Genomic DNA, 57,671 nt, shown 5'->3' with positions numbered 1-57,671 from the left:
CTAACAATCAACCATTTGCAAATTAGAAAACTCTTTTTCTACCTTTGTGCCACAGAAAAATGAAAGAGCAATTATCACATATCAACAAAATACAGCCAGTTGGTGCACTGCGCTATATAGATTGTGATAAGCTTTGGTTCGGGATTAAAAGTTAACCTTTACAGGTATTAAGATACTTACAACCCGAGCCAAATGGCTCGGGTTTTTTGTTTTAAAAAATTTAGAAATGCAGAAGAGAGAAATGCCATTAGAGAACGCATGGTTATCACCCTATGATTATCAAAGTCATTATGATTTTGGAACAGGTGAGACATGTCTTTTGCAACATAAGATCGGGAAGAATATGACTTGACAATACCGTACACACGGCATTGAAAAGCCCGATCTGCATAAGGTCGGGCTTTTTTTATGGTCGGGATAGCCAAGTGGCAAGGCTTCAGTCTGCAAAACTGACATCATCGGTTCGATTCCGATTCCCGACTCGAAAACCAGAATCCCCAAGTTTTCTCCTTACCAAGGGGAAATACCCACAGGACAAAGGGGCAAAGAAGCTAAAGGAGAGGCAGAACGAGTGTCTCCATCATCCCGAAGTATCGGGAGGAGCGTGGGTCACATGCAGCCTTTCTCCCGATACTTCGGGATGGACTGTGATGTTTGAAAAAGCTCCAATGCAAATAGCGGGTCATTGAACCCAACAATTGGTTGATCGCCAGCTGAAAGGAACAATGACCTCAATGGAAATGCGATAACGTAGGAGAGTTATGCTGGTCTGTAAAACCAGTGCCAAAGGCTCAGTAGGTTCGAATCCTACCATTTCCACGGAATATAATCCTCAGGCATAAGGCCTGATGAGGATTTCTGAATAGCCCCATAGTGCCGAACTGGTAAGTCTCGGTATGCTACTTTGCTTGGTGACATATTCCACACTTGCAGGTCGGAGGTTCGAATCCTCCTCCCGATCAGTCGGGATAGTTCAGTTGGTTAGAACAGCAATCCCAATCATGTGGGTTCGAATCCCACTTCTAGCCCAGATTGGCTGGAATGGCGGAATTGGTAGACGCGATAGATTTGGGTTCTATTGATCAGAAGTTCATCGGTACTTCTATAAAAACCGATGCCATAAGCTGAAAGGCGTGTTCAGCTTGCCCCTCTCCTGCTTCGGCAAGCGAGGAAAATTTCGACAAAGCTCGGGTGGTTTGGGATACCGCTTGATGCAAGTATTGACTTCTACAGTTAAAACTGGCTAAAAACTTCGGTTTACAGTCGCTTTAAAAACCGGGAACTCAATACTGAATTCAGGCTCAACAAGCGCCCCACTTTAGAGAAATGGCAGGCTGAACACCACCTTTCTTAACGAAGAAACTATACGGCCAATAGCGATAAATAAATGTTAAACAGCGGTTTGACAAAAGGATTGAACAATGATAAACGGTCATTCTGAACTCGTTTCAGAATCCGTCTTTCATAGACAGCTTAGGAAGATCCTGAAACAAGTTCAGGATGACTTCCAAAACATTCAACCCTTTAAAGTAAGCCTCAAATTTTTACTGAAATGAAAAGAATACGAATCAATGAAGGAAAAGTCGGTTTGGTTTTTAGAAATGGCGATTACCGCAAAGTGATCACAGCGGGCACTTCTTGGATATCGCTAATGGAATCCGTGATGGTTTACAACCTTACCGAGCAGTTCAACACTTCAAAAAACTTAAACATCCTTTTAAAGGACGAAGCCTTGGCATCGATGCTTGAAGTGGTGGACGTGAAAGACAATGAGATTGTCATTCAATACGCTGATGGTAAGTTCAAACAAGTTTTGACTGTTGGAAAGTACGCGTTCTGGAAAGGTTTGGTGGAATACACCTTCACCAGAGTAGACTTGAGTGACCACAACATCACGCAAGACATCGGCAAGGCGGTACTCACCACCAACCAAGTGTTGAATTATGTTAGAGTTTACTCCGTCTTTTCATACGAAAAAGGGCTTTTGATTATCGATGGAAAGTTTGAAAGAGAGCTAGATAAGGGCACTTACTACTTCTGGAAAAACGCAACTCCCATCAGTGTGTTGAAAGCCGATATGAGGAAACTTCAAATGGAAGTTTCTGGTCAGGAAATCTTGACCAAAGACAAGGCTGGTTTGAGAATCAACTTCAACTGCCAATACAAAGTGATGGATATTATGAAATTCCACATCGACAACAAAGAAGCTGATAAGCAGCTCTACGTGTTGATGCAGTTGGCTTTGAGAGAATACATTGGCAACTACACGCTTGACGAATTGCTAGAGCAAAAATCTGCGATTGCAGACTATGTGAGTGAAATTCTACAGAGCAAAGCCGAAACATTGGGGATTGAAATCAGGGATTGTGGTGTCAAGGACATCATACTTTCCGGTGAATTGAAAAACATCATGAACCAGGTATTGGTGGCTCAGAAACAGGCACAAGCTAACGTAATCACCAGAAGAGAAGAAACCGCTTCTACCAGAAGCTTATTGAACACCGCCAAATTGATGGAAGACAACGATATGTTATTCAAGTTGAAAGAGATGGAATACATCGAACGTATTGCGGATAAAATCAACAACATCTCTCTGTCTGGCGGTAACCAGGTGGTAGACCAATTGAAAGAGATTTTCTCTAGGTAGTTGGTCTACTTAAGATTAATCTGATTAGTACGTCATCCCCGCGCAGGCGGGGATCTCCAAATGATAGGTGAGATTCCCGTTTTCACGGGAATGACGTTAAATGAGGAGTCTAAAACGAATATGAAACAATTACATATAAACTGAGGGAATACCTCCCAATGCTGCGGATTCTGTGCTCCTCTTTAGGGGAGCTGTCCGAAGGACTGAGGGGTATTTACCTTCTCAAACGAAAATGGACATTTACGAAGAATACATAGAAAGTATGATTCAGATGGCAGATCAGGCCATAGATAATGGCCAGTATGATGAAGCTAAGAATTGGTTTATAAAAGGGCTATATGAAGAACCCGGCTATGCTAAACTTCATTTTAGAATAGCTTGCCTTTTTCAGTACAACCTTTTCAATAACGAAAAAGCAGAACAGCACTATTGGCTGACCATAAAATTTAAGCCAGATTACCGATATGCTTACGAGAACTTAGCTCAGCTCTATCTGGACAACGAAAAATACGCTGGCCTTGAAAACCTGATGCAAAAGGCGATTCAGGTAGAAGGCTTCAACAAAACCTTTGCTTATGAAAATCTAGGCAAAGTAGCCGAAGCCCAAGGTCAGTTCAGCAAGGCGATTGCTTGGTATCGAAAAGGTATGATGCAAGCCCTTGACAACTACGATGTGGACGATTTAAAAGACCACATCAAGCGAAATAAGTACAAACGACTGAAGAAACGTTGGAAATTATGGCAACGAGAAAATTAACCGGAAAAGACCTGAGAAATCTCGGATTCCCTGAAGGCAGAGCCATTGGCGAAGCTATCAAGGCTATGGAAGAGCATTTCAAAGGCAAATCCATACTTCATAAAAAAGCCATGTTGAAAAAGGTGGTCGAAAACCCTGGCCTTTACTTAAAACATGAAGCCTGGGGTCCTGTGGCGATGGCCCTGATCATCAAAACTGAGCACAATGAAACATTGGCTTTAAGGGAAAAGCGTATACCATATAATATATATGGAGCGGAAGGCATTGAGCAAGGGGCTATCAACCAAATGGAGATCGCCATGAAATTACCGGTGACCAAATACGGAGCATTGATGCCCGATGCACACCATGGCTACGGACTGCCAATTGGCGGTGTACTGGCGACTGAAAATGCAGTGATCCCTTATGGAGTTGGAGTAGATATTGGCTGCAGAATGTGCATGACTATGTATGACATTCCTCCTGCTTTTGTCCATCAAAACACTGATGAATTGAAAACTATGCTGATGGACAACACCAAATTCGGTCAGGCGGTATTTAAAAGACCAAAAGATCATGAGGTGTTAGAAAGAGGTCTTTTTAATGAAATCAATGTATTGAAATCATTGAAAGACACAGCATGGAAGCAAATAGGTTCATCCGGAGGCGGAAACCACTTTGTGGAATTCGGCATTACCGAAGTCCATTCGGAGATCAATGAATTCAACCTACCAGTTGGCAAGTATCTATCGGTACTCTCCCACTCGGGATCGAGGGGACTTGGTGCGAATATCGCGAGACATTACACCAGGCTGGCCATGGATATGACCAAGTTACCGGGAGAAGCCAAGCATCTGGCCTGGTTGGATTTAGACACCGAAGCGGGTCAGGAGTACTGGCTGGCCATGAATTTGGCTGGTGATTATGCTTCGGCATGCCACCACCAAATCCACGACAGACTCGCTGCTGCCTTGGGCGAGCAACCACTGGCACTGATCGAAAACCACCACAACTTTGCCTGGAAAGAGCAAGGTGCAGATGGAAAGGAAATCATTGTGCATAGAAAAGGCGCAACCCCAGCAGGTGAAGGAGTTTTAGGAATTATTCCAGGCTCAATGACCTCACCTGGCTTTATTGTGAAAGGCAAAGGGAATGTGGATTCTATCAATTCAGCTTCGCATGGAGCTGGAAGGGTACTTTCCAGAACCAAAGCCAAGCAGACGCTTTCTAAAAAGGAAGTGAAAAAGCACATCAAAAAAGCCGGAGTTACTTTGATCGGTTCCGGTTTGGACGAGGCACCTCAGGTATACAAAAATATCCATGAGGTAATGGCTCAACAAACCGAATTGGTCGATGTACTCGGTACTTTCGAACCTAAAGTGGTAAGAATGTGCGGTGATGAAAGGTTTGGAGAGGTGGATTAAGCCTTGCCTTTTAGCAAATATTTAAGGCTCTTAGATTTCTGGGAGCCTTACTTTTTCAGTTTACCTCCTTAAAAAGTGGAATAAAATCCCAATCATTCATTCCCCACTTCTATCAAATAGATAGGTTCATCATGATAATGGAATTGCTCAATAAGATGATAACCCACTGAAGGCAAATCGTGAGTGTAAACAAAGTAATATCCAGGTTGATCGATCCCATTTACTTGAGAAATTACATCCTTGCGATCTCTTTCTAAGTAAAAAACAATGGTTAGAGACATGCGAATATCACCTACCCTATGTAATGGGTGACCTTTGGTGATTTCTGCCATTCGAATTCCTAAAGATTTATCTTCAGCAGCTCCTGTAGTTTTTTGGCGCGAAACTGGAACCGTTAGCGAATAGCCCAAACGGAAAATCACGAAAATTGTAATAATAGCGAGGTAAAAGTCGATATGCCGTTTGACAAAAAGCCACCAAAAAATGGCCATTAGCAATTCAAGCCCTAATACGACATACAACAGATGATCGACTACTTCGAGCTGTTTTACCCAAAGCATAACGGGAAAGGCTAACGTTCCAATACTTGCCAAAACGATGACCACAATTCTGAGATACTTATTCACCCAAGGCTTTTCAATACCCGATGCGGCATAAATCAAAACGGTTATCAAAAGCGGAAATAGAGCATAAACATACCTTGATTTTGCCTCCACAGAAACCCAGTAAATCAAGAAGTTAGCCATAAAAAGCAAAGTCAGAAAAACCATAAACTGGTTCGCCCGAATCAACCTTCTTACCCCTTTCAAGAATAAAAGCGGGATGAAAAATGCTGCCGGTAAAATATTGGCTAAAGTCTGAAGCGGAAACAAAAGCAAATGCTGAATAAATGCTGACCTTCCTCCTACAGCTTTATCGGCCGATTCGGAAAACAGCGTGGCATACCAACCATTTACATCTTGATATTCAGCATACTTCAAGAAATAGCCCCCCACCAGCAACAGGAAAAACATGCCACCTACAATATGCTCTAAACTGAAAATCTTCTTCCATTTCTTATCCCAAATCAGAAAGACAATCAATGAAATGCCAACAAAAGGAATAGAGCTTAGGCCTTTGGTCAAAAAGCCAATGGCAGAAAGGCCATATGCGACCAAAAACATGGCCCAATATTTACGCTGCTTCCCAAAGTGATAAATGGAAACGAACACCAAAAAAGTTATCAAGGCATAGAACAAATCTATTTCACCTATCATGCTGAAATAGAAGAAAACATCTACGGAAACCACATAACTGAGCGCGGCATAAAGCGCAATACGAGTTCCCGTTTTCTTCCTCAGAAAGGTGAAAATCACGAGCCCTGTAAGCAATAAAGAGAGTACAGAAACTATACGCGTAGCCAACTCCGTCCCGAAGCCGAAAATCTGATATGAAAGCAGTAAAACCCAGTTATAGAAAGGTGGTTTTCTATAGTAAAGATCACCTGTTTGTGTAGGCACCCACAGATTATCTTGAAACCACATTTCTAAGGAAATTAGGCCTCTTCTGGGCTCTTCCAAATACAAGGGATAAATCCCAAGGTTGACAAAAAGGGCGGCAACGATGAGCAAGAGTAAGAAAAGCAAAAACCACCTCTCTTTTACACCGAATTCATCACCTTTAAACACCATAGGGCAAAAGTAAACCTTTCTATTCAATAGCATGCCTGAGGCCACTCAAAAGATGTGGTCAGGATTAGTAAAATTGTAGAGAAAACGAGGTACACAGCTAAACTTAGACCTAAAGTTGGTTCTTGATTCATTTTTGAACAAATTCCGATTTTGAAATGCAATAACTCAACCTTAAATCCATGAACAAGCACATTATTTATTTATGCTTACTTTCCTCTGCCCTGTTTTCTTGCGGAGCAAAAAAGGAAGCTAAAACAGAAGTAGTAGAAGAAAAATTTGCTGGAAATCCCGTGTTTCCAGGTTGGTATGCCGATCCAGAAGCCATCATTTTTGACGATGAATATTGGATTTACCCAACCTATTCTGATCATTATGAACGCCCCGATACCTCATCGGAATTTAGCCCTGAGCAAATGGCGGTTAGGGCAAATGCCATCAACGATCAGTACCTTATCCAAACTTTCTTCAATGCTTTCTCTTCCAAAGACTTAACCAATTGGGAAAAGCATTCTCACGTGCTCGATGTAAAAGATGTGAAATGGGCTTCTTATTCGCTTTGGGCTCCTTCAATTATTGGCGCAAACGACAAATACTATCTGTTCTTTTCAGCCAACGACATTCAAAGCAACGATGAACCTGGAGGAATTGGTGTGGCTGTGGCCGATACTCCTGCTGGCCCTTTTAAAGATGCTTTGGGCAAACCATTGATCAATGAATTTCACAATGGAGCTCAACCTATTGACCAGTTTGTTTTTAAAGATGATGACGGCCAAATCTACATGTACTATGGCGGTTGGAGACATTGCAACATCGTAAAATTGAGCGATGACCTTTTGAGTTTAGAGCCTTTTGAAGATGGAGAAATGTACAAAGAAATTACGCCTGAAAATTATGTAGAAGGGCCATTCGTGTTTAAAAGAAATGGCAAATACTACTTTATGTGGTCCGAAGGTGGCTGGATGGGGCCAAATTATAGTGTAGCTTATGCCATTGGCGATTCTCCAACCGGCCCTTTTGAACGCGTTGGAAAGATTCTTCAACAAGATTCAACCGTTGCAACAGGCGCTGGTCACCATTCTGTATTGATTTCACCCAATAAGGAAGACTATTTTATGGTTTACCACAGAAGACCAAAAGGAGTTGATAATCCTCACCACAGAGAAACCTGTATAGACAAAATGGAGTTTGACGAAAACGGTTATATCAAACCTGTTCAACTCACCTTTAAAGGAGTAAAAGCACAAACCATTTCTGGCGAGTAAGCCAAACAAAATCAGCCGCTATTCAAATGATGAGTAGCGGCTGATTTTCTTCAAATTTCAGTTCGCTGACCAAATCCCACGGAAAGTAAGAAACACCTTGGTAGTTAGCGAAAATGCTTACCTTGGTAAAAAAGCCTTAGCCATTTCCACTCTCCGAAAACATCCCAAAAACCTTTTCAGCACCTTCAGACATCAGGTTTTCTGGCCTCCATTTATTCTTTTATTGGCAGCGCTCATCTACAGCTTGGTAGATGTTGACGAATTCTTTGAAAGCACTAAAGCGATCAACGATTTTATACTCGATAAATTCGGATGGCTTTTTAGCATTGGCACTTTATTGATGCTGCTCACATGCTTATTGGTTTGCTTTCACCCTATTTCAAAAAGAAGAATTGGTGGAGAAAGTGCTCAGCCATTTTTAAGCAAATGGAGATGGTTTTCCATTGTGCTTTGTACCACGATTGCCACGGGCATTATTTTCTGGGGAACAGCCGAACCTATTTACCACATTGCGTCTCCACCTTCTTTCAGTGGAGTTACTGCCAAAAGCACAGAGTCTGGCACCAATGCCCTCAGTATTATGTATCTCCACTGGACCTTTACACCTTATGCGATTTACACCATTCCAGCCATCATGTTCGCCTTGGCCTTTTACAATGAAAAAAGATCATTTAGCTTAAAATCAACCTTATTCCCATTTGTAAGGCCCGGTAAGAAAAAATGGTTGGGCACAAGTATAGACAGTATTTGCCTATATGCTTTGGTAGCCGGAATGGCGGCCTCTTTAGGTGCAGGCATTCTAACGCTTTCTGGCGGAATCAAAAGCATTTTCAACTATGAATCCAGTGGACTTTTACTGCTAATCACCTTAGTGATTGTTGCAGCATTTGTGATTTCAGCTATTACGGGCCTTATGAAAGGCATACGGATTCTTTCCGATCTGAACATTAAGATTTTTGTTGCGCTTTCTGTCTTCGTTTTAATTTTTGGTCCAACAGGCGAAATTCTTTCCGAAAGCTTCAAGGCTCTTTTGCTCTATTTTAAAAATCTTCCAGAAATGAGTTTAGTTTCGGTGATTCACCCCAACGATCCATGGCCAAAAAGTTGGACTTCGTTCAATTGGGCAAATTGGTTGGCTTGGGCGCCCATCACTGCACTTTTTCTTGGCCGTTTGAGCTATGGCTATACGGTTAGGCAGTTCATGATTTTCAACTGGATTTTACCCAGTATTTTCGGCCTAATTTGGATGTCGATTTTTAGCGGAACAGCTATAGATATGCAGATTAATAAAGGCATCAATCTCACAGGACTTTTAGCCAATTCCGGCCCAGAATCTATTATTTATAGAATTTTTCAAGATTTACCTCTTTCTAATATTTTGGCAGTTGTATTTCTATTTACTGCCTTCTTATCATATGTAACAGCTGCCGACAGCAACACTGAAGCTATGGGCGGTATTAGTTCCACAGGAATTTCACCAGAAACGCCTTCTCCACCCATTTTTATTAAAATAGTTTGGGGCTTAACCATTGGAGCGGTTGCCTTTATTATGGTGAGCATGGCGGGTATTGACGGAGTTAAAATGCTTTCGAACCTTGGCGGCTTGCCTGCACTTTTCTTGATTATTGCTATCAATATCGGCTTGTTGAAAATCCTATTTTGGAAGAAAGACACGAACCATTCTTAAAAGAGTTAGTTCTCTCTAAAAAATCTTGAACACTCTAATTTGGGGATAACTTTCAACTTAACGCAACTTCTCCCCAATCGCTAAAATCATCAGTGTGTTAGCAACTTTCTAATTTTTTAAAGAGGATTTAATTGATAATTTAGCAGCGTACCTCAGCCCTATTTGAATGGAGTATATACCCGAAAATGTTACCATCTTCATTGTGGAAGATGATCCCGTATATCAAAAGCTTTTAAAGTACATTGCAGAACTCAATCCTGACCATGTGGTAAGGGTGTTTTCTACAGGAAAGGACTGCATTGCGCATCTAAATGAAAACCCAACGGTGGTTACATTAGACTATACTTTGCCCGATATGTCGGGTGGCGAGGTGCTTCAGGCCATTAAAAACAACAACCCTGAAACCAACGTGATTGTAGTTTCTTCACAAGAAGATATCAACACTGCGGTAGACCTTCTGAAAGAAGGAGCTTACGACTACATCACCAAAGACGAAAGAACTAGGGAAAGGCTCCAAAACGCAATTAGCAATGCTAAACGCAATGTTTCCCTTCGAAAAGAAATCACTCAGCTTAGGGAAGAAATTGGAGAAAAGTACGAGTTCTCAAAAAACATCATTGGAGAAAGTGCTGCTATTCAAAAAGTATTTAAGCTTTTAGCGAAAGCGATAAAAACCAACATTACGGTTTCTATTACAGGAGAAACGGGAACAGGAAAAGAGGTTGTGGCCAAATCTATTCATTACAATTCCAACAGAAAGCAGAAGCCGTTTGTGGCGGTAAACATTGCCGCTATTCCTGAAAACCTGATCGAAAGCGAACTTTTCGGCCATGAAAAAGGAGCTTTTACAGGAGCTATGGCTCGTAGAAAAGGAAAGTTTGAAGAAGCCAATGGCGGAACGATTTTCTTAGATGAAATCGGAGAAATGGACATTAACCTTCAAGCCAAACTGCTTAGGGTTTTGCAAGAAAGAGAACTGACCAGAATTGGTGGTAACGAAGTCATCAAATTTGATGCTCGCGTGCTTGTAGCCACACACAGAAATCTTTCAGAAGAAGTGAAAAACGGGAACTTCCGAGAAGACCTTTATTATAGACTACTCGGAATTCCGATCGAACTGCCTCCATTGCGCGACCGAGGAAACGATGTACTGCTGATAGCAAAACACTTATTGGCTTCTTTCGCTAAAGACAATGATTTGGGGAAAATTTCCATGAGCCGAGACGCTCAGTCGAAGATGCTGAAATACGGCTTCCCAGGAAACGTAAGAGAGTTAAAGTCAGTAATTGAATTGGCCGCTGTAATGTGCGAAGACAATCACATTGAAGCTGAAGATATTACTTTCAATTCTTTGGAAAAAGAAGGGCAGTTTTTAATGAACGAGATGACTTTGCGCGAGTACACTTTTAAGATCATCCGCCATTATTTAGACAAGAACGACAACAACGTTCTTTTGGTCGCCAAAAAGCTGGACATCGGAAAATCTAGTATTTACAGGTATTTGAAAGAAATGGAAGATGAAGGCCTATAAAAGGCTGGTTTCCATAACTTTTTGAACGGTTCCCAATAACAGATCTCGTTCAACAGGCTTATTCACAAAAGCTTCGATTTTCTTATCATTAAGAATATTTCTTACCTGATCTTCTTGGGTAGAAGACACAACAATTATAGGAATACCGGCTCTAGGTCCGGCATTCCTAATTCTCCTAATTAACTCAAAGCCTCCCATCAACGGCATCTCTATGTCGGTAATCACTAAATCAACCTCACTATGCTCTCTCCACCATAGAAGTGCTTCCATACCGTTAGACTTAACGGCCACTACCTCGTAACTTGGAGCCAATAAAAACTTCATTAGTTTTTGAATGGTCAAGTCATCTTCAACTATGAGTATTTTCTTTTTCATGTTTCGGGACGGATTTCATTTAACCTATATCGTGCCAAAACCAAAAGCTTCACTTTTACCACTTCCTATGTCGTTTTTCCATATATAAACAACAAAAGGCGCTTACCTATACTTCCCAAAAAAGGAATAGCTTCCCAAAGTGGTATTCAAAAAACCTTCATGCATTTACCTCTTATAAAAAGTAGTGAAAGCCTTCTTTCATTTTTAGCTATTTTCCCCTCCGATAGATTGCTTAACTTGTAGCTATTCAACCTGACAAATAGTATTAATAAAACAGCCGAAACATGAATAAAATGAATCGATTTTTTATAGCAGCATATCTTTTTGTTGCTGTCGGTTTTGTTGGTTTTGCCCAGCAAAAACCCCTTTCTAACCTCACAGTAGAAGAAATCATGCAAGAACCTGATGAGTTTGTAGGAATATCTCCTTCCCGACCAAGATGGTCTAGAGATAGCAAATCAGTTTTCTTTATGTGGAACCCAAATGGAGATGGCGCATCTTCATACTATAAAATAGGCCTGAAAGGTGGCGAACCAGAAGAAGCTGAAGATACTGACGAAGGTTTTCCAAACAACTACAGCTACAATAAAGACAAATCGAAGATTGTTTTCGAAAGAAATGGCGACATCTATTTAATGGAAATAAAAGGGATGAAAGAAACCCGATTGACTTCTACCGTTGGCCGAGAAAGCAATCCTCAGTTTCATTCTGATGAGTCTGTGATTGTTTTCACTACAGACAACAACCTTTTCACCATCAACACAAATTCTGGGCTTATCTCTCAGCTTACCAATTTTAAAATTGAAGGTAATGAAAACAATTCGCCAAGAACGCCTCGTGCTTCGAGAGATGGAGGAAACAGAGAGCAAGACAAATGGTTGAGCGATGACCAGCTTTCTACTTCTGAAATTTTGAGAGAAAGAAGAAATGCACCAAGAAGATTCTCTTCTGCTGCGCAGAGATATTTCCAACAATCTCAGGAAAGAAAGAATGAGTTTGAGTTCGAAAACCTTTATGGTCTACAACTATCTCCTGATGGTAAATTTGTGAGCTTTAGTGTTCGCGTAGAAGCTGAAAACCCTGCTAAATCAACGGTTGTACCGAACTATGTAACCAATTCAGGTTATACGACAGATATTAATACCCGACCAAAAGTTGGTGGAGACCAAGGCCATCGCGAAATTGGTATTTACAATATTGAAGCGGATAGTTTCTACATTCTAGACAGCAAGCAACTTCCTGGCATTACCGATTTACCAGACTATACGAAAGATTACCCAGAAAGAAGTTACGAGAAGAAACCTAGAACAGTATCGGCTAATGACATATCATGGTCTAAAGATGGCAAATACTGCATCGTTCACTTTGGTTCATTAGACAACAAAGACAGATGGATCATGCGCTTGCTTCCTTCTTCAGGAGACTTGATCGAAATAGATAGACAAAGAGATGAAGCTTGGATTGCAGGCCCAGGCATTGGTAGCGAAGGATACTCTGGTGTACTTGGTTTCTTGCCAGACAACAAAACCATTTACTTCCAATCTGAGAAAAGCGGCTATTCTCACCTTTACACTCACGATTTATCCACTGGGTTAACCAAGCAATTAACCAATGGCAATTTTGAGGTAAATAGCCTTCAACTTTCACAAGATGGTAAAACTTGGTATTTCTCTGCAAACATGAAGCACCCAGGTATTACGCATTTCTATTCAATGCCTCTTGCTGGTGGAAAACCTACTCAAATTACTTCAATGGATGGATTTAACAATGTAACGCTTTCACCAGACGAAAAGAGCATTGCTATTCTTCATTCTTACACCAACCATCCTGACGAGCTTTATATTCAAGCCAATAAACCAGGGGCAGAAGCGATTCAAATCACAGAAAGCTTGCAAGATGGTTTCAAAAAATACGACTGGTACAAACCAGAAGTGATTACTTTCAAAGCTGAAGATGGAGCTGACGTGCATGCTAGGCTTTACAAGCCAGAAAAGCCAAATGGCGCTGGTGTCATCTTCGTTCATGGTGCTGGATACCTTCAAAACGCCCATTATGGTTGGAGTTCTTATTTAAGAGAATTCATGTTCAATAATCTATTAATGGCTAAAGGCTATACCGTTCTTGACATGGACTACAGAGGCAGTGCAGGATATGGCCGCGATTGGAGAACTGGTATTTACAGAAACATGGGTGGAAAAGACCTTTCTGATAACATTGATGGAGCAAAATATCTAACAAAAGAACATGGAGTTGACCCAAAAAGAATTGGTATGTACGGAGGTTCTTATGGTGGTTTCATCACGCTCTTCGCCATGTTCAAAAACCCGGATGTAATTACTTCTGGAGCAGCTCTTCGTTCAGTTACCGATTGGGCACATTACAACCATGGTTACACCGCCAACATCTTGAATACGCCTACGGAAGACCCTAAAGCTTATAAAAGAAGTTCTCCTATTTATTTTGCTGAAGGCCTACAAGGAAATCTCCTTATCGCCCACGGTATGGTTGACACCAACGTACACTTCCAAGATGTAGTTCGTTTGGCACAAAGGCTGATTGAATTAGGTAAAGACAACTGGGAAATGGCTGTTTACCCCGTGGAAAATCACGGTTTTACCACGCCTAGCAGCTGGACAGACGAATACAAACGTATTCTCAAATTATTCGAAACCACTATTGGCAAATAATTTCCAATGATAAAAAGAGCGATCATAGCATTGTTGGCAGTCGCAGTCTTAGCCTGTCAAGAAAAACACGGCAGTGAAAAAACTTACCCTGGCAGAGGTTTAATTGCGAACAATGCAATGGTCGTTTCTGCTCATCCCATTGCTTCTAAAATAGGAAGAGACATACTCGAAAAAGGAGGCAACGCCATTGACGCAGCTATAGCCACACAGTTTGCTTTAGCAGTAGTTTACCCAGGGGCTGGCAATATTGGTGGTGGTGGCTTTATGGTGGCAAGATTAGCCGATGGCACAACCGATGCTCTCGACTACCGGGAAAAAGCACCTAAAGCTGGTGGCCGCGACATGTACTTGGATGAGAACGGAAATGTAATTGACGGCTTGAGTTTAAGAGGCCATTTGGCAGCTGGAGTCCCCGGCTCAGTTGCAGGCTTTGAAGCTGCTCACAAGAAATACGGAAAGTTAGCTTGGGAAGAACTGGTTCAACCTTCAATTGATTTAGCGGCAAACGGCTGGAAACTTACCAAAAGAGAAGCAGCCAATTTGAACGGCAACAGAAATACCTTCATGGAATTCAATACGGTTATGCCTAATTTCTTTCTGGCTGAAGAAGGTCAAGAATGGAAGCAAGGAGATACGGTTAGCATTCCAGAACTAGCAAAAACCCTTGAATTGATCAGAGATAATGGTAGAGACGGTTTTTATAAAGGCCAAACTGCCGATCTTATTGTCGCTGAAATGGAAAGAGGAAAAGGGCTTATTTCTCACGATGATTTAGAATCCTATGAAGCCGTATGGAGAAAGCCTATTGAGGGAACTTACCGCGAATATGGCTTTATCTCAATGCCACCTCCTTCCAGCGGTGGTATTGCTTTAGCTCAACTATTCAATGGCGTTGAAAAATTCAACCTTGGTGCTTACAAATTCCACACACCAGAGGCTACTCATTTAATTATTGAAGCAGAAAGAAGAGTGTATGCCGACAGAGCTAAACACTTGGGCGATCCCGATTTTTATCACGTGCCTATTGAAGGTCTCATTGCGAAGGATTACATGACCAACCGTATGAAAAACTACGATAATACGCATGCCTCAAAAAGCTCTGATATTTCAGAAGGAACTCCTGCTCCCGCTGAGCATATGGAAACCACTCACCTTTCGGTAATTGATGCCATGGGAAATGCAGTTTCCGTAACCACCACTTTGAATGGAGGTATGGGTTCGAAAGTGTTTGTAGGTGGAGCTGGCTTCTTACTAAACAATGAAATGGACGACTTCAGCATAAAACCTGGCGTTCCCAATATGTATGGATTGGTGGGCGGAGAAGCCAATGCCATTCAGCCCGAAAAAAGAATGTTGAGTTCCATGACTCCAACCATTATTACCAAAGAGGGGGAATTATTTATGGTGGTAGGCACACCTGGAGGCTCTACCATAATCACATCGGTATTCCAAACGGTAATCAATGTGATCGACTTTGGAATGGGAATGCAACAAGCGGTTGACGCTCCGAGGTTCCATCATCAGTGGCTTCCCGATTTGGTAACTTATGAAACGAATGCCTTCGATAGCGTAACGCTTTCTAAGTTGATGAACATGGAACACGTTATGAAACCCACTGGATCAATTGGCCGTGTAGATGCCATTCTGGTATTGCCTGACGGTAGGCTTGAGGGCGGAGCCGATCCTCGTGGAGAAGATAAAGCCGAGGGATACTAACTTCTTCTGAAATTAAAAGAAAGGGCTGATTGAATTATCAATCAGCCCCTTCTTTTATGGCTTGAACAAAAAGGTTTATAATACCGAAGCTTCTTTTACCATCTTCTTACTCCCTACAAAGAATGGAACTCTTTGATGAAGTGAAGAAGGCTGAATATCAAGAATTCTATGCTTTCCATCGGTAGCCATTCCGCCAGCTTGCTCTGCTATCATGGCTAAACAGTTACACTCATACATCAATCTGAGTTTGCCATTTGGTGCCTTTTCCGTGGGAGGATAAATGTAAATACCTCCTTTCAACATGTTTCTATGGAAATCTGCCACCAAGGAACCTATGTATCGCGCAGAATATCCTCTGTCTTTACATTTGTCAATGTACTGATTGACTTGTTCTGGAAAAGTACGCGATGCACCTTCATTAACCGAATAGATTTGGCCATCGGAAGGCATTTTCATGTCTTGATGAGATAAAATATATTCACCTAGAGAAGGCTCGTACGTAAAGCCATTCACACCCATTCCTGTGGTATAAACAAACATGGTTGATGAACCATAAAGAATATAACCAGCTGCGATTTGCTTGCTTCCAGGCTGAAGAACGTCCTCCATTTGCACCGGTCCACCAGCAGGTGAAATTCTTCGGTAAATTGAAAATATCGTTCCAATGGAAACATTCACATCAATGTTTGAAGAACCATCCAAAGGATCGATAGCAATAATATATTTTGAACGAGGATTGTTCAAATCAATGATATCTTCCTCCTCTTCAGAAATAATTGCAGCTACTTCCCCACCTTTTTTTAAAGCCCGACTAAAGCGAATGTTAGCCGCTACATCAAGGTTTTGCTGCGCTTCGCCCTGAACGTTTTCCGCTCCGTAAGCTCCAGTAATCCCGGCCAAACCGGCCCGATTGATTTCCCTGTTCACTACTTTTCCGGCATAAGCCAAATCTCGAATCAATTGAGAAAGTTCTCCAGAAGCATAAGGAAATGCCTCTTGGTTTTTCATAATAAAGCGGTCGAGGTTAGACCCCACCGGCAAGGCAATTCTTGAATTTTCAGCTTTAGCCATGTAAGACAATAATTTTAATCTCCGAAAACGTTGATAACTTGCAGCGAAATTAATAAAAATAACACACGACCTTTGAAAGTATTTAAGTTTGGGGGAGCCTCGGTCAAAGATGCCGCTTCGGTTAAGAACATGGCGTCAATTATTGAAGCAAATGCTTCAGAAAAATTAGTGGTGGTAATATCGGCCATGGGCAAAATGACCAATGCCCTTGAAGCGGTTCTACAAAAACTTATAGATGAAGAAGATCATCAGGAAGCTCTTCAAGCGGTTAGAGATTTTCACACTAAAATTATTTCGGAACTTGGTTTAACAGGAAATCAGACCCTAAACCAAGAAATAAATCACGATTTTGAAGCCTTAAAGCATGAGCTAGATCGGTTCAGCTCTTCTCTAGGTTATGATTTCATTTATGATCAAACGGTTTCCTTTGGCGAGATTCTTTCTACCAGAATAGTTGCGGCTTATCTGAACACAAGACAGATTAAAACTACTTGGCTAGACGCCAGGAAACTCGTAAAAACAGATAATATTCACAGGCAGGCAAAGGTAGACTGGGGCGCTACACAAAACATCATTCGCTCTCAGGTGAATCAGCACATTGAAAAAAGCATTGTACTGACACAAGGTTTTATCGGTTCTAATGCCAAATTCAATACCACCACATTAGGAAGAGAAGGCAGTGACTTTAGTGCGGCTATTTTTGCGACATCACTCTCAGCTGACTCCGTTACCATTTGGAAGGATGTGCCAGGAGTTTTAAATGCAGACCCAAAGAAGTTTGAAAAGACCTTTCTTTTTGAACAATTGCCTTATAAAGAAGCAGCAGAAATGACCTATTACGGAGCTTCTGTTATTCATCCCAAAACGATCAAACCACTAGCTCAAAAGGGAATTCCGCTCTATGTAAAGTCTTTTGAAAATCCAGAAGCTAAAGGGACTTTGATTAATGAATGTGTGATTCCAAATCTTCCACCCGCCATTATTCACAAAAGCAAACAGACGGTTATCTCATTTAAAATCAGTGACTTTTCATTTATCAATGAGCAGCACATTCACTTGATTTTTGAGCATATTAACCGGAATCACCTTACAATCAACTTGATGCAGAATTCTGCAATTTCCTTTACCATCTGTATGGATGATAATCCAGTGAAGAGAGAGCAGTTAAGGATGGCGTTGAAAGATCAGTTTCTGATTTATTACAACGAAGGTCTGGATATGATTACCGTTAAAAACTACAATCAAGAAACCATTGATGACTTGATGAGAGGCAAGCAAGTTATTATTGAGCAGCGAAGCCGAAACAACTTTCAGGTTGTTTATCGATAGAAACCAAAACAAAAGGGCTTCAAATTGAAGCCCTTTTGTTTTTCCAAATTCTGTTATTCATACCGAAGGGAACTAATAGGATCTTGACTGGCAGCCCTTCTTGCTGGGGCAATTCCGAAAATCACTCCAACGGTTACCGCCACACCAAAAGATAGCAATATTGAAAAGATACTTACAATGGTTGGAATATCGGCCAACTCGGCAATGGCTACCGCTATCACCAAACCTAAAAGCACTCCCACTGCACCACCAGAGAAGCTAATCATCACTGATTCTAACAAGAACTGATAAATAATATCTTTCTTGGTAGCCCCAAGTGACATCCTCAATCCTATTTCCTTAATTCTTTCAAGAACAGAAGCCAGCATAATATTCATAATTCCGATACCCCCAACTAACAAGGAAATACCAGCAATTCCGCCTAAAACAAAATTGAAGATATTCTTTGTGCGTTGCTGTTGTTTAAGCAGAAGTTCTGGAATAGTGATTTCATAATCCACAACTTGACTGTGTTTCCTATTCAGCATTTTTGAAACTACTTGAGCAATTGAACTCATCTGCTCGGTGTTTTCAACCTTCAAAACCAAACGATCTAATTGATGGTAATTAACAGAACCGTTGTTTTGGTTGCCACTTCTTCTAGCCTCTTGAATCAGCGAATTAGTAACCATGGCCCTATTTTCATAACGAATTAAAGCCGTGCTCAAAGGCGTATAGATATCCATGTTATAATCTCGGATGCCCAAGTTGGAAATGGTTTTATCGGAAATAATTCGTTCGTCTAAAACGCCAATTACTTTCAACCAATGACGGCCAACTTTCAAGTATTTACCAATAGGTTCTTCCCTGCTAAAGAATTTCGATTTAATAGATTTGCCAATAATGCAAACGGGAACTCCTCTTTTAATCTGCTCACTGTTGAAAAACTCTCCTTTATTAAGCGTGAAGCCTGAGATTTCGAAATAAGTATTTTCAACCCCTACGAGTTTGGCAGACCTTCTAAAACCTTGACGCGAAGCTTCAGTATCGAGTACTATTTCCGGACTGAGTTTTTCAATGCCGGGCACTATTTTCTGAATACTTTGAACATCTAGAAAATTTAGACCCAAGGATAAGTTCTTCTTTCCTTTTTGAGCAGAAACGGTACCTTCATCACCCTCAACTTCACCTTCGCTCTGTTCAATAATTGGGGTAATGACAATGTTATTAACCCCTACCAGCTCAATCTGGTCTAGGATTTCTTGCTGAGCACCAGAACCTATGGCTAGCATAGCAATCACAGCAGCAACACCAAAAATAATCCCTAAGGCTGTTAATAATGAGCGTACTTTATTGGCCAACACTGCTTCGGAAGCAATGGAACTGTTCAATAGTATTTTCTTCAACATACCTATTGATTTTGTGCCACAGACTTACTCTTCGGTTCAATACGCTTCAACGTTTTATTTTCGAGCCCATCGGGATCAGATAAGTAAACTGTAGAGCCTTCGGAAAGACCTTGCAAAACAACCACTTCATCGGAATTAGATTTACCCAAAATCACTTCTTGCTTAATGGTATTAAGGCCTTCTTTAGTTAAAACATAAGTAATTGAATCTCCTTGGCTGTGAACTGCCTCCACGGGCACAAAAAGAACATCCTCCAAAACTTCAGCAACAATTTTGTTGCTGGTAGTCATTCCTGGGCGAAGTGTAGTATCAGATTCATTTACCTGAACTACAATTTCAAACACTTTCGAATCTGAATTTGGACGTTGTTGCCCCATGTTGGCTACTTCGAGTACAAGTCCTGTTAAATGCTTATCAGGAAAAGCATCGAGACCGATTTCAACCTTCTGCCCCTTCTTTACATTATTGATGTCCACCTCATTTATAAAAGTCTTGGAAATCATTTTTGAAAGGTCTGGAAGTGTTGCTACAACTGGTTCCCACGCTGAAACCTGAGCTCCAACGCCCATTTTATTCCCTCTCCAATCCCTTTTGTAAATCAGCATTCCCGATTCTGGCGCTAGAATGGTAAACTGGCGCTGCAAATCAAACAGGTTATCTAGCTTGGCTTTATCATCGTTCATTTTGGCCTCAGCGGCTGCCATTCTCGCAACCGACTTTTGTCTTTGAAGCTCATAGTTCTCTTTCTCCTGATCGTATTGCTTTAAAGCTCTTGAAAGATCCATTTCCTTTTCCTGAATTGTAGCAGGAGGTTCAAATTGAGAATTCTTCAAAACAAGCTTCTTCTTTTCAATTTCGAAAAGAAGGTTATCCATATTATCTCGTGCCTTTCTCAATTCCATAGCCGTATCCAGCTTGGCTTGAGTAAATTCGGAGCTACTCACAGTGTAGTCACTTTTGCGCTGTTGCATTCGGGTGCCCAACTCAGTTTGATCAAGGCGAGCCACATAATCACCAGCCTTAATCACCTTACCTTCTTCAACGATATGTTCTATGGATGTTTGATAAATACCTGCTGCCTGCATGCCTCCAGGCCCCATAATTTCTACTGAACTTTTGGCAAACAATTCACCTGATGCTGTGATTTCGGACCTGAATTGACCCTTTTGCACTTCAGCAAAAACCTCTCTTGTTTCCGAGGAACCCTTGTTGATCTTGCTGATGAAAAAAATTACTATGGCTACAAAAATGCCAAGTACTACTATTAAAGTACGCCTTTTCATGATGTTGTTGAGTTTTGACCTAAATGGACTATAAAGCTAGTTAATAATATTATTATTCAAATTCCAATTAATATTTTTTAACACCAATTCACATTATTCAAAAAATAAACATAGAATAATTTGACACCGTAACGAGTTACATTTCATTCTATTACTATGAACAGCTTTATTATTCAACTCCTAGATGCTCTTGCAAGCGGAATAGTTTGAAATTTCAGAGAAGAGAGTGAAAAAGCCTAAAGAAGGGCCAAAAATGAAAAAAGCACCAACCTTTGAAGATTGATGCTTTTAAAGAGGCGTTGAGCGGATTCGAACCGCTGTACAAGGTTTTGCAGACCTCTGCCTAGCCACTCGGCCACAACGCCATTTTTCAGGAGCGCAAACTTAAGAATTAAAGCTTACATGCCCAATGTTTGTGAAGATTTTAAAGACTAAAAATTAAAAAAGCACCTCAATTGAGGTGCTTTTTCTATATCTGTTAGTGCTAAACCTAATTATTCAGCGCTATCGTCTTCTTTTTTAGCTTCTGCAGCTTTCTTAGCAGCGTTAGCTTTCTTGGTATTGTCTTCCATTTCAGCTTTCAAAGCAGAAAGAGCATCCAAATCACCTAGTGTAGAAACTTCAGCATCGTTGTTCACTTTGTTCACAGACTTAGCTTTAGCTGGTTTCTTAGCTGGTTTTTCTGAAGGGCTAGGCTTAGTATGAGTATTGGTGTGAGACAATACAATTCTCTTATCATCTTTAGAGAATTCAATCACAACAAAATCAAGAGTTTCGCCTACTTGTACTTCAGAACCATCTTCTTTCTTCAAATGCTTGTTAGTAGCTACTCCTTCAAGACCGTAAGGTAATTCAAGAGTTGCACCTTTATCATTTTTAGAAATTACAGTACACTTGTGAGTTGAACCTTGGCTGAATACAGATTCGAAAGTATCCCATGGGTTTTCTTCCAACTGCTTGTGGCCAAGAGCCAATCTTCTGTTTTCGATATCAAGCTCCAATACTTGAACTTCAAGTTCTTCGCCTACTTTAACGAATTCAGATGGGTGTTTGATTTTCTTAGTCCAAGAAAGATCAGAAACGTGTACTAGACCATCGATACCTTCTTCCAACTCGATGAACAAGCCAAAGTTAGTAAGGTTACGAACAATACCTTTGTGGTTAGTACCCACAGCGTATTTAGTCAATACATCAGACTTAGTCCATGGATCTTCAGTCAATTGCTTGATACCCAAAGACATTTTTCTTTCTTCTCTATCAAGAGTCAACACAACTGCTTCAAGCTCGTCACCTACGCTGATGAAGTCTTGTGGGTTTCTCAAGTGCTGAGACCAAGACATTTCAGAAACGTGGATCAAACCTTCTACACCAGGGTTAAGCTCAAGGAATGCACCGTAATCGGCAACGTTTACGATTGTACCTTTTACTTTAGAACCTACTTCAATAGCCGCGTCTAGTTGATCCCATGGGTGCTGAGTCAATTGCTTCATACCCAAAGAAATTCTCTTCTTATCGTCATCGAAGTCAAGTACAACCACATTAACTTTCTCATCAAGGCTCAATACCTCAGATGGATCGTTGATACGGCCCCAAGAGATGTCAGTGATGTGCAATAGACCATCAACACCACCAAGATCGATGAACACACCGAAGTTAGTCATGTTCTTGATTACACCTTCTAGTACTTGTCCTTTTTCAAGGTTTTCGAGGATTTCAGCTTTTTGTTGCTCAAGATCTTTCTCGATCAACACTTTGTGAGATACTACAACGTTGTCGTTAGTGTAGTTGATCTTCACAACTTTAACCTCCATTTTCTTACCTACAAAAACATCAAAGTCTCTGATAGGCTTCACATCGATTTGAGAACCTGGAAGGAAAGATTCGATACCGTAAACGTCTACGATCAAACCACCTTTGGTTCTTCTCTTCACCATACCTTCAATAACCTTATCGTTTTCGTAAGCATCTTGGATAAGCTCCCAAGCTCTAACGATTTTGGCTTTTCTTCTTGAAAGTACAAGCTGACCTAGAGCGTTTTCTTGCTCTTCGATGTAAACTTCCACTTTATCTCCTACTTTAAGGTCTGGAGTATCGCGGAATTCTGAAGCACCTACTAAACCATCTGATTTGAAACCGATGTTCAAAACAACATCTCTGTCGTTAATTGAAACGATGGTAGCTTCAACCACTTTTTTCTCTTCAATTGAAGTTAAAGTGTCATCATAGATAGAAGCAAGTTCTTCTCTTTTTTTGCGAGAATAACCCTCGCCAAATCCTTTCTTTTCGAAAGCTTCCCAGTCAAACTCTTCGTTTGCTTCAGCAACAACGTTTGCTGGTTCAGAAACTGCAGCAGTTTTTTGTACTTCTTCTGCCTCGTTTGTTTTGTTTTCTTCTGACATAAAAAAAGCCCTGTATCTTACTCCTTCCGGTTTCCAGAGCAACAACCGGAGGATTTTTGGTTTGATTTATCTCAAAAGCCTAAGCCTATGAGCCGCCTCACTCGAAACGGACTGCAAAGGTATGAAATATTTCAAAATTTATTACCTGTAAATCAAACATTTATGAGCTGTTGAACAGACACGTTAAAATTGAGTTGAACTAAAAGATTTTAACTTCGGGTTAGCCCTTGCTTTGAAGGCTAATTTTTTTGAAGATTAGATAAAGAATAAGCGTTAAACTCAGAAAATTCTCTCCTATGTATAAGCGAATTTTAGTACCGGTTGATTTTACAGATAAGTCTCACAGAGCTCTTACTTTGGCTTGTGAAATTGCCAAAAAATTGGGCAGCGAAGTGTATATGATGCACGTTGTAAAAGCTGCTCTATCGGTTTATTTAGATGAACTTGGCGAATACAAAAGTAAAACCACAACTGGGCAACAGTTTTTAGAAGATGTTTTAGCCATGAACGAGGCTAAAATGAAACGCTTGATCGAGAAATTTGAAGGCAAAGGAGTAAGCATTCACTCTAAATTGAAGGTAGACAGCACGCCAAATGAAATTGCTCGATTGGTGGCAGAAGAGGCTTTCGACCTAACAATAGTAGGCAATTATGAGCACGATCGCTTTGATGAAGTATTCAGAAAAACTCATCCTGAAAAAATTGCTGCTTTGGCCAAAAACCCAGTTTTAACCGTAAACAATCATCAGGAAGAATTCAACATCTCTAAGATTTTGGTCCCTACAAATCTTACAGACAACTATACGGCATCTATGCCTGAGCTTATTCGTTTTGCAGAGGCCTTTGATGCAGAAATTATTTTCGCTTGCGTGGTAACACCTGCTACTTTCAAAACTACTATGCAAATCAGCAAGTTAAAGCGGGAGTTTTTGACGAATCATGATTTAGAAAATTACACCGTAAAGGTTTTCAATGCTAAAACCTTAAACAAAGGCATGCTCTACGCTGCTGACTATTACAAATGTGATATGATTGGCCTATTTTCGCACCATAAAGAGAATATCAGAAATCTTTTGGTTGGGAATATCACGGAATATTTGATCACCAAATCTGATATTCCGGTGCTTACTTTTAACCTTAGCCATAGTTAATGGAAAAACTCAGCGAGATTGAACTGACCCATAGTCGTCCGTTAGATATTTTAATTATTGCAGCAGCCATGTTTGTGGTTGCTCATTTGGTTCTGCGCATTATCCGATCTATTCTGCATCAGTTTTTGCATCGCAGCAGTGCCGACCTTCATGTTGACCCTACCAAGTACACTTTCCTTAAAAATGCGCTTAGCTTTTTGGTATACATGTTCACGGTCATTATACTTTTTTTAAGCGTTCCTGAACTTGAAAAATTAGGTTATGGGCTTTTTGCCAGTGCCGGTATTTTTGCAGCCATTGTAGGTTTTGCTTCTCAAGCAGCATTTAGCAACATTATCAGTGGGATTTTTCTTGTGATCTTCAAACCCTTCAGAGTAGGCGACATTATTAAAGTGAGTAACCTTTATCATGGCACGGTGGAAGATATCAACTTAAGACACACCACCATTAAAGATTTTGAAAATCGCAGGTTGATTATTCCAAATTCTGTGATCAGTGCCGAAACCATTCAGAACTTCAACATCGTAGATTCTAAAATATGCAACTTTATTATCTATGGCATTAGCTACGATTCGGACATCAATTTAGCAATGAAAATCATCAGGGAAGAAGCGATGGCTCACCCAAATTTTCTCGACAACAGAACTGAAGCGGATATCGAGAATGGGACTCCTGCAGTAGTGATCAGGCTTATTGAATTTGGAGAATCAAGCATAAATTTAAGGGCTTCTGTTTGGTCCGAAGATCCTTCAAAAGCCTTTGAATTGAAGTGCGACATTAACAAATCCATTAAAGAAAGGTTCGACAGAGAAGGAATTGAAATTCCGTTCCCTCACAGAACCATAGTTTATAAAAATGCGAAAGATTAAGCCTTTAAAGCCCCTAGACCTTTTCAGACTTTTACCTCTGGAATCTTTAAAAAGATCGAAGTCATATACGGCTAAGTCGAATTTAATGCCGGGCGCGCTTTTTTTCACTGGTGAAAGAAAAGTAGAGAAAATCACGCTTCAAGCCATTATATATAATGCCGATGAGTTTGAAGAGCGTGAGCTTTCTTCAATTGAAGAACTGAAAAACATCGACCTTAATAACAAAACGCTCTGGCTGAATGTAACAGGACTTCACGAAATTGAATTGATTCGCGACTTGGGCGAACATTTCAACATTCATAACCTTACCCTTGAAGACGTTCTCAACCTTTCTCAACGCCCCAAATGGGAAGAATATGACGATTACTTCTTTCAGGTTTGTAAAATGGTTAGGCAAGAAGAGAATCACATTGTGCATGAACAATTCGCATTTGTGGTGGGGCAAAACTTTATTGTAACCTTTCAGGAAGATTCTAAAGATGTATTCGGAGGTGTCCGAGAGCGATTGAGCTCATATAAAGGCAAAATAAGAACGAGGAAGGCCGACTACCTTGCCTTTGCCCTTCTCGATGTAATCGTAGACCACTACCTTATGATTACAGAACTTTATGCCGACAGGATTGATGACCTTGAAATGGCTCTTTCCGAAGAACCCAATCCAGAATTTGTAGACCGAATTAATGCGCTCAAAAAAGAAGTTACTTGGCTAAGAAGAACCACCAGACCTTTAAAAGAAAGTGTAATCAGTTTTAACAAAGCTACCACAGGTCTAATCGACAAAAAGACAACTCCCTTCTTAAAAGACTTGCTTGATCACGTTACTCACCTTACGGAAAATGTGGAGCTTTATATGGACGAGTTGAAAGATTTGATGGATCATTACAACAACAAAATGAACAACAGATTGAATGACATCTTAAAAGTGTTGACCATTTTCTCTGTGATCTTTATTCCGCTAACTTTTATGGCGGGTATTTATGGTATGAACTTCGAATATTTCCCTGAACTGAAATACAAATACGCTTATCCAGTTTTTTGGTGTGCACTGCTTACGGTTGCTGCAGGAATGGTGTATTATTTTAAAAGAAAGAAATGGTTATAAACAAAAAAGCCACTCAAATGAGTGGCTTTTTTGTTAGCAGTTTAAACTGCTTATTCAAATCTTAAAGCTTCGATTGGATCTAGTTTCGAGGCTTTGTTCGCAGGAATAAAACCTGACATCAAGCCTACAAATACGCAAATCACCAAGCCCATAACAATCCATAACCAAGGTATAACGAAAGCCCCTCCTAACACTTTTGCCAAGAGGTTCCCTACCCCAATTCCAAACAAGGCTCCTGCAATACCTCCCATCTGACAGATTACTATCGCTTCAATTAAAAACTGTTGACGAATACGCTTTGGTGTCGCTCCTAAAGCTTTTCTAATTCCAATTTCACGGGTTCTTTCGGTAACCGAAACCATCATAATATTCATTAGACCAACCGCAGCGCCCAAAAAAGTCACCGCTCCGATAGCCAAACCACCCATTTGCAAACCACCAGTCATTTGATCTAAAGCTTCAGAAACAGAATCGGAACGCTCAACTTCAAAAGAATCCTCTTCTCCCAATTCATCACCACGGATTTTGCGCATATAACCAGTGGCTTCTCCCATTGCATATTCAATTTGCTCAGGGTCTTCAATTAAAGCTGTAATATTAAAACGTTGAGATCCGTATCTATCCAGTCTTCTAGCGTTCAAAAGAGGAATAATAATATTTCTATCTTCTTCAGTGTCGCCACCAAAACCGCCTTTTTCTTCGAGAACCCCAATCACACGGTAATTATTTCCATAGAATTTAACCGTCTTGTTCAATGGATCTTGATTCTTATCGAAAAGCGCTTTGACAACCTCGGTTCCGAGTACACAAACAAAGTTTCCGTATTCAACCTCTAAACCAGAGAAGTTTCTTCCGCTTTCGATTTTAATTCCTTTGATGGCAAAGTAGTTTTCATCACCACCAGTGATTGTAATATTAGGGTTGGTTTTTTTGTCTTCGTATTTGATTTCGGCCGCGCCAGTTACTCGAGAGTAAATTGTTACAGTTGAAGGGTAATCAAAATCTTTCTCAAATCTGGTTGCTTCCTGAAAAGAAATTGGCTCGTAAGATTTTTCTCTTTTACCCCCATTATTTCTTCTGCCCGAATCGCGACTATTGATATCAAAACTATTAGCTCCAAGACTAGAAAGGCTGGAATCAATTTCGCTTCTGATACCATCTACAGCGGTAAGCATTCCCACTAAAGAGGTAATTCCGATAGCGATGATCAGGCCTGTTAAAATGGTTCGGAGGACGTTCGATTTAATCGATTTAATTCCCTCCCGGATGTTTTCTCGTAGGTTCATTGAGCTAAAATGAGTTTTTGATCGTTTCGAATTTAACTAACCACTGGTCAGAAATTACCAACAAATTTATAAATTCAACGATCGATCAGTTAAACGGTTCATAATCCAGTTCGCTATGAGGAGACTTTTGATTTTATTGATTTTGACTACGTTTAGCCTCTGTGGTTACGCTTCGAAGATACTTGTTCCCATGGACGTTTCACAAACCAATCACCTAAAAGCCTACGGTGTTGCTTACTGGGTTTTGAGTAAAGACGTTTCAATTGAATGGATGTTAAATTATAAAGGCGGAAGTTTTTTACTTCCTGCTACAACGGGCATAGAAAACGAGCTGAATATTCGCGGAGTGAGTTATGATGTGATTTCCGATGCAACAGCCGCCCAACTAGAAAATCAGATTTCGTCTCCATCTTCCAATATGGACATGATGAAACTGGAGAAAGTGCCGAAAATTGCGGTCTATTCTCCCAAAACAAAAATGCCTTGGGACGATGCCGTAACCTTGGCTTTAACTTATGCAGAAATCCCCTACGATGTGGTTTATGACGATGAGTTAATGGCCGATGAATTACCAAAATACGACTGGCTACACCTTCACCACGAGGACTTTACAGGCCAATACGGTAAGTTTTATGCTTCATACTCTCCTTATGCTTGGTATCAGCAACAACAAAAAGATTACGAAGCTTCTGCCAGAAAACATGGCTTCGCGAAAGTTTCCGAATTGAAATTAGCCATAGCCAGAAAAATCCGATCGTTCGTTGCAGGAGGTGGCTTTTTGTTTGCCATGTGTTCGGCTACTGATTCATTCGATATTGCGTTGGCAGCCAATGGAGAAGATTTTATTGAAGCCATGTACGATGGGGACCCAGCCAACCCAGCTGCCGAATCAAAATTCGATTTTGAGCAGACTTTGGCCTTCGAAAATTTCAAAATCAGAAAGGATCCTATGGAATATGAATTTTCTGACATTGACAATACCGAAGCAAGAAGGGCCAGATCACTAAATGAAGGGAACGATTATTTCAAACTGTTTCAGTTTTCAGCGAAATGGGACCCAATCCCAACCATGCTTACCCAAAATCATACACAACTGATTAAAGGTTTCTATGGGCAAACTACCTCGTTCAAAAACCGTGTGATTAAACCCGATGTGGTGGTTATGGGCCAAAGTGAAGCTGCTGGCGAGGCAAAATATATTCATGGAGTATACGGAAAAGGCTTCTGGACTTTCTATGGAGGCCACGACCCAGAAGATTACCAGCACAGGGTTGGAGAAGAACCTACCGACCTAAATCTTTATCCTAATTCACCTGGTTATAGACTGATACTGAACAACATACTCTTCCCTGCGGCTAAGAAAAAGAAAAGAAAAACCTAGAGCTTTAAAAAACTTCAGGCTGATGGTTTCGACTTTCAGCCTTTTTTAATGCATTCTATCGCCACGAACTTCTAGAGATTTAAGGATTTTTGCCTCTTCTACCAAGAACTCTTTCCAGCGTTTGGTTACTTTTTCTTCGGGAAGATAAGTTTTAGCCAGCGCAAGAAAGTTTTTATAATGACCAGCCTCAGAAACCATCAACTCATAGTAAAAAGCCTTAAGCTCATCATCTTCTATATTTTGAGAAAGCATTTTAAAGCGTTCGCAGCTTCGGGCTTCTATCAAAGCATTCATCAATAGCCTTTCTACCAATTGCTCATTTCGGCTCCCTCCTTTTTTCACAACCGCTTGTAATTTGAGTGCGTACTCATCTTTTCGCATTTTGCCAAAAGACATTCCGCGCTTTTTCAATTGCTCTAAAACCCTTTCAAAATGACCCCATTCTTCAGCCACAACTGGAGTCATCATTTCCACCAAATCGGTTTTTTCAGGAAATTGAATGATCAGAGAAATGCACGATGAAGCAGCTTTTTGTTCACAATATGCATGGTCTACCAGAATATCTTCAATGTTCATTTGGGCAATATTCACCCAACGCGGGTCGGTTGGTAGCTGCAATCCAAGTATGTTGTTTTTTAGCTCTTCATTCATAAAACAAATGTAGAAGGCTACGGATTATATTAAAAATCAAATATTCCAAAGAGTGCTTTCTAATTAAGAGGTTAACTTTGCAGTTAATTCAAAAGTCAATCGCATTCAAATCAACACTATGAAAAAAATCTTACTTCTGTGCTTTGCATTCATTTTTGCCATTTCGGCCAAAGCCCAAACTGCTGATTCCGTTACGTGGGAAAAGAGCGGATCGCTTGGTTTTACTTTTGCTAACGTAGGCCTTTCCAATTGGGCTGGAGGGGGCGAAAGCTCAATTTCCATCGGTACAATTTTCAACGCAGGTACTATTCGCAAAGCAGAAAATTCTTCATGGAAAACCCAGTTGGATTTTTCATTAGGGGGCGCCAAAGTGGGTGACAAAGAGTTTAGAAAAACCAATGATGCGATTATCTTAATCAGCGAATTCAATCGTGAAATCAATGAATCTTTCGGTTATGGTGTTTCTGGAATTTTCAGAACCCAGTTAATGGAAGGTAACAAATTCAGCCCCGACCCAAATAACCCTGGCGAAGAGTTAAGGCAGAAAATCTCAAATTTTATGGCACCAGGTTACTTAACGATCAACTTGGGAATGAACTATAAAAAAGGAGATGTTTTCTCGGTTCAATTCGCCCCTGCTGCCGGAAAATTTACTTTTGTTTTAGACGATGATCTTTCTGCTGCTGGTGCCTATGGAGTTGATCCGGGAAGTAAAGTGAGAGCTGAATTCGGCACAAACTTGCTTACTACACTGAACCTAAAACTTATGGAAAATATTACTTTCCAATCCAACCTGAACTTCTTTACGGCTTACGATAGCTTTGGCAACGTTGATACCAACTGGGAAACACTTTTAGTGATGAAAATCAACAAATGGTTCAATGCGACCTTCGGAACTCAGCTTATTTATGATGACGATATTTTAATTGACACTGGCGATGGCACTCCATCTCACGAAATTCAATTTAAACACGTGCTGAATTTGGGCGTGAACTTCAGCCTTTTCAAAGAAGAAGGGAATTAATTGAACAGTTTTAAGCATAAAAAGGGTCAGAAGAACTGTTCTTCTGACCCTTTTTTGTTTTCAATTGAACCGAAAAATTCATCAAACGGAGATATTCCCTTCCTAAAAAAAGAATAATTTCGGCTCCGGATTCATCTAAACACTAATGGCTTACTTCTACACCGGATTTGGCGTTGTAATCAAATCTTATACTTCTTTACCTAGCTTAAATCCGTCTCAAAACGAATACTACGATATTGAGATTAAAGCAGGACAATTGAAGCCTCTTTCAGAAGACCTCAATCCTTCGCAATATTCATTTAAACTGAAACCAGATGAACTGCTTTTAGAGATAAGCGGTGTTGCCAATTATAAGATTTCTGACGGCAAAGAAATTATAGTTGATGAATACGCGGATTGCGATATTACTAAAATGAAGCTCTTTCTTTTAGGCACTTGCTTCAGTGCTCTACTAAACCAAAGAAAAGTGTTTCAGCTGCACGCCAGTGCCATTCTTGTGAAGGGTAAAGCTGTTTTATTTTCAGCAGACAGTGGTGCCGGCAAATCGACTTTAATGAACAGTTTTCTGAAGCGTGGATACAAAATGATATCTGATGATGTTTGCGCTATTTCTTTTAATGAAGGCGGAAAACCAATCGTCTGGCCCAGTTACCCACAATCAAAAGCTTGGGAAGAAACATTAACCCACCTCTCTATGGACAAAGAGAGTTTGCCTAAAGTGCACCATGAATTAGACAAAAGGTTGATTGCAATTTCGTCAGAACATTTCCATAATGAGCCTACAGAACTGGGAAAAATCTATTTTATGGAAAGCCACCACACCGAAGCATTAAAAATACATACTTGCTCAGGTGCTGAAAAATTCAATAAAATAACGAGTAACATTTATCGAATCGATTTTATTGCTGAAAGTCAAATTATCCCCGACTTTTTTGCAACTGCAATGAAAATAGCTCAACAAGTTGAAACGTACCACCTGCATAGAGCTAAGGTGGATTTTGCGGACCTCGATCGAATTTTCGATCAAATTGAAGAGCATTTTCTTAATTCCGCACCGTCAAAATGAGCGATATCATAGCCTATATCAATCTCGATGGCAAGCCCGTTTCTCCAGAAATTTCTTCTTTACATAACTTCGATCAAGGCTATGAAACACTTGTAAAAAACAATTTTTATGGTGCTTTCAGAAACGCTAAATATTCTCAACAAAGCCTGAATGAAATCCAGCCATTAGTTTTTAGCAATGGCAAATATGTGCTTTTGGCAGATGCACGAATTGATGATAGAACTTCATTCTTAAAGAAATTAGGGGTAAGAGATTCGCACCAAGAATTACCCGATAGTGAAATCATCAAATTGGCTTTCGAAAAATGGGGAAAGGGATGTGTCAATCAATTTATCGGAGAATTTGCCTTTATTCTATTCGACTTTGAATCCAACGAAATCTGGTGTGCACGAGATCAACTGGGAAAAGCACCTCTGCATTATTACAAAAAAGAAAACACGGTTATCATTGCCACCAGCGTATATCTAATACAAGAATTTCCAGAAGTGAAATCTGAAATCAACTATCAGTCAATTTCAGATTATTTGAGTATGAGACACGCTCCCAATGGTGAAGGCTTTTTCAAAAACATACACTCTGTTTTACCCGCTCATACTTTAACCATTTCGAGTAGTTCCATACAATCAGAAAAATATTGGGAGATTGACTTTCAGCCTTTGAAGCTTAGTTCACAAGAAGCTTATAATGAAATGCTCTTAGAGATTTTAGAGCAAATTATTGCTGATGGTATGCCTCGTGACAGAAAGGTTTCCAGCTATTTGAGCGGTGGTTTAGATTCATCAACAATCACTGCCATCACTGCAAAACATATTCTAGGGGATTCTGAGAAGATGGACACGTTCACATATGTGCCCGTTGATGAGTACAAAGACCTAAACCTAAAAAGTCGTTTCACCAATGAACAGCCCTTTGTAGAGGAAATTGGAAAAATGCATCCCAACCTCAACTTGAATTGGGTTACTATTGAAAATTGCAGCATTTTCAACGGCTTAGAAGATGTTATTAAATATTCCGGAGGGCTCAATATCCACAATTATTATAATTCACTTTGGGTATTAAAAATTGCTCAATTGGCCAAATTAAAAGGAAATTCGGCCATTTTAGATGCGCAATCTGGCAACTTTACTTTAAGTCCACATGCTGAAAACAGACTTGTGGAGCTCTGGCTTAAAATGCATTGGAAGTCGCTCTACAAGGAATTAAAAGCCACTTCTGAATTACATTCCTATCCAATTTCCAGGCTCTTCCTAATCAAATCGGTTAGACAGTCTCTACCCATACCATTAAAAAATTGGCTCGACAGGAAGAAAATGGAGGAAATCAAAAACTCATTCTTTCCTTATATCCAACTTGGGTTTAAAAATCAGCACAACCCATCCAATTACTTCTTTTTAGATGATCTACACAATCATCCATTAGGCCACCCTAGGTCATGGGAAGGCCTAAAAATGACCTTTAGATTGAATGATTTAAAACGGGGTATGGAAAAAATATATGGTATAAAAACTTTTGAACCCACTACAGATGTTCGATTGGCTAAATTCATGTTTAGCTTGCCCAACGAAGTTTTATACAAAAATGGCCTTGGCAGAAACCTAGTTAGACAAGCTACAAAAGGTTTATTACCTGACAGTGTGAGACTAAACCACAAGAAGGGTTTACAATTGGCAGATCAACCTTATTTGCTAGAAAAAGATGCTCCCTTGATTAGGGAAAAAATCAGTGAGTGGAAAAACAAGCCTGAAATTAGCGATGTTCTTGACTTTAAACTTGCCGAACAACACCTATCAAAACCTAAAGAAATGAATTCAATGCAAGGGCAAGCCCTAAGTAAATTGGTTGCAATTGCTACATTTATTGAGATGAATACGTGAGTTTTCTGATCGGTAAAGATTCGTTTTAAGTTTTAATTGCTTTATAAAAAACTTAGCATTTCTTTATTTAGAATAACGCTTATTTTTTAGAATACCTTAAGTTTGTCAACTTTTAGCATATCTAATTAAAAAAATATGAATTGGGAAAAACCAACAATAGAAAAAATTGGGAGCATTAGTGACTATACAATGTCCGGTTTTGACATAGGGTCTGATGGGCCTGGTACTGGGGAAATGAATTTTTCATGAATTCATAAAGAAGCAGCCTTTGAAAGGCTCAAAAGCTGCTTCTTAAAATCCTCTATTTCTTTATCTCTAGTTTTGTGTCGTCTTTATTCACCACAACAGGTTTTCCTAATCCTGTATTGTTAAGTCGGTTTAGTTGGGTTTTGCCATCACCTACTACCACATAAATCAATTTATCAGGATCCATATACTCCTTCACTGTTCCTCTTACATCTTCAATCGTCATTTGCTTTAACTCTTCTTCATTCTTTTGAATGTAATCGGTTGGCAAATCGTAAGTCGAGATGTTTTGAAGAATACCTACCAAACTTCCCAAAGTTTCGAAAGCTTGCGTATTACTTCTCAAAATAGAAGTTCGGGTAATCTCCATGTCTTCATCGGAGAATTCTTCTCCATAGTTGTCCAAAATGTCTTTGAACAAATCCACGGACTCTTTAGTAACGTTACTTCTCACACTCGAAGAAGCAGTAAAGGCGGTTCCATTTAAACGTCTGTTGAAACCTGAATAAGCTCCATAAGTATAGCCTTTTTCTAATCTCAATTCCTTGAAAAGAATAGAACCTGAGCCTGAACCCAAACGATTATTCGCTACAACAGCAGCAGCATAATCATCGGTATTATCGGCCATACTGATATAACCAATATTGATTACTGATTGCTTGGCATCTGGATAATCTACAAAGTAAATTCTTGAACCATCATTAGCTGTTTTGATCTCATATTCTGGGAATTCCACATCTTTTTGTTCCCATGAATTGAAACGTTCAAGGCTCTTCAAAACATCAGCTTCTTTCATGGCTCCTACAAAATGGAATGAAGCTAAATTTGGAGCGAAGTTTTTATTGTAATACTCCTTTAAATCATCCAGAGTAATTGATTCGACACTTTCGGTAGTTCCCGACATAGGCTGCGCAAATATGTGGTCTTCTCCATAAAGCACCTTATCGAAAACTTTTGATGCAATAGCATTAGGGTTCGCGTTGCTTTGCTGAATAGAGTTCAAAGCTGAGCTTTTTACTCTTTCAAATTCCTTTTCATCCCATCTAGGTTCAAGCAGAATTTCTTCAACTATATCCAACACATCGTTGTAATTTTTGATCAAGCAGCTTCCGCTGATCGTAATTTGTTCACGACCCGCATATACATAAACGCTAGCGCCCAATTGACCAATAGCTTCTTCTAGTTCCAAAGGAGTTTTGTTGGCCGTACCTTCCATTAGCATGTTATCCAACAAAGCGGCAGTACCTACTTTACCAGGTTGATCCAAAAATTGGCCACCTTTAATCGTGATGCTGAATTGGGCCATTGGCAATTCATCTTGAAAAATGTGATAGACTTCCATGCCATTTTCCAGCTTATCGGTATTTATTGGAGGAGGATTGAAACTCAAGGTTCCTTCTAATTCAGGAGAAGTACTTCTTTCAATTCTCGAAGCTGTTTTTTCAAACTTCACATCTTTGTCATACTTGCTCAAATCACCTTCTGCTCCCTGAACAATCTTCTCTTCTACTACTTCTGCTTGCGTGGAACCTTCCAAAACCAAATCCTTCTGCCCAACAGGCACAAAACTAGTCGCCAAGTAATTCTGTCCTTTGATGTATTTGTTGAAAACCCTTATGATATCTTCTCTTGTCACGTTTTGGCTCTTCTCCAAATCGGTGGTGATAAAGCCAGGGTCATTTGCAAAAGTATTGTAGTTGGCCAACTGAGATGCTTTGCTAAAAACGCTGGAAATACCTCCGTAGAATCTCGTTTCTTGACCGATTTTGATGCGCTCCAAATCAGCCTCAGAAAATCCTTCCTTCTCGAATTTGTCGAAAGCCTCAAAAATGGCCGCTCTTAAATCATTTAGGTTTACGCCATCAAATGCTCTTGCGCCAATATTAAAAGTTCCAGCAATTTCATTGGAAGAATTATAAGCAAATACGCTTGGTGCCAATTTCTTTTCCTCCACAATCACTTTATAAAGTGGTGATTTTTTACCGTCAGAAAGAATTCTACCCAATATATTCAACGCCCACATATCTGCATTATACTGTTCAACCGTAGGCCAAACCATTTGCAAATCAGGTAAATTCGCGAATTTATCTTCATGATAGAAAAGCTTAGTTTCGTCAAGCACAGCAGGTTGTGGCTCGATAGGTTCAACTTCAGCTCTTGGCTCTAGTTCACCGAAGTATTTCTCAACGAGTTCTTTGGTTTTTGCCTCATTGATGTCTCCAGCAATTACCAAAGTTGCATTATTGGCTCCGTAATATTTCTGGTAGAATTCCTTAACATCAGCTACTGTAGCAGCCTGAAGATCATCCAAACTGCCAATCACATCCCAACTATATGGGTGACCTTCTGGATAAAGATTCTTAAGAATTACATACTCCTTATGACCATATGGACGATTGTCTACACCTTGTCTTTTTTCGTTTTTAACAACTTGCTTTTCATTTTCAAGCCCCCATTCGGAAATCGTGTTGATGAAAAAGCCCATTCTGTCTGACTCCATCCAAAGCACTTTTTCCAAAGCATCGCTTGGAACAGTCTCATAGTAGATGGTTCCATCAGTCCAAGTTCCTCCATTGAAGTTACCACCAAGATCATTCATGGCCTTGATGAAATTACCTGGCCCTACGTTTTCAGAATTCTGGAAAAGCATGTGTTCAAAAAAGTGTGCAAATCCTGTTTTCCCGGGTTTCTCTCTATTCGAGCCCACATGGTAAAGCACCGCTACGGCCACTTTTGGGTCGGAATTATCTTGATGAAGCACCACTTCAAGACCATTGTCGAGCGTATACTTATCATAATCAATCGAAAATTGGGCTTTGCTTTGCTCCTCCTTTTGCGAATCTGACTTACAGCCAACAAACGCCAGAGCAACAAAAAGTAAAAATGCCCATTGAAATTTTAAACAATGTTTCATATTTGGTTAGGTTTAGCTTACTAAAGCTAGCTATAAATATTTGGGCTTTTGAAGAGAGCTCTTAAAAATAAATGAACACGGCACACTTTTTACTTTTTCGGCAAAATGGCTACATCACTGAACATAAACTGTGAAAATCAATACTTTACAGATTTTTTAACACCTAAGGAAAGTGCTGAACTCTACCAGCTTATCTTGGAAGATTATCAATTTGCCACTTTACAAATGCCAAGCTTTATGACTACGGCTGATGGCTTCAAGAAATTAATGTTTCTGGATTCTCCTTTATTTGAGCAGCGTTTTTTTAAAGAAGAAGCTTGGGGACCTTTAGCAGAATGCCCCGAACTTTTGAACAAAATAAAAGAGAAGGTTGAAGAAGTATCGCAAAGGAAATTTCAAGTAGTAGTGGCTATTTACTATCCTAATGGCAATTCAGGTGTGGGTTATCACTCCGACTTTTCCGCCTTTGGTGACACTTCTGTAATCGCCTCAATAAGTTTAGGGGAAGAAAGAATATTTCAACTCAGAGAGAAGTCTACAGGAATAGAACACGACATCAAACTGGAAAATGGAAGCCTTTTTATCATGGGAAATCATTGTCAGGAACGTTACGAACACCAACTTCCAATTGACCCTTCCGTTGAGAATCCAAGGATCAATCTTACTTTCCGACAGTTTGGGTATTCTGATTAAAAATAAAAGCCACCCGTCTGGTGGCTTTTCTAGATAGCTTTAATCCTCATCCAATAGCTATCATCCTGAACGCTAACTAAACACTCTTTTAGGGTTCAAGAAACACCAATGTTCTGAACACCTTCTTATTTGTTCTTAATGATCCTTGGATCACGAACTCATCTTTGGTATTTTTTTGCATTTTGCGTGAGGTTATTTCTGGGCAGTAACCTCCACGAAGAGCACTTGAAGAGAGATCAAAAAATATCAACAAAGGACATTTCAGTTATTGTCCCCGTTAAGGACAATCAAAAGGGCATAGATGCTTTGGTGGCTTCTCTTTTTGAAACCCACTCTCAAGAGAAATTACCAAAAGAATTAATCATTGTCGATAACAATTCTTCACCTGAATTAATGTTGCCCAAAAAATATCACAATTTGGGATTAGAGGTGAGGCTTCTAAAGTGTTCGAAACCGGGCCCAGCTAGCGCAAGAAATATTGGAGCTAAAAATGCCGAAGGAGATTGGTTACTGTTTATAGACAGTGATTGCATCGCAACAGAAAACATGCTGAAGGGTTACGCTGAAGCCACTGGAGCCGTAGCATATGCAGGATGCATTCAAACTACTTCTTCCGATTATCTATCCAACTACTATGTGAGTCAGAAAATCCATTTCGCTCCTGAAATAAAGAACAACAATGGATCAATTGAACCCCAATATTTAATCACAGCCAATGCATTGGTGAGCAGAAAAGCTTTTGAGAAAATCGGTGGCTTTAATGAAGCATTCACTTTGGCTGGTGGAGAAGATATTGATTTAGGTTTTCGTTTGCGAGAAGTAGGACAATTAGCCTATGCCCCCAATTCTATTGTTTTACATAGTTTCGATGATGGATTACGCGGCTTTATAAAAAGATTTACGCGCTACGGTAAGGGAGGCAGAATGGTTATGGAATACCATCAAGCTCAGATGTTTCCATTTCCATCGACAGCCAAAAAGAAAACGGTCTTCATCAATAACTTTCTAGTTCTGCTTCAGTGGTTTTTCCTTCTAAAGGGTTACCTACAGATGGATTTTGAGCTTAGAAAGGTCAAGTCATCAACCAGAAAAAAGGCTCATTCAGAATGAAAGTGGTCATTTCAATTCTGAATTGGAATTCTCTGGATAGAACAGAAGCTTGTATCCAAAGCTTAGTAAAAACACCTTTAACAGATTGCGAAATTTGTGTAACAGATAATGCTTCCAAGAATTTTGAGGAAATCCGTCTAAAGGAAATCCTACCTGAAATCATTATTCTCAAAAACGATAAAAACCTTGGCTTTGCAGCGGGGCATGAAAAGGCCTTAGCCTTAGCAATTCAACAAAAAGCGGACGCACTGTGGATTTTGAATAATGATTTGCAAGTACTTCCAGATACTTTAAGCGAATTGATGAGCGCTTATCAAACCAAAGGTGAGGGTATTTTTGGAAGTTCTTCTTTAAGTGAAAATGGAGAGATTAAAGAGGAAGTCATTTGGGAAATCGATTCAGGTTCCAGCACAAAGTGTTCCTTCTCTCCTTTTAGTAAGGAAGAACTTGAACATTCTAAAATTAAGAAAGTCGCCAATATTGTAGGCTATTCAATGCTTATTCCGCTAAGTGTTATTGAAAAATATGGCTTTATGGATCCTAATTTCTTCCTTTATTACGAAGAAACTGATTACTGTTTAAGGCTTCTCAAGCAAGGGGTTCCTTCCTTCTGGGTTAGTAGTAGCAAGGTTTACCATATTGGTGAAGGTAGTTCATCAAAGCACCATTCTTTAAAACCAATCATGGAGTACTACCTGTACCGTAATTTTTTTAGACTCCTAAAAACCCATGCTCCAAAACGAATTGTACTTGATTATCTGAAGCGGTTCTGTATGCGTTTTCTTTCCGCAAATATTCTGAGAAAAAGAAAAGTTCCTTTGCTTTCTAGGATTCATATTCTTGGTATTACTCATGCTTTTACCAACAAATCTGGAGCATTTTTTTCACCTGAAAATTTCATAGATTAATTGAAACATGGAAGTACAAAAATCAACCTTTCAAAAAGTTCTCAGATTCTCTTTTAAAGTACTCACCTACTTTATCATCATCCTTTGTCTATCCGAAATAAGCTTAAGATTGCTTGGCTTTTCCATCCCAAAAGTTGTGATCAATCCTCTCTTAAAATCAAACCAACCAATGTTCTCCCTTAACGACACCTTAGGATGGAAAATGGTACCTGGAAAATATAGAATCCCTCCCTATGGACCATATATCGATAGTATGCATGTAACCATAGAAGCAGATGGAGGAAGAATAACCAGTACTAAAACAGCCCAAAAGGAATTAGATGAGATTCTGTTCATTGGCGGATCTTTCACCTTTGGGTGGGGAGTTGATGACAATGAACATTTTGTATGGAAGGTACAGCAAGAATTACCTGATTATACATTAAAGAATCAAGCAATCGGTGGATATGGCGCCCATCAATCTTTGATGGTTCTAGAAGATTACTTGAAAAAAAAGAGCGCACCCAAACACGTTATTTATGGCCTTATTGAATATCATAAATACAGGGATGTGGCTGCAGGAAATTGGATAGTCACTCAACACTTTGTGAGTTCTGAAACCCCTCCAAAAATACCCTATGTTACATTGAATGACTCAGGAGATTTAGTAAGGCACGAGCCCATAGGGCTTATTCCAATCCCTTTCGATGACAAACTTGTTACTGTGTTCATGATTCAGAAAGTTATTACAAGGCTGACTTCCTATGGCAGAGAAAAAGAGGCTCAAAAAACTACAGAACGGGTAATTGAAGAGATGAAGCTCCTTTGCGACAGATATGGGACTGAATTTTATGTTGCCATTCTCTATTATCAACCAAATCATGATGTTGATGGCCTAAAAGGTTTTTTTGATGAAAACGGTATAAAATATATCGACTGTAATATCCCATTATCTAAAGAGAACACTATTCCTGGAGATGGTCACCCCATTAAATCTGTTCATGAAGAATGGGCTAAACGATTTGTAAAAAAATTCAATGAGTACAATCCTCAGCAATTCAATTAAAATATGACTTCTAGTAAACTTGCTGAAATAACCATTTATAGAGGCGCCATTCAAAAATATAAAGAGCTGCTATGGTTGATCGATTTTCTTAAGGAAAGAGAAAAACCAAGTCGCATTCTTGAAATAGGAACAGCCAGTGGGGGCACTTTTTGGCTCTGGTGCGAATTAGCGCTCCAAAATGCCCACATCATCAGCATCGACCTTCCTCATGGCCGATTTGGAAATGGAAACACTTTCAACAAGAAGGTACTTTCAGCTTACAAAAAGCCGTTACAAATCGTTGATTTCATTCGAAAAGATTCCCAGTCGGCAAAGTCTAAGTCATTGCTTCAAAAATATATTAGTAATGAAAAACTTGATATCCTCTTTATTGATGGAGATCATTCTTATGAAGGTGTTAAGGCAGATTTTGAGAAATATAGAGCATATGTTAAACCAAACGGAATCATCATTTTCCATGACATTGTAAAACATGATGTAATCCAAGAGTGCCAAGTGGATCAATTTTGGGATGAATTGAGAAATCAATTCGAAACCTATGAATTTATAGACCCCGAAACGGATGATCGTGGTTGGGGCAATTGGGGAGGATTAGGAGTTTTAATTAATAAAATCACTCACTGAATCTAAAATAATTCAATATTGCATACTGAACTGAAAGATTAAATTACATTCAGTTCTTGTTCATGAGACCATCAAAACCTTTAGTTCCTAAACGCCTTTTTCGACTGCTAGCTCTTCTAATTTGCTATTCAATCGTAATCCTAATCATTCTAGAATTGAGCCTACGGCTTTTAGGTTTTACATTACCTCCACAAATATCCAACAGCAATGAACCTACCACCCATCGGCCTGACGACTTATTGGGCTGGAAACACATTGCTGGCAATTACATATTGCCACCTTATTCAATTTCGGGAGACAGTACTCATCTTACCATTGATCAAGATGGCTCTAGAATCACCAAGGAAAAAAACACACCCAACGACATTCCAAAGGCGCTCCTCATCGGTGGATCATTCACTTTAGGATGGGGATTAAATGACAATGAAACTCTAGCCTGGAAGCTTCAAGAAAAATCCCCCAGTTTAGATTTCAAAAATAAAGGCGTTGGAGGATACGGAGGCTTTCAGTCACTGATGACATTGGAATCCGAGTTACAAAACTCACCCAGTCCTAAAGTTGTATTCTATGGGTATATAGAACATCATAAATTTAGGAATGTAGGTGAAATCAGTTGGCTTGAGTCATTACATTCCTTCTCAAGAAGCAAGGATTTGAAAGTACCTTATCTAAGCCTTAACAATGATGAACAACTGATAAGACACCTTCCCCAACCCTATTTAAAACCATGGCTTGCGGAAAAGCTGGTTTCTGTTGATATGGCGTTCAGAAGCTTTCAAAAATTCAAAGCCAGAAAGAGGATTGGCAACGCTCAGAAAATATCGAATATAACCATTAAGGAGATGAATGAGCTTTGTAAGAAAAATGGGGTTGAATTCTACATTCTCCTTTTGAGAATTTGGAGCGAAGAATCAAAGCAGAAGCACATTCAATATTTCGAAGCAAATAATATCAAATACATCGATTGTTATGTGGAGTTAACGGAAGAAAATACCATCAAAGGAGATGGTCACCCGAATGCGTCAGTTAATTCAATTTGGACAGAAAGGATTGCCAAAAGATTAATAGAAGATGGAATTGCGATCGAGGAAAATCAATCACCATTACAAAATTAAGCCGACCAGAGAATGAAAAATGTGTTGAAACAATTTACGGCAATATTGTTGGCAACAATAGTTTTAATCTTGGCTGTTGAGGTTTTGGGCCAACTAACCTATCGGTTTCGAAATGGGTACTTTCTTTTCAATGATGTGCCAGAAATCACCAAATTCTTTGAAGAACACCCATACTTAAGTGTGAGTTTGCGTAAAAACACCCACATCGATTTCAGAGACATCAACATCAACACCAACGAACACGGATTCCGAATTACATCCACCCCTGAACTCCCCTCAACTGAAGATCAAAAAGTGGTGGTTTGTCTTGGCGGCTCCACTACCTTTTCCGCTATGGTTAGCGATGAAGACAGTTGGCCATTCCTGTTACAGAGCAAACTTGGCCCTGAATATAAAGTATACAATTTGGGCGCACCGGGATATTCATCCATGGAAGCTGTGATACAAATGACTACGCTTGTCGATGAATTAGAGCCCGATATCATCATTAATTATCATGGGTGGAATGATATCCGCAATTACCATATCGAAAATCCAAGTGGGGATTATTATCAGCATGGAATGTTTTTAAAACAGGCCTTGCCAACCCAAAGAACCTTTAAGTTTTACCTTCAACATTCATCAATTCTATATTACACAGGTTTTTTCGAGTCCAAAGTACCTCTAGCTTCTGATGGAAACCCCGTTCCACAAGTGCCTTCCTACACCACGCCTGATGCCTATGAAGATTCACTTTATGCCAGAAATATTAAAACACTGGAGCTATTGGGCAATAACATGGGAGCCGTGAACATCTTTGTTCCTCAGATTATCAATGTTAAAAGCTTTGCAAATTCAGAATTCCCGAGTAGAAGCTGGACACAGCATATCCGCGATTCAGCCATGCCTGATTTAATGCAGCATTTTAATCAGGTAATGATTAAAAGTCTAAGAAAAAGGCCTGAAACTATCGTTTTGGAACAGGGTACTCAGCCTGAATTATGGCCTTCAGAACTCTTTGCTGATGATGGGCATTTTAATCCAGAAGGAAATCTTAAGTTTTCAGAAATGATTTACAAAACCATCATTTCATTAGAAGAGAAAGATTAGCCTAAGGCTTCAATCTTAACTCATACATGTATATATCTTCAAATTGCTTTGCCTTAGTGATTTGATACGAAGTATTGAGATGATCTGATTGTGATACAACAATTACCTTTTCCGAATCAAAACCGGAAACCACTCTAGCTTCAAGTTTAGTCAGTCCACCGACTATGGCACTGTCTAAATCTGGATGATGTTCCATATAAGTTCTATTAAAAATGAAAGAGGAGGATTGTTCTTTAACCGCAAACTCGAAGGGATGTGTCCATCCTTTGAAATTGTTCAAGGAAAAGAAAACACATACCTTTTCATCTTCTTTGGAACTATCGTTAATAAATTCGGCCATTCCCCCACTTATATCCTGATAATGCTGTCCGCCTTTGGGTATCAGGTGAAAAGCAGTAAAAAGAACCATGGTAGAAATTATGGCCCATTTCCCATTCGGCACTACCCTAGCCGAATCAACGCTTTCTAACACGTTTAAAAGTCCAGCAAAAACCATTGAGATAAGTAATGAAAACATGGCTATTCCGTGTAAATGAGTAACAAACCAAACAGGCATCAAACACACATAAATCAACAGAGCCAGCGCTATTGCTTTGATATAAAAATAGATTTTAGTGTTTTTGAATTCCCTTAATAGCTGACGAAACGAAAGTTTCCTGAGTAAAAAAAGGCCAAATAAAATGATGGGTATCGATTCAAATCCTAGCGTAGCCAATCGTTTTGCAAAGTTGAAGGAAAAGTCTTGATTTAAATTTAGTATGCTCCAAGACTCTAAGTTTGTAATGATATAGGTTCCTTCAAATTTATAGATCAAGGCATATTGAACAGCGTAGCCAATCAGTAATGTAGCCACAAAAACACCTATACTCCCTTTCCATGAATATTTTTGATGAAAAAACATTATCAATGGAACAGGAATCAGAAAAGCAATAAACCACATGAAAAACACCGTCCCTAAGAGCATCAAAATCAGAAAAAGCCAAAACCGTTTTAATGTATTGGGTTGGATTAAAAAGCAGCCCAAAATCCAAAAGATGGAGAGCCAAATATCAGAGTAAATAAGCTTGCCATATGTTAAATGAACTGGGAGAAAAATGAACAACAATGTAGTAAGCATTGCTGCCTTTCTATTAATCTTTTTCCAATTCAGAAATAGAAAGAGTAATGTAGCTGTCACTCCATAAACTAGCGCAGAAAGTATTCTCGCTTTAAATACATCAATCCCTCTCAATAAATAGAACCATTCTGACAACAGCCGAAAATGCATTGGAGGCCAGTTGGTATAAACAGCAAATTCGCCATTTAGACCAAAGCCCATTGATCTATTTGGCAAATCTGGGTAACGGTGAAAACTTCGCGCTAATGCCATTCCTGTTGCACTTAACGCTGCATCGGAGTTTCCTTCAAATGCAGAACCAATAGGTAAACTCAGGATAACAGCCATTGTAGCAACAATAAAAATAATTACTACTTGTGTTAGCGGCCTTCTCATTGCTCAGTTTTTGATTTCCTCGTGGTATTCAAGCTCAGTATTAACGGACCAAATATTGTCTTTGCTAGGTTCACACTTCAGTAAATTATCCACTGCTTCTTTGGCGGTAAGCATAGAATGATCTTGATTATTATATCTATGGGTTCCATTTCGTCCAACAAGATATAGGTTCTCAATAGTATTAAAGAACTCCTTCACCACATCAAAATCCTTATAACTTCCAACGTAGGAAGGGTAAGCTTTTGGCATTTTCACCACAGTACCTTCTACTTTGGCAGAGGTTTCAATTATACCAATTGTAGCCAATTCCGTTCTTGCCAGTTCAATTATTTCTGATTCAGACATAAGCCATAAGTCATCTCCTTCCTGACAAAAATACTCTGCTCCAATCCAGCATTTCCCAACTTCGGAAATCATTTGTGAGCTCCAATTGTGAAATAGCTGAACTCGGCCCAGCTGAACATCTTCATCCTGTATGTACAACCAATTGTCATCAATGGCTTTTCCTTCTCTGGTCTTGATTTTCAATTCATCGAGCAATAAACCTACGATCAAAAAGTCACGGTACTTAAGGTTAGAAGCTACATCAAATACTGAATCGGGAACTACTTCTTCCATTCCATGCACCAAATTCTTAACAGGCATTGTGGATATAACCTCTCCACACGAAATGGAATATGAATTCTCAGTTTTTGAATCAATAATCTCTACGGTATCAACTTTGGAACCATTGGCATTCAACTTTACAACCTTTTGATTCAACCTAATATCTACTCCTTTTTCTAGGCATTTGGCAGCAACAGTTTCCCACAATTGACCAGGACCTTTTTGTGGGTAGAGAAAATATTCAGTTAGCGTCTGTTCAGTTTTTTCATTCCCAAACGCCTGACGATTAGGATAGAAAAGAGTGGTAAAATAATGTTTTACTATTGTTCTTAGGCTCAATCCCTTCACCCTTTGATGTCCCCATTCGGCACTAATCTCTTTACAGTCCTTTCCCCATACTTTTTTGGTATAGTCTTTAAAGAATGTAGCATATAGCTCGTAACCAAATCGGTTTACATAAAAGTCTTCTAGGCTTGTCTCATTCTTCCTTGGGAAAAACCTGCTATAAATAATGGATATCAGTATTCTGAAACTTTTAATTACGCCAATATTGATGAGTGTTTTTAAATTCAGTTTCAAAGGGTAATCGAACAGCCTCTTCTTATAATAGATCCTAGACTTGCGTGGCCTAATAAGCATATGAGGTTCATTAGGGCTTGCATGCTTATTAATATGAATCGATTTATGCTGGTTATGATATGTAGTAGTTACTTCATCTTCAGGTGTAAGAATAGGCAAAAACTGCTGCCACCATTGCAATACCCAATCTGATTTAGAAAAAAAGCGATGCCCTCCGATATCTATTTTATTACCCTTAAAATCAACGGTTTTACTTATTCCTCCAACCTGATTATCGGCCTCGATTACAATTACCTTTTTATCGCTTCGGGTGCAAAGTTCATATGCGGCCGTTAAACCAGCCGGCCCTGCTCCTATAATCACCACCGTTTCGTTGCTCTTCTCCATCAATTTCTCAACCCAGAATTTTCAATCATTACAGAACCAGACGCATCACTCATTTTTCTTCGACCATTCAAACCGTAAGATACTGTTCCCAAAATCAGCCCCACTGCTCCGGAAAGCATATACAACCAGTGCAAGAGCACAATTAGAGGCAAACGCACAGAGAAATGTTTTGAGAAAAAAGCGTATGTTTTTCTTTTCACAAGCAATAAGGAGATAAGAGATATAGCCCCTAGAAAGGCTAAAACCGGCAAAAAGAATGCAGCGATTAGAGAGGATAAGCCTAAACCTAATAAAAATACCGCTAGCCTTTCAGAGTTATTAACATTTAAATCCTTGGTTCCCCATTTTTTATATTTAAAAAGGAGTTCTGTCCAAGGTTTAGCCCTCTGAAAAACATCCGTTTTCACCATTGAAATGAAGGTCCACTTTTTAAGGTGCTTTACTTGTAACTCTTTATATAACCGAATGGCAAAACCCTGCCGCACAAGCCTATAACCCAAGTCAATATCTTCCACACTCGGCTTGGCAAAGCTTTCATCAAATCCTCCAACCGATAAAAAAACTTCCTGTCTAATTGCGCCACAAGCCCCCCAAAAAGTCATTGCTTTTTCCGAAGCATGTTGATGCGTGAAATGGTGGAGAAGGTTTCGATATTTAGAAATCAAAGCTTGATCTGCAGGGCTATCGTCATAAGAGCCAATAATTGCCTCTTCTGAATTTTCAATACCAAAATGATTGATAACCTTTTCAAAAGTGTCCTCCTTTACCTCTATATCAGAATCTATAAAGAACAGAACATTCCCTTTTGCATGATGCGCTCCGAAGTTTCTTGCATAGGCTGGTCCATGAGATGATTCCAGTTCCAAAACCTTCAGTCTTGGCAGGTTGAAAGCCTCGAAAAACTCATCCGACCTTCTGACTCCATCCAACACTAAAATCACTTCTTCAATACTCTCCAAAAAATAAAATTCTACCGATTTTAGACATTTGGCAAGATTACCATCCAGAACATGCCCGGCAATCACAACAGATAATGAAGGTTTTGAATAAACCATATTGATCTCCTTACTCACTTGATTACCTGTTGAATGAAACAATAACTGATTGACATGCTCTTCCGAATTTCGATGGACTCTGTTTTCTTCTTCTAGTTCAAAAATGATTATGAAGGGATAGCTCTACATGTCTCTCTTAATACATCATTAGTTTGAGCAGACAAATGCTTGTACTGATCTATCTTCTTTTTATCGCTCAGTAAATCGACCGCATCTAAATACCTTTTGTGATTACTGAAGAAATCCCCAGCAAGGATCAGATGGAAAATTGTATAAGCATTTTCAAACTTATCGTATTGAGAAGTTTCATTAGGTGTTAACTCGGAGAATTTAATCCTTTCTGGGTCGTAGAAAATGGCAATGAGTTTTTCGATTAACTGACAAGCTCCATTGGTCTCCTCATACGCTAGGGCTAATGCGGCTTCATTTCCCATTTTAAATTTCTGAACAAGGGCATCGGAGATGATCATCGCTCCTTTCATTGCTACAAAAACGCCACTAGCAAACATAGGATCCAAGAAAGCCGAAGCGTCTCCTATTATGGCAAATCTATCACCGTATTTTTCGGTTACATTAAATGAATAATCACTGTTTACGGCAACTTCTTGAACCATTTCTCCATTGCTCAAGATTTCGTGCCCTAACTTGGAAGAAAGGAGTTCTTGCTTATAGAATTCTTCTAAAAAATTTGAATCTGAAGTTGAACTTCGCTTTTGTTTTTTAAAGTAATCGAGCTCTGTAACCACTCCTACACTCAACTTATCTGGAGCAACAGGGATCATCCAAATCCAGCCTTTTTTCTCCCCTTCCAACATGATTATCCTCAGGTTGCCCAGTGTCAAAGTCTCGTCCCAATTTGCATTTTTCCAATGGGTTGAAACTGCTATTCTTTGGCTCAACATGGGTTGCTTGGTTTTAGTACCCATGGTTTTTCCTATAAATGCGTCCTGTCCTGTGGCATCCAAAATAAACTTCGCCTTAAATGACAATCCATCAACGGTTTTAACTTCTACCGCATCTGGCATGGAGAAATCCACAGACGACACTTTCTTACCGTACTTTAATTCCGCTCCGTGCTTATGGCTATTTTCTAGGAGAATCTGATCAAAACGATCTCTCCTTACATGAAAAGACAATTTGGACTCGCCTTTCAAATGATGGCTGAAGCACCAATTTGAAGACCTAGAATCATCAATATTTGAAAAAGTAACCCCGGGTTTTCTTTCAAATTCTTGTTCCATTACTTCAAGAACACCGAGGTCTTTAAACAGATCATAGCTGAAAGGTAAAAGTGATTCCCCAACATGGAACCTTGGGAATACTTCCTTCTCCAACACCAGCACGCTAAACCCATTTCTGGATAAATTTGTAGCTGCTGTGCTCCCTGCCGGCCCTCCTCCAATGATTATAAAATCATAAATCCTCTCCATTCTTACCCGTCCTTTTTAGTTAATGTCTCTTTATATTATCCACAGTATCTCAATCCGTAGGCAACTTGTCCAATACTGGGTTTGAAATACAATGCTTCCGTATTTCATCTTCTGTATGCGCTGTCAAGTTCTTATATCGATCAGTAGATTTCTTGTCCGATAGAAGATCTAGAGACGCTACATATTTCTTATGGTTTGTGAAAAAATCCCCTGCCAAAATCAGGTGCAAATGAGCATAAGCATTCTCGTACTTTTCATAACCTTGAAGCCAAGAAGAACCTGCTTGTGATAAGCGAATGGTATTATCATCGTAGAAGGTAGTGATCATTTTTTCAACAAGTCCATACCCACCTTCCAAATCTTGATAAGCTTCCGAAAGTGAATTACTATTTTCTCCCTTTTCCATGAGGGCTTGAGTAACAATCATGGCGCTTTTCATTGCCAAAAATACTCCACTTGAAAATATTGGGTCTAGAAAAGCCGAAGCATCACCAATAATGGCAAAATTATCTCCGTGCTTCTGCTCTACGTTATAAGAATAATCGCTGCTGGTTGTCACTTCTCTAGTCATGGTTGCAGACTTTGTAACCTGATCCGCAAAAAAAGAAGATTTCAATTCTGACAAGTAGAAAGTTGTTCCCCAATCATCCTCTAGCAAGTCATTGCCTTTTAGCTCTCTTTGTTTTTTTGCATAGTCCAATTCCACCACTACACCTATGCTCACTAGATTTTCTTCTAGCGGAATCATCCAAATCCAGCCTTTCTTTTCCCCACCCAACATAATAATGCGGATAGAACCATTTTTCAGCGCTTCATCCTTTTCATAATTCTTCCAATGGCTGTAATAGGCAATTCGTGGATTGATAGAGGATCGCCTGATTCTAGAGTTCATCTTCTTACCAAGGAAACTGTTTTGTCCGCTAGCGTCTATCAAAAATTTCCCTAGAAATTCCTGCTTCTCATTGTTTTTCCCTTTTGCCTCAACCCTTACAAGGTCTTTGGAATCGAGGTTAACAGATAAAACCTTGGTTTCCTGCATTACTGTTGCTCCATGCTTTGCACTATTGTCCAACAGCATTTCATCAAATCGGTCTCGATTGACATGAAAAGACAGGTAAGATGGGTGGTGAATCACTTTATCGAAACACCAATGTGAGTATTGAGAATTATCCTCATTAGAAAAAGTAGCTCCAGGCTTTCGCGTAAACTCCTTTTCCATTTGATCCAGAATGTCTAAATCTTTAAAAATGTGATAACAGAAAGGTAGCAAAAACTCTCCGATATGAAATCTTGGGAATTTTTGCTTTTCCAACACCAGCACCTCAAAGCCATTTTTCGCCAAATTTGTAGCTGCTGTGCTTCCTGACGGCCCTCCTCCTATAATCACAAAATCGTAAACCTTCCCCATGATCAAATCTTCATCATTTTTGCGATAATACTTCTCTGTATTTCTGATGTACCAGAATAGATTGTGCTAGCCATAGCATCGCGCAATAGTCGCTCTACTTCATGATTTTCTCTAAAGGCTTTTCCAGCGTATATCTGAAAAATTTTAGAGGCAAATTCCTTGAAAAATTCGCTCACAAATAATTTGCTTATGGATGCTTCCATAGCAACCATTTTGGTGTTTCCTAATTTCCAAGCTGCTTGGTAAATCAATAGCTTTGAGGCTTCCAAGCCCGCTTTTAAGTCTGCCAATTGATGGCTTATGGCCTGATAATCGCCAATCGATTTTCCACCTGATTTCCTTGTTCTAACAAATGCAATTGTGTTCTCTAAAACCCGTTTCATAGCGCCCAAATGAATAGTACCCAGACAGATCCTTTCCCATTCCATGGATTGATGAAAAATGATTCCTCCACCACCTTCTTGGCCTAAAATTGAATTTTCAGGTATTCTCGAATCATTAAAAGCTGCTTCCCCCATCTGGCAGGTTCTAACTCCCATCTTATCAATGGCTTCTGAAAGTTGAATTCCTGTTTCCTTTACATTTAGAGCGAATGCACTTATTCCTCCAAAAAATCCTTTTTCAGAATTGGTTGAAGCGTAAGTCACTAAGACATCGGCTACAGGACCATTGGAGATGTAACTTTTATGGCCGCTTAGTATGTACTCACTTCCCGATTTTCTAGCTGTTGACTGTAAATCGTAAGTATCCGAACCAGAATGTGGCTCGGTCATCGCATTGCCTGCAATCCATGTTCCGTTGCACAGTTTTGGTAAAAGTGATGATTTTTGCTCCTCACTTCCGTGAAGCCAAATCGGCACACAGCAAGCCAATAAATGAGCAGAAACTGCGAAACAAAGTCCTCCGTCTTCACAACCTTCACCAAAAGCCTCCAAAGCCAGAACAGTGGTTAGCGGATCAAACCCTCTTCCACCGTATTCTTCTGGTATGCATAAACCTGGAAGTTTTATCTCACCCAATTTCTTCCACAAGCTTCTGTCGAAAAATTGTTTTTGATCTCTTTCTGCTACATTTTCATTCAAATGCGCACGAGCAAAATTCAAAATCTCTTGCTGAACTTCCTTTTGATATGGTGAAACAGAAAATTCCATAATGATCAGTTTATCATGAGTTTTAGTTCTTCATAATTCACCTTTTGGGTGCTGGTTAATGGCAATTGATCAACAAAAAACCATTGATCAGGCAGCATATATGAAGGAAGCCTTTCTATAACAAAAGCCTTAAGTTCATTAATTTCAATATCGATATTTGAAGCCTGTACAAAGGCATAAATAGAAATATCTCCCTCTGAATTAATCTTTGAATTTATCGCTGCCCGCGACACCTTAGGGTAATTAGAAATGATAGCTTCAATTTCATCAAGCTCTATTCTATAACCCCTTCTTTTTACCATGCGATCGATTCTGCCCAAAAACTTAAAATCGCCAGAATCCAGTTTTTCAACCCAATTGCCAGTTTTATACCATGTAGTTCCTGAATCATCTTGAAAGAATTTGGAAGTATTGAGTTCAGGCCTATTTAAATAACCAGGGCTAACAGAAGCTCCGCTCACAATTAGTTCTCCCGTTGAATTTGATTCATCATCATTATCCAAAATTTCGCATTGAACATGCGAGCAGCTCTTACCTATAATGCTAGAGCTAAATTCTGTTGAGAACTCAGTTGGGATTGCGATCCAAGTGCATACATTAGTTTCTGTTGGCCCATAAAGGTTAAAGAATTCAGCTGTAGACCATTGCTGCTTAAACAAGCTCAATTGTTCTTCAGGAAAAACCTCACCCGCATAAAACACCTTTTTAATCGACTTATGATTTCTCCGATGAATTTTCCCATATCTCATTAAAAGCATAAGTACAGTTGGTGTTGAATACCAAACAGTAATGTGCTTTTCTTCAATCAGTTCAGCGAGTAAAAGCGGGTTACGGATAGTTTTCTCATCCATTAAAACCACTTTAGCACCATGCTTTATCGCCACAAAAAGATCGAATACAGAAAGATCGAAATGAAGTGGCGCTACAGAACTGAAAACATCATTTTCGGAAAAATTAAAAGTAGATGAAGCCCACTCAACAAAGCTCAATGCATTTTTATGAGTGATCATAACTCCTTTTGGAGTTCCTGTTGAACCAGAAGTATAAAGAATAAAAGCTAAATCTTGAGGAAGATCCAATTTGGCTTCTTCCCAGTTTAACTTTAAAAGCCTCAAAGATGTATTCGGTATTAAAGCCTCTTTCGTAATAGGAAGCGATTCGTCATGTATGTTATTTCTGACGTTTTCATCAACCACCAAAACCTTTGGCAAGCAATCCTCTAAGATGGATTTCCATCTTTGAAAAGGTGCTAACGGATCAATGGGCACATAGGGATTCTCATTCAAAATTGAGCCGAAAACCGTCAGAATTGTATCGACAGATTTTCCTGCACAGATGGCCACGCGATCATTTTTATCAAGGCCAAAGGCATTCAGGAAAGCAGCCGTTTCTAGTGACTTTACATTGATATCGCCATAGCTATATTCTTCAGTCCCTAGAAAATTGAAGACTGGGTTATTTGTAAATTTTGGAAAGTGAGATCCTAAAAAATCAGATAGCCGCTTCTCCACTTCTTTCTCTCTGCTTACCGACTACAAACTCCTCAATAATATCAATCGTGTTCAAATTGTCTTGATCAACCTCATGAGATTCGAATTCAATGTTAAATTCATTTTCGATGAATGTAACCAATTGAAGTGTTGTGATGGAATCAATAAGCCCACTAGAAACCAATGGGGTTTGATAAGTAAGTTCTTCTGAATCTTTGTCAGAAAGAACATTGTTGATTAAGAATTTTTTTACTGCTTCTTTGATATTCATGTTCTCCTCAATTCTTTATTAATCACTTCCCCTCTTTTACAAAATCTTCTGACCAAAAAGCAATGTTACCGTAAAAATCAAGTGGCAGAAAGGGCTCCCTTGAGAGCAAAAAAAACTTTGCTTACATCAATAATCGCACTTTTTTAGCAAAAAAAATAGCCCTTTCCTTCTCACCTTTCTTAGCACGAAAAGAGATAAAGAAAGGTATTTTAACAATAAAAAAGGAGCATGTGTGAAAAGCCATATCCAGTCATTCATTTATAAAATGAACTCTAAAAAATTAAACTATTTCAATATGATTATTTTCCAGTTTTTACTCAATTTTTTCTTGAAAAACTTAGTCAAAACTTAAAATCTCGGAGTAGAGTTTTCCTGCAATAATTTTATTGGCTTCCTTATTTGGGTGCCCAATATGATCCAACAAATAATTCGGAATTTCATCAGGCTTAATAGCAGGTGTAAGGTCGATCACTTTAAATCCAATGCTTTCAGCTAACAAGAAATGATCTTCAGATTCTCCTGAAATACCACGAAAAAACTCAGGCATTACCACAAGAACGGGTTGAATATCATTGGCTTTACAAATGTTAAAAATTCCTTTGTAAATCACTTCAAAGAATTCTGACTTATGATCATCTAATAAGTCTTGATCTTTATTTGTAAAGGCCCTATCAGCCAGTAGAGCAAGATCAGCCGAGTATTTCTTCAGCGCTTCAGAAAAATTATAGCGCAACAGTTCCTGCTTTAACCTCATCCACTCGGCATCCTTATGATCAAAAAAGTAAGCGAAATCCGGGTGAAATGGAACCACTTGTTCTTCGAGTGCAAATAAATGGTTCAAAATAATTCTGCCAGGAATAGAGAAATTATAAACTTCAACTTGTGGGTTAACCATACGCTCTTGTTCAGAACTCCTTAACTTCTGTTCAATAATTCCTTCAAAAGTATCGGCTTTTGGAAGCATCCACCCCATTTCTGGCGAAGCACCTATGAAAGCAACTCTGTGCACATTAGGCGTTCGCTCAACTTTAAAATCGTCATCGCGCATACCCCATTGATTAATGGATATTTCGATTCCTTGGATAATAGCACTTGCGTTTGGCACCAATTTTTTACCTAAAAGGCCGCTTTCATTTTCGAGCACACCTCGCTCGAAAAGCATGGTCTGAAACATCTGAGAAGCTACATGACTCGCGTTTACGTTTGTGCTTCTTACATCGTAATTTGAGAGTGCATTGTCATAGTAGCCCGCCAATTGCTCTTCCATATCTGATGATTTTAGATTTGAATGGAAAATTGAATCGATGGTTCCCCCATTCCATTTTTTCGACCAAAATTCTTTTATCGTTACTGAATTAAAAAGGAGGATTAAACAAAAAATGATAACAATTGGAGCCGAATAAGCTGCGGAAAATACTTTGGACTTCCCTCTCCATTCAAACTCATGAATGATAAATTGAAAGACTGTCAACAAAAGAATGATAGCCACAAAAGCGACCAAAGCCATTAACTGCTCAGAAAATGGAGCGGTTAAAATCAATGACATTTTGCTTAACCATTGAGTCAGGTTTTTACTCGTCCATAAAGACCATAAAATTGACATAGACAAGAATGTGACAGCAATTGCAGCGCATTCTTTCATCAGGTTGAGAAAGCCCTTTTTCGATTTCACTTTGATTGAAACAACACTTCCTATAGCAATGATCAGCCCAAAGAAACCCCAGAAGTAAATATCGTTCTCGGTAAAATTGAAACTTCCTACCATCCAAAAAAACTGATAAGAATGCAGCAAAAGCGTAATGGCAAAGGAAATGAAGGTGCTCAAGAAAAAGGCACTTTTGGTTCCGTATTTCCTAAACCTGAAATAAATAGGGTTAAAGAATATTTTCAGGATAAAGTCCTTCCAATAAACATTTATCCTCTTCCATAAATCACTGAATCCATTCGCCATAAATGGAGCTTTAAATGGATCCGGGAGATTGTAACCAAAGAGGCATAAAACGCCCACAGAGAAATAGAACAGGCCGACCATTCTTAGAATGAGCAGGTAAGAGAATATCAAGTAACTCAACAGGTCGAATAAAGAGTTGACCTCATTTAAAGAGGGTTGCAAGAAATAATAGATGATTCTATATAAAAACAGTTCTAGAATTCCTTTGGCGATAAGTCTAACTCCCCGTTGGTAAATAGTAAGGGCATCGTCATTGTAGTAATTTCTTTCAAAAAGCTTTAAATCAACAATGGGGAAAAGTGGAAAAACGAGGTTGGGCAACATCAGAAAGTAGTTCAACTGAGTGAGCAGCGGGATTTTCTCCTTTCGATATTTCAGCTCAAACAAAAACAACATCATTCTGAACATAAACATGCTCGCTAAAATGATAATCACTTGAGAGGTGATCCAAGTTGCTGGATTGACAATTCGGATATATGCCAAAGCAAGAGTCAATGCCAGCAGAATGAGTTTGCGGAGTTTAAGAGAGATACGGAGATTACAAATACCAATAAGAAGCAAGCTCAGCCCTAACAATGTAAAGGCTTCTTTCATGGACAAAATCCAAAACAGCCCAATAATAGTTGATGTAAGAAAAATAGACTTCCTATACTTTAAAGGACTTAAAGCATGAAACACAAATACCACACAGATGTAAAGAAAAAGAGAAGGTAAATTGAATTGTACCTCAATATTAAAATGGAAAGCAAATAGACCTACTAAAGCCAATTGTAAAACTAAGAATACGATAGATCGCCATCGCATATCCTTCCCTGCTTCCATCCCTTCTACTTAAAAGTTTTAGTTGATAAATTCCCCACAAAATTAGCTACCCCAATAGCTTTTGCCAACCTCCATCACTGGCCCTGATTTTATGAGCTTGCCTTGGTCGAACCAAATGGCAAAGTCACAAAGTTTAGCCAATGTTTCGCTATTATGATCCACAATGAGCAAAGCCGTTTCTCCTTTTAAATGAAGAAGCTTTGACATACATTTTTCCCTAAAATCTTTATCGCCAGCTGTTAGAATTTCGTCTGCAATAATTAAATCGGCATTGGTTTGCAAAGCAATGCTAAAAGCCAAACGTATAGTCATTCCACTAGAATAATGCCTCACCTTCATGTCCATATACCCATCCAACTGTGCAAAATCTACAATCTCATCCAATCGTTCTTTTAACAATTTTCTTTTTATACCGAGCATTGCACCGTAGACATATGCATTTTGTCGGCCAGTCAAATCGCCATGAAATCCTGTTCCAAGCTCCAGCAATGAAACGATCTTGCCATATACATTTACAAAGCCCGAAGTTGGTGAAACTACATTGGAAATGATTTTCAACAAGGTGGATTTACCCGAGCCATTCTTCCCGAAAATGGCCATATGTTCTCCCCTTTTCAAATCGAAAGAAACATTATCCAATGCAATCAAATGTTCCCGATTTCGAGTTTTTGGATTGAAGTAAGAGTATTCCTTCGAAATCCCATTCACACTTATTACTGCATTTTCCATCATAAATAATCAGGGATTTTTCGGTTGTTCATCCAAAATATGGCAAACCCAACTAGAAAGATTAAAACAGACCAAGCGAGGTAAAGTGAGATGGTCAGTATATCAGGAATGGAGTCAAAAACACCTAATCTAAAAACATAAAAAGCCCCTGTTACGGGGTTCAACTTAAAGAGCATATTGAGGTTATCGTCTTTTATCAGGTCATTCGGATTATACATAGCCGATGACGTGAAAAAGATGACATGGATAACGAAAGGCAAAAAAGATGGAATATTCCTGAACCTAACAGTTAAAGCGGCAATCGGCATCATAAAACCAGAGGTAATCAGCACCAGCATAACCATGGATAAGGCACTGAAGAAAATCAAACGTCCCCAGTTAGGATCATCAACAAAGTAGATCATCAGTCCTATTAAGACGATAAACGATAGAATCAAATCCAAAGCCTTAGAAGCTAAAACCGTATTGGGAAGAATAAAACGTGGAAAATATTGTTTCTTGATAAGGTCATCGTTCTGAATAAAGCTAATCACTCCCAAAGACAATGCACCAGCAAAGAAATTCCAAAGTACAACTCCAGTAAAAACGAAGAGGAAGTAATTATAACCCTCGACTTCCAAATTGCCCTGAAAAATAATGTAGTAGATGGAAGATAAAATAAGGGGCTGTAAAATGGCCCAAGTTATACCCAAAGGAATAACCTGATAGTGTATTTTCACATTTCGCCAAGAAAGCGCAACAAACAATTCTTTGTACCTGCCCAGCGATAGAAGTTCATTCTTCAAACTGGGTTTACTCGATATTCTATAAGCTTTCAATTTTCTTCACCATTACCCTCCTTATCATGTATCCTCAGCATTGAATTGGTGAACCAAACTTAGATCAGCCACCTTGTTAAAATAAGTCTCAAATTCTTCGAATACCATCCCTCTTAAAATGGGGCTCAG

General features: G+C 39.4%; 44 protein-coding genes and 4 tRNA genes (1 of these 48 running past the window's edge). 26 read left to right on the top strand and 22 right to left on the bottom strand.

Features of this window, described 5'->3' with window-relative positions:
• Positions 1 to 411 precede the first annotated feature (411 nt).
• The 6 genes from ACXACJ_RS04910 (at position 412) to ACXACJ_RS04885 (ending at position 4,807) form a co-directional block, all read left to right on the top strand.
• Positions 412 to 482, top strand: a tRNA-Cys gene (locus tag ACXACJ_RS04910).
• Positions 483 to 736: 254 nt separating this feature from the next.
• A tRNA-Tyr gene (locus ACXACJ_RS04905) sits at positions 737 to 819 on the top strand.
• A 146-nt stretch (positions 820 to 965) separates the two neighbouring features.
• Positions 966 to 1,030, top strand: a tRNA-Gly gene (locus ACXACJ_RS04900).
• Positions 1,031 to 1,552: 522 nt separating this feature from the next.
• The gene (locus ACXACJ_RS04895; protein ID WP_475133156.1) at positions 1,553 to 2,647 is read left to right on the top strand and encodes a slipin family protein; all 1,095 of its coding nucleotides are present in this window, start codon (positions 1,553 to 1,555) and stop codon (positions 2,645 to 2,647) included.
• Positions 2,648 to 2,879: 232 nt separating this feature from the next.
• A complete protein-coding gene (locus ACXACJ_RS04890; RefSeq protein WP_475133155.1) occupies positions 2,880 to 3,404 on the top strand; it encodes a hypothetical protein in 525 nt (174 codons plus the stop codon).
• Positions 3,386 to 4,807 (top strand): RtcB family protein, encoded by a 1,422-nt coding sequence (locus ACXACJ_RS04885; RefSeq protein WP_475133153.1) that lies wholly within the window; start codon positions 3,386 to 3,388, stop codon positions 4,805 to 4,807. Before ACXACJ_RS04890 ends, ACXACJ_RS04885 begins: the two co-directional genes overlap by 19 nt.
• 92 nt (positions 4,808 to 4,899) lie before the next feature.
• On the opposite strand, the gene ACXACJ_RS04880 is transcribed toward ACXACJ_RS04885, so the two are convergent.
• On the bottom strand, positions 4,900 to 6,510 hold the full coding sequence (locus ACXACJ_RS04880) for an ArnT family glycosyltransferase (RefSeq protein WP_475133152.1): 1,611 nt from the start codon (positions 6,508 to 6,510) through the stop codon (positions 4,900 to 4,902).
• A gap of 146 nt (positions 6,511 to 6,656) precedes the next feature.
• Here ACXACJ_RS04880 and ACXACJ_RS04875 point away from each other — a divergent pair, with 146 nt between their 5' ends.
• The 3 genes from ACXACJ_RS04875 (at position 6,657) to ACXACJ_RS04865 (ending at position 10,957) form a co-directional block, all read left to right on the top strand.
• Complete coding sequence (locus tag ACXACJ_RS04875; protein ID WP_475133151.1) at positions 6,657 to 7,739, top strand: glycoside hydrolase family 43 protein; 1,083 nt, start codon at positions 6,657 to 6,659, stop codon at positions 7,737 to 7,739.
• A 97-nt stretch (positions 7,740 to 7,836) separates the two neighbouring features.
• Complete coding sequence (locus ACXACJ_RS04870) at positions 7,837 to 9,426, top strand: BCCT family transporter (RefSeq protein ID WP_475133150.1); 1,590 nt, start codon at positions 7,837 to 7,839, stop codon at positions 9,424 to 9,426.
• 166 nt (positions 9,427 to 9,592) lie between these two features.
• Positions 9,593 to 10,957, top strand: a complete 1,365-nt coding sequence (locus ACXACJ_RS04865; protein ID WP_475133149.1) for a sigma-54-dependent transcriptional regulator — start codon at positions 9,593 to 9,595, stop codon at positions 10,955 to 10,957.
• Here the strand turns inward: ACXACJ_RS04865 and ACXACJ_RS04860 are convergent.
• Positions 10,952 to 11,332 carry a response regulator gene (locus ACXACJ_RS04860; RefSeq protein WP_475133148.1) on the bottom strand — a complete coding sequence of 127 codons (381 nt, stop codon included), beginning with the start codon at positions 11,330 to 11,332 and terminating at the stop codon, positions 10,952 to 10,954. The two genes, ACXACJ_RS04865 and ACXACJ_RS04860, sit on opposite strands and share 6 nt — an antisense overlap.
• Positions 11,333 to 11,625: 293 nt before the next feature.
• On the opposite strand from ACXACJ_RS04860, the gene ACXACJ_RS04855 reads away from it, so the two are divergent.
• Positions 11,626 to 14,019 carry a S9 family peptidase gene (locus tag ACXACJ_RS04855; protein ID WP_475133147.1) on the top strand — a complete coding sequence of 798 codons (2,394 nt, stop codon included), beginning with the start codon at positions 11,626 to 11,628 and terminating at the stop codon, positions 14,017 to 14,019.
• Between the two features lie 6 nt (positions 14,020 to 14,025).
• Positions 14,026 to 15,735 carry a gamma-glutamyltransferase gene (ggt, locus tag ACXACJ_RS04850; protein ID WP_475133146.1) on the top strand — a complete coding sequence of 570 codons (1,710 nt, stop codon included), beginning with the start codon at positions 14,026 to 14,028 and terminating at the stop codon, positions 15,733 to 15,735.
• Positions 15,736 to 15,810: 75 nt separating this feature from the next.
• On the opposite strand, the gene fbp is transcribed toward ggt, so the two are convergent.
• Positions 15,811 to 16,806 carry a class 1 fructose-bisphosphatase gene (fbp, locus tag ACXACJ_RS04845; protein WP_475133145.1) on the bottom strand — a complete coding sequence of 332 codons (996 nt, stop codon included), beginning with the start codon at positions 16,804 to 16,806 and terminating at the stop codon, positions 15,811 to 15,813.
• Positions 16,807 to 16,878: 72 nt separating this feature from the next.
• Between fbp and ACXACJ_RS04840 the strand changes: the two genes are divergently transcribed.
• Positions 16,879 to 18,135: an aspartate kinase gene (locus tag ACXACJ_RS04840; protein WP_475133144.1), complete on the top strand. Its 1,257-nt coding sequence runs from the start codon at positions 16,879 to 16,881 to the stop codon at positions 18,133 to 18,135.
• 53 nt (positions 18,136 to 18,188) lie between these two features.
• Here ACXACJ_RS04840 and ACXACJ_RS04835 read toward each other — a convergent pair whose 3' ends face one another.
• From ACXACJ_RS04835 to rpsA, 4 genes are all read right to left on the bottom strand, one after another.
• The gene (locus tag ACXACJ_RS04835) at positions 18,189 to 19,523 is read right to left on the bottom strand and encodes an ABC transporter permease (RefSeq protein ID WP_475133143.1); all 1,335 of its coding nucleotides are present in this window, start codon (positions 19,521 to 19,523) and stop codon (positions 18,189 to 18,191) included.
• 2 nt (positions 19,524 to 19,525) lie between these two features.
• Positions 19,526 to 20,806 (bottom strand): efflux RND transporter periplasmic adaptor subunit, encoded by a 1,281-nt coding sequence (locus ACXACJ_RS04830; protein WP_475133142.1) that lies wholly within the window; start codon positions 20,804 to 20,806, stop codon positions 19,526 to 19,528.
• A gap of 294 nt (positions 20,807 to 21,100) precedes the next feature.
• Positions 21,101 to 21,171, bottom strand: a tRNA-Cys gene (locus tag ACXACJ_RS04825).
• A gap of 129 nt (positions 21,172 to 21,300) precedes the next feature.
• Positions 21,301 to 23,205, bottom strand: coding sequence for a 30S ribosomal protein S1 (gene rpsA / locus ACXACJ_RS04820; RefSeq protein WP_475133141.1), 1,905 nt, complete (start codon positions 23,203 to 23,205; stop codon positions 21,301 to 21,303).
• A 296-nt stretch (positions 23,206 to 23,501) separates the two neighbouring features.
• Between rpsA and ACXACJ_RS04815 the strand changes: the two genes are divergently transcribed.
• From ACXACJ_RS04815 to corA, 3 genes are read left to right on the top strand one after another with little or no spacing between them, the layout of a single operon-like run.
• On the top strand, positions 23,502 to 24,356 hold the full coding sequence (locus ACXACJ_RS04815; RefSeq protein WP_475133140.1) for a universal stress protein: 855 nt from the start codon (positions 23,502 to 23,504) through the stop codon (positions 24,354 to 24,356).
• Positions 24,356 to 25,225 carry a mechanosensitive ion channel family protein gene (locus ACXACJ_RS04810; protein WP_475133139.1) on the top strand — a complete coding sequence of 290 codons (870 nt, stop codon included), beginning with the start codon at positions 24,356 to 24,358 and terminating at the stop codon, positions 25,223 to 25,225. The genes ACXACJ_RS04815 and ACXACJ_RS04810 overlap by 1 nt, the downstream gene beginning before the upstream one ends.
• A complete protein-coding gene (gene corA, locus ACXACJ_RS04805) occupies positions 25,212 to 26,327 on the top strand; it encodes a magnesium/cobalt transporter CorA (RefSeq protein ID WP_475133138.1) in 1,116 nt (371 codons plus the stop codon). Before ACXACJ_RS04810 ends, corA begins: the two co-directional genes overlap by 14 nt.
• 50 nt (positions 26,328 to 26,377) lie before the next feature.
• On the opposite strand, the gene ACXACJ_RS04800 is transcribed toward corA, so the two are convergent.
• Entirely contained in the window at positions 26,378 to 27,613 is a 1,236-nt protein-coding gene (locus tag ACXACJ_RS04800; RefSeq protein WP_475133137.1) for an ABC transporter permease, read from the bottom strand.
• A 115-nt stretch (positions 27,614 to 27,728) separates the two neighbouring features.
• Between ACXACJ_RS04800 and ACXACJ_RS04795 the strand changes: the two genes are divergently transcribed.
• On the top strand, positions 27,729 to 28,994 hold the full coding sequence (locus tag ACXACJ_RS04795; protein WP_475133136.1) for an asparagine synthetase B: 1,266 nt from the start codon (positions 27,729 to 27,731) through the stop codon (positions 28,992 to 28,994).
• Positions 28,995 to 29,039: 45 nt separating this feature from the next.
• Here the strand turns inward: ACXACJ_RS04795 and ACXACJ_RS04790 are convergent, their stop codons facing one another.
• Positions 29,040 to 29,645 carry a MiaE family protein gene (locus ACXACJ_RS04790; RefSeq protein WP_475133135.1) on the bottom strand — a complete coding sequence of 202 codons (606 nt, stop codon included), beginning with the start codon at positions 29,643 to 29,645 and terminating at the stop codon, positions 29,040 to 29,042.
• Positions 29,646 to 29,763: 118 nt separating this feature from the next.
• On the opposite strand from ACXACJ_RS04790, the gene ACXACJ_RS04785 reads away from it, so the two are divergent.
• The 3 genes from ACXACJ_RS04785 (at position 29,764) to ACXACJ_RS04775 (ending at position 33,609) form a co-directional block, all read left to right on the top strand.
• Entirely contained in the window at positions 29,764 to 30,669 is a 906-nt protein-coding gene (locus ACXACJ_RS04785; protein ID WP_475133134.1) for a DUF3078 domain-containing protein, read from the top strand.
• Positions 30,670 to 30,814: 145 nt separating this feature from the next.
• Entirely contained in the window at positions 30,815 to 31,735 is a 921-nt protein-coding gene (locus tag ACXACJ_RS04780; RefSeq protein WP_475133133.1) for a hypothetical protein, read from the top strand.
• Complete coding sequence (locus ACXACJ_RS04775) at positions 31,732 to 33,609, top strand: asparagine synthase-related protein (protein WP_475133132.1); 1,878 nt, start codon at positions 31,732 to 31,734, stop codon at positions 33,607 to 33,609. Before ACXACJ_RS04780 ends, ACXACJ_RS04775 begins: the two co-directional genes overlap by 4 nt.
• Before the next feature lie 301 nt (positions 33,610 to 33,910).
• On the opposite strand, the gene ACXACJ_RS04770 is transcribed toward ACXACJ_RS04775, so the two are convergent.
• On the bottom strand, positions 33,911 to 36,769 hold the full coding sequence (locus ACXACJ_RS04770) for a M16 family metallopeptidase (RefSeq protein ID WP_475133130.1): 2,859 nt from the start codon (positions 36,767 to 36,769) through the stop codon (positions 33,911 to 33,913).
• A gap of 105 nt (positions 36,770 to 36,874) precedes the next feature.
• On the opposite strand from ACXACJ_RS04770, the gene ACXACJ_RS04765 reads away from it, so the two are divergent.
• The 7 genes from ACXACJ_RS04765 to ACXACJ_RS04735 all read left to right on the top strand — a co-directional run bounded on the left by ACXACJ_RS04765 (position 36,875) and on the right by ACXACJ_RS04735 (position 43,353).
• On the top strand, positions 36,875 to 37,462 hold the full coding sequence (locus tag ACXACJ_RS04765; RefSeq protein WP_475133129.1) for an alpha-ketoglutarate-dependent dioxygenase AlkB: 588 nt from the start codon (positions 36,875 to 36,877) through the stop codon (positions 37,460 to 37,462).
• 225 nt (positions 37,463 to 37,687) lie between these two features.
• Positions 37,688 to 38,572 carry a glycosyltransferase family 2 protein gene (locus ACXACJ_RS04760; RefSeq protein WP_475133128.1) on the top strand — a complete coding sequence of 295 codons (885 nt, stop codon included), beginning with the start codon at positions 37,688 to 37,690 and terminating at the stop codon, positions 38,570 to 38,572.
• On the top strand, positions 38,569 to 39,480 hold the full coding sequence (locus tag ACXACJ_RS04755; RefSeq protein WP_475133127.1) for a glycosyltransferase family 2 protein: 912 nt from the start codon (positions 38,569 to 38,571) through the stop codon (positions 39,478 to 39,480). The genes ACXACJ_RS04760 and ACXACJ_RS04755 overlap by 4 nt, the downstream gene beginning before the upstream one ends.
• 7 nt (positions 39,481 to 39,487) lie before the next feature.
• Complete coding sequence (locus ACXACJ_RS04750; protein ID WP_475133126.1) at positions 39,488 to 40,525, top strand: hypothetical protein; 1,038 nt, start codon at positions 39,488 to 39,490, stop codon at positions 40,523 to 40,525.
• Positions 40,526 to 40,528: 3 nt separating this feature from the next.
• Positions 40,529 to 41,149, top strand: coding sequence for a class I SAM-dependent methyltransferase (locus ACXACJ_RS04745; protein ID WP_475133125.1), 621 nt, complete (start codon positions 40,529 to 40,531; stop codon positions 41,147 to 41,149).
• Between the two features lie 62 nt (positions 41,150 to 41,211).
• Complete coding sequence (locus tag ACXACJ_RS04740) at positions 41,212 to 42,264, top strand: hypothetical protein (protein ID WP_475133124.1); 1,053 nt, start codon at positions 41,212 to 41,214, stop codon at positions 42,262 to 42,264.
• 12 nt (positions 42,265 to 42,276) lie between these two features.
• On the top strand, positions 42,277 to 43,353 hold the full coding sequence (locus tag ACXACJ_RS04735) for an SGNH/GDSL hydrolase family protein (RefSeq protein WP_475133123.1): 1,077 nt from the start codon (positions 42,277 to 42,279) through the stop codon (positions 43,351 to 43,353).
• Position 43,354: 1 nt separating this feature from the next.
• On the opposite strand, the gene ACXACJ_RS04730 is transcribed toward ACXACJ_RS04735, so the two are convergent.
• From ACXACJ_RS04730 to ACXACJ_RS04675, 12 genes are all read right to left on the bottom strand, one after another.
• Positions 43,355 to 44,845 carry a phospholipid carrier-dependent glycosyltransferase gene (locus ACXACJ_RS04730; protein WP_475133122.1) on the bottom strand — a complete coding sequence of 497 codons (1,491 nt, stop codon included), beginning with the start codon at positions 44,843 to 44,845 and terminating at the stop codon, positions 43,355 to 43,357.
• A 3-nt stretch (positions 44,846 to 44,848) separates the two neighbouring features.
• Positions 44,849 to 46,417 carry an NAD(P)/FAD-dependent oxidoreductase gene (locus ACXACJ_RS04725; protein WP_475133121.1) on the bottom strand — a complete coding sequence of 523 codons (1,569 nt, stop codon included), beginning with the start codon at positions 46,415 to 46,417 and terminating at the stop codon, positions 44,849 to 44,851.
• Entirely contained in the window at positions 46,417 to 47,490 is a 1,074-nt protein-coding gene (locus tag ACXACJ_RS04720) for a glycosyltransferase family 2 protein (RefSeq protein ID WP_475133120.1), read from the bottom strand. The genes ACXACJ_RS04725 and ACXACJ_RS04720 overlap by 1 nt, the downstream gene beginning before the upstream one ends.
• A gap of 89 nt (positions 47,491 to 47,579) precedes the next feature.
• Entirely contained in the window at positions 47,580 to 48,902 is a 1,323-nt protein-coding gene (locus ACXACJ_RS04715) for an NAD(P)/FAD-dependent oxidoreductase (protein WP_475133119.1), read from the bottom strand.
• 49 nt (positions 48,903 to 48,951) lie between these two features.
• Entirely contained in the window at positions 48,952 to 50,310 is a 1,359-nt protein-coding gene (locus ACXACJ_RS04710) for an NAD(P)/FAD-dependent oxidoreductase (protein WP_475133118.1), read from the bottom strand.
• A gap of 2 nt (positions 50,311 to 50,312) precedes the next feature.
• Positions 50,313 to 51,461, bottom strand: coding sequence for an acyl-CoA dehydrogenase family protein (locus ACXACJ_RS04705; RefSeq protein WP_475133117.1), 1,149 nt, complete (start codon positions 51,459 to 51,461; stop codon positions 50,313 to 50,315).
• 5 nt (positions 51,462 to 51,466) lie between these two features.
• Positions 51,467 to 52,972: an amino acid adenylation domain-containing protein gene (locus tag ACXACJ_RS04700; RefSeq protein WP_475133116.1), complete on the bottom strand. Its 1,506-nt coding sequence runs from the start codon at positions 52,970 to 52,972 to the stop codon at positions 51,467 to 51,469.
• On the bottom strand, positions 52,953 to 53,222 hold the full coding sequence (locus ACXACJ_RS04695) for an acyl carrier protein (RefSeq protein WP_475133115.1): 270 nt from the start codon (positions 53,220 to 53,222) through the stop codon (positions 52,953 to 52,955). The genes ACXACJ_RS04700 and ACXACJ_RS04695 overlap by 20 nt, the downstream gene beginning before the upstream one ends.
• Positions 53,223 to 53,559: 337 nt before the next feature.
• The gene (locus ACXACJ_RS04690) at positions 53,560 to 55,995 is read right to left on the bottom strand and encodes an SGNH/GDSL hydrolase family protein (protein WP_475133114.1); all 2,436 of its coding nucleotides are present in this window, start codon (positions 55,993 to 55,995) and stop codon (positions 53,560 to 53,562) included.
• A 42-nt stretch (positions 55,996 to 56,037) separates the two neighbouring features.
• On the bottom strand, positions 56,038 to 56,727 hold the full coding sequence (locus ACXACJ_RS04685) for an ABC transporter ATP-binding protein (protein ID WP_475133113.1): 690 nt from the start codon (positions 56,725 to 56,727) through the stop codon (positions 56,038 to 56,040).
• Positions 56,724 to 57,509, bottom strand: coding sequence for an ABC transporter permease (locus ACXACJ_RS04680; protein WP_475133112.1), 786 nt, complete (start codon positions 57,507 to 57,509; stop codon positions 56,724 to 56,726). Before ACXACJ_RS04680 ends, ACXACJ_RS04685 begins: the two co-directional genes overlap by 4 nt.
• 57 nt (positions 57,510 to 57,566) lie before the next feature.
• Positions 57,567 to 57,671, bottom strand: partial view of a hypothetical protein gene (locus ACXACJ_RS04675; protein ID WP_475133111.1) — the final stretch only. 537 nt of this gene lie beyond the right edge of the window; 105 of the gene's 642 nt are visible here — the last part of the coding sequence; its start codon lies off the right edge, out of view; it ends in the stop codon at positions 57,567 to 57,569.

Source organism: Roseivirga sp. AWQ4_251 (genome assembly GCF_056158225.1).
The sequence above is the reverse complement of the archived record's forward strand: the minus strand, read 5'-3'. Positions and strand labels throughout refer to the sequence as shown.

Coding starts and splice junctions, on each gene's coding strand:
- ACXACJ_RS04895 (WP_475133156.1), top strand. CDS start 1,553: ATGAAAAGAATACGAATCAATGAAGGAAAAGTCGGTTTGGTTTTTAGA.
- ACXACJ_RS04890 (WP_475133155.1), top strand. CDS start 2,880: ATGGACATTTACGAAGAATACATAGAAAGTATGATTCAGATGGCAGAT.
- ACXACJ_RS04885 (WP_475133153.1), top strand. CDS start 3,386: ATGGCAACGAGAAAATTAACCGGAAAAGACCTGAGAAATCTCGGATTC.
- ACXACJ_RS04880 (WP_475133152.1), bottom strand. CDS start 6,510: ATGCTATTGAATAGAAAGGTTTACTTTTGCCCTATGGTGTTTAAAGGT.
- ACXACJ_RS04875 (WP_475133151.1), top strand. CDS start 6,657: ATGAACAAGCACATTATTTATTTATGCTTACTTTCCTCTGCCCTGTTT.
- ACXACJ_RS04865 (WP_475133149.1), top strand. CDS start 9,593: ATGGAGTATATACCCGAAAATGTTACCATCTTCATTGTGGAAGATGAT.
- ACXACJ_RS04860 (WP_475133148.1), bottom strand. CDS start 11,332: ATGAAAAAGAAAATACTCATAGTTGAAGATGACTTGACCATTCAAAAA.
- ACXACJ_RS04855 (WP_475133147.1), top strand. CDS start 11,626: ATGAATCGATTTTTTATAGCAGCATATCTTTTTGTTGCTGTCGGTTTT.
- ggt (WP_475133146.1), top strand. CDS start 14,026: ATGATAAAAAGAGCGATCATAGCATTGTTGGCAGTCGCAGTCTTAGCC.
- fbp (WP_475133145.1), bottom strand. CDS start 16,806: ATGGCTAAAGCTGAAAATTCAAGAATTGCCTTGCCGGTGGGGTCTAAC.
- ACXACJ_RS04835 (WP_475133143.1), bottom strand. CDS start 19,523: ATGTTGAAGAAAATACTATTGAACAGTTCCATTGCTTCCGAAGCAGTG.
- ACXACJ_RS04830 (WP_475133142.1), bottom strand. CDS start 20,806: ATGAAAAGGCGTACTTTAATAGTAGTACTTGGCATTTTTGTAGCCATA.
- rpsA (WP_475133141.1), bottom strand. CDS start 23,205: ATGTCAGAAGAAAACAAAACAAACGAGGCAGAAGAAGTACAAAAAACT.
- ACXACJ_RS04815 (WP_475133140.1), top strand. CDS start 23,502: ATGTATAAGCGAATTTTAGTACCGGTTGATTTTACAGATAAGTCTCAC.
- ACXACJ_RS04810 (WP_475133139.1), top strand. CDS start 24,356: ATGGAAAAACTCAGCGAGATTGAACTGACCCATAGTCGTCCGTTAGAT.
- corA (WP_475133138.1), top strand. CDS start 25,212: ATGCGAAAGATTAAGCCTTTAAAGCCCCTAGACCTTTTCAGACTTTTA.
- ACXACJ_RS04800 (WP_475133137.1), bottom strand. CDS start 27,613: ATGAACCTACGAGAAAACATCCGGGAGGGAATTAAATCGATTAAATCG.
- ACXACJ_RS04795 (WP_475133136.1), top strand. CDS start 27,729: ATGAGGAGACTTTTGATTTTATTGATTTTGACTACGTTTAGCCTCTGT.
- ACXACJ_RS04790 (WP_475133135.1), bottom strand. CDS start 29,645: ATGAATGAAGAGCTAAAAAACAACATACTTGGATTGCAGCTACCAACC.
- ACXACJ_RS04785 (WP_475133134.1), top strand. CDS start 29,764: ATGAAAAAAATCTTACTTCTGTGCTTTGCATTCATTTTTGCCATTTCG.
- ACXACJ_RS04780 (WP_475133133.1), top strand. CDS start 30,815: ATGGCTTACTTCTACACCGGATTTGGCGTTGTAATCAAATCTTATACT.
- ACXACJ_RS04775 (WP_475133132.1), top strand. CDS start 31,732: ATGAGCGATATCATAGCCTATATCAATCTCGATGGCAAGCCCGTTTCT.
- ACXACJ_RS04770 (WP_475133130.1), bottom strand. CDS start 36,769: ATGAAACATTGTTTAAAATTTCAATGGGCATTTTTACTTTTTGTTGCT.
- ACXACJ_RS04765 (WP_475133129.1), top strand. CDS start 36,875: ATGGCTACATCACTGAACATAAACTGTGAAAATCAATACTTTACAGAT.
- ACXACJ_RS04755 (WP_475133127.1), top strand. CDS start 38,569: ATGAAAGTGGTCATTTCAATTCTGAATTGGAATTCTCTGGATAGAACA.
- ACXACJ_RS04750 (WP_475133126.1), top strand. CDS start 39,488: ATGGAAGTACAAAAATCAACCTTTCAAAAAGTTCTCAGATTCTCTTTT.
- ACXACJ_RS04745 (WP_475133125.1), top strand. CDS start 40,529: ATGACTTCTAGTAAACTTGCTGAAATAACCATTTATAGAGGCGCCATT.
- ACXACJ_RS04740 (WP_475133124.1), top strand. CDS start 41,212: ATGAGACCATCAAAACCTTTAGTTCCTAAACGCCTTTTTCGACTGCTA.
- ACXACJ_RS04735 (WP_475133123.1), top strand. CDS start 42,277: ATGAAAAATGTGTTGAAACAATTTACGGCAATATTGTTGGCAACAATA.
- ACXACJ_RS04730 (WP_475133122.1), bottom strand. CDS start 44,845: ATGAGAAGGCCGCTAACACAAGTAGTAATTATTTTTATTGTTGCTACA.
- ACXACJ_RS04725 (WP_475133121.1), bottom strand. CDS start 46,417: ATGGAGAAGAGCAACGAAACGGTGGTGATTATAGGAGCAGGGCCGGCT.
- ACXACJ_RS04715 (WP_475133119.1), bottom strand. CDS start 48,902: ATGGAGAGGATTTATGATTTTATAATCATTGGAGGAGGGCCGGCAGGG.
- ACXACJ_RS04710 (WP_475133118.1), bottom strand. CDS start 50,310: ATGGGGAAGGTTTACGATTTTGTGATTATAGGAGGAGGGCCGTCAGGA.
- ACXACJ_RS04705 (WP_475133117.1), bottom strand. CDS start 51,461: ATGGAATTTTCTGTTTCACCATATCAAAAGGAAGTTCAGCAAGAGATT.
- ACXACJ_RS04695 (WP_475133115.1), bottom strand. CDS start 53,222: ATGAATATCAAAGAAGCAGTAAAAAAATTCTTAATCAACAATGTTCTT.
- ACXACJ_RS04690 (WP_475133114.1), bottom strand. CDS start 55,995: ATGGAAGCAGGGAAGGATATGCGATGGCGATCTATCGTATTCTTAGTT.
- ACXACJ_RS04685 (WP_475133113.1), bottom strand. CDS start 56,727: ATGATGGAAAATGCAGTAATAAGTGTGAATGGGATTTCGAAGGAATAC.